The following is a 55,531-nucleotide window of genomic DNA, read 5'->3' on the forward strand; positions in this document are numbered from 1 at the left end:
CCCCCCCCCCACGGTGATGTCAGCTTTTCTTCCCCCGTGACGGCACGTAACCCTTACCCGGTCGCGTCACTGCCGTTACAATACGCGCGTTTTGCCCACACAATCCGGAGATCCCATGAGCGCACCGCTTAATTACCGCCGCATCCTGCTCAAACTCTCCGGTGAAGCCCTCATGGGCGAGGCCGACTACGGCATCGACCCGAAAGTGATCGGCCGCCTCGCCGACGAAATCATCGAAGTCCAGAAGGCCGGCATCCAGATCGGCGTGGTCATCGGTGGCGGCAACATCTTCCGCGGCGCGGGCCTGGCAGCGGCCGGCATGGACCGCGTCACCGGCGACCACATGGGCATGCTGGCCACGGTGATGAACGCACTGGCCATGCAGGACGCGATCGAGCGTCGCGGCGGCTTTGCCCGCGTGATGAGCGCGATCCAGATCCACGATGTGTCCGAAGACTTCATCCGCCGCCGCGCGATCCGCCATATCGAAAAGGGCCGCATCGTGCTGTTCGCGGCCGGTACCGGCAATCCGTTCTTCACCACCGACTCGGCCGCCGCGCTGCGCGCCGTGGAAGTGGGCGCCGACCTGCTGCTGAAGGCCACTAAGGTGGATGGCGTCTACACCGCCGATCCGGCCCGCCACAAGGACGCCACGCGCTACGACACGCTCACCTACGACCAGGTGATCGAAGGCAAGCTGGCCGTGATGGATACCGCCGCCATCGCGCTGTGCCGCGACCACGGCATGCCGCTGCGCATCTATGACATGACGGTGCCCGGCAACCTCATGCGCATCATGAAGGGCGAGGCGATCGGCACGCTGGTGTCGGACGACTAGCGAGTAGCGAGAAGTGAGGGAAGAGAAGTGAGGAGAGAGAGGGCCAAAACCGTCAATCTGGGGTGATTTTCAGTTGCGCGACAAATACGGCGGAGCACGGTGTTGTCGCTGACTCGGAGTTCGCCACGGTAGCTGGCCCTGGCGCTCTCGCTACTCACTCCTCCTCCCTCGTTCCCGCCTCTCTCCCCCCTGCTATACTCGCGGGCTTGCACGGTTTGAGGGGTTTCCCATGCTTAACGACATCAAGAACGATGCCCAGACCCGCATGGGCAAGAGCATCGACTCACTCAAGCACAACCTGCTGCGCCTGCGCACCGGTCGTGCGAGCACCGCCCTGGTGGACGGCATCAAGGTGCCGTACTACGGCTCGGACATGCCGCTGAACCAGGTGGCCACGGTCGCACTGGGCGATTCGCGCTCCATCATCATCACGCCGTTCGAAAAGACCCTGGTCGGCCCGATCGAAAAAGCCATCATGGCCTCGGACGTCGGCATCACGCCGAACACCTCCGGCCTGACCATCCGCCTCAATATGCCGCCGCTCACCGAAGAGCGTCGCCGCGAGCTGGCCAAGCACGTGGCGCATGAAGGCGAAGACGCCAAGATCGCCATCCGCAACGTGCGCCGCGACGCCATGCAGCAGGTCAAGGATCTGCTCAAGGAAAAGCTGATCACGGAAGACGACGAGCGCAAGGCGGAAGACGAAATCCAGAAGCTCACCGATCGCTTCGTCAAAGACGTCGACGGCGTCGTCAAGAACAAGGAAGAGGAGCTGATGGCGCTCTAAGCGCCATCGCTCCGAGCGCCTGCCCATGACCAGCGCCGATCCCGCGCGGACACCGCGCCACGTCGCCATCGTGATGGATGGAAACGGCCGCTGGGCGAAACTGCGCCACCGGCCGCGCACGTTCGGCCACAACGCCGGACGCAAGGCCGTGCGCAACGTGGTCGAAAGCTGCCTGCGCCAGGGCGTCAAGGTACTTACGCTGTTCGCGTTTTCCAGCGAGAACTGGCAGCGCCCGCAGGATGAAGTCGGCGCGCTGATGGAATTGTTCGTGCGCGCGCTGGACAAGGAAGTGGACGAACTGCACGGCAACGGCGTGCGTATTCGCTTCGTCGGTGACCTGGACAGTTTCGAAGCCGGCCTGCGCCAGCGCATGCTGGCCGCGATGGCGCGCACCGCCGGCAACGATGCGCTGCATCTGAATATCGCGGTGAGCTACGGCGGTCGCTGGGACATCGTGCAGGCCGCGCGCAAGGCCGCCGAAGCAGTGGCGCGCGGCGAGCTGCGCGCCGAGGACATCGACGAAGCCGCACTGGGCCAGCACATGTGCCTCGCCGAACTGCCGCCGCTGGATCTGTTCATCCGGACCGGCGGCGAGTGCCGCGTCAGCAATTTTCTTTTGTGGCAGCTTGCCTACGCGGAGCTGCACTTTACCGATACCCTGTGGCCCGACTTCGACGAGGCTTGCTTGAAGAGCGCCATCGCCGATTACGCACGCCGCGAACGCCGTTTCGGCAAGACCGGCGACCAAGTCGCCAAACAGGCGTAAGGACATCCATGCTGCTCCAGCGCACCTTGACCGCACTGCTGCTCGCCCCGCTGGTGATCGCGCTGATCCTGCTGGCGCCCACGGGCCTGTTTGCGGCCATCGTCGCGATCGCCTTTCTTGCCGCGATGTGGGAATGGACCCGGCTGTCGGGCCTGAAGGAAACCGCCCCGCGCGCCGCCCTGCTCGTGCTCACCGCCGCGATCTTCGCGCTGTGCTGGTATGCACGCAGCGGCATCGCCTGGCCGGTGATCATCGGCATCGGCGTGAGCTGGTGGATCGTGGTGGGCCAGTGGCTGCGCCACTTCGCCTTTGGCGCGGCGCCCACCCGCGAAAACTGCCTGATCAAGCTGGGCGCGGGCATGCTCGTGATTGTCCCGGCGTGGATTGCCGTGGTAACCATCCATGGCGTCTCCGAGCGCGGCAACTGGTGGACCATGCTCGCCCTGCTGATCGTCTGGGCCGCCGACATCGGCGCATACTTCAGCGGTCGCCAGTTCGGTCGTCGCAAGCTCGCCCCCACCATCAGCCCGGGCAAGACCTGGGCGGGTGTCTACGGCGCCTTCGTGGCCGGCGCCATCGTTGCCGGCGTGGGCGGTTCGCTGCTTGGCGTCAGCGGCGGCAAGCTGATCGGCCTGCTGGTGTTGTCGGTGTTCGTCGTGGTGGTCTCGATCGTGGGCGACCTGTTCGAGAGCCTGATGAAGCGCCATGCCGCCGTGAAGGATTCGGGCAACCTGTTCCCTGGCCATGGCGGCTTGCTTGATCGCCTGGACAGCGTGTTCGCCGCCATGCCGGTGTTTGCCGCCGGCATGCTTTTGCTGGGTCTATGAGTCATAGCTTGCGCAAAGTGGCGGTACTGGGTGCGACCGGCTCGATCGGTGGCAGCACGCTGGATGTGATCGCCCGCCATCCCGACCGCTTTCGCGCCACCGTGCTTGCCGCACACAGCAATGTCGCTGCGCTGGCCGAGCTGTGCGTTCGTTTCCGTCCGGACCTTGCCGTCATCGCCGACCCGACGCTCGAAGCCGAGCTGGTTCGCCGACTGGCCGCGGCCGGCGTGCGTTGCGACGTCGCCAGCGGCCATGACGCCGTCACCCAGGCCGTCTCGGGCGACCTGTGCGATACCGTGGTGGCGGCCATCGTCGGCGCCGCCGGGCTGGACTCCACGCTGGCCGCCGCACGTACCGGCAAGCGGTTGCTGCTGGCCAACAAGGAATCCATCGTGATGGCCGGCGCGCTGCTGCTGGACGCGCTGGCGGTAGGCGGCGGCGACTTGATTCCGGTCGATTCGGAACACAACGCGATCTTCCAGTGCCTGCCGGGCGGCCGTCCCAACCTGGCCGCCAGCGGCGTGCGCCGTCTCATCCTGACCGCCTCCGGCGGCCCGTTCCGTGGTCGCACCCGCGCCGAACTGGCCGGCGTCACCCCGGAGCAGGCCTGCAAGCACCCCAACTGGGTGATGGGCCGCAAGATTTCGGTGGATTCGGCCACCCTGATGAACAAGGGTCTGGAAGTCATCGAGGCGCACCATCTGTTTGGCGCCGCCCCCGACGTGATCGACGTGCTGGTGCACCCGCAAAGCCTGGTGCATTCGATGGTCGACTACGTCGACGGTTCGGTGCTCGCCCAGCTGGGCAATCCGGACATGCGCACGGCGATCGCCCACGCGCTGGCGTGGCCGGCGCGCATCGAAGCAGGCGTGGCGCCATTGGACCTGGCCGCCTGCGCCCCGCTGACGTTCCAGCAGCCCGATCTGGCGACCTTTCGCTGCCTAGCGCTGGCCTTCCAGGCGCTGCGGGCGGGGGGCGATGCCACGGCCATTCTCAACGCCGCCAACGAGGTCGCCGTCGACGCCTTCCTGGCCGGCGCACTGCCCTTCCTGGGCATCGCCGATCTCGTTGAGAGCGTACTTACGGAACTGCCGCCGCAAGCTGTGGTCGATGTCCAGACCCTGAATGAACGCGACCGCACGGCCCGCGAGGCCGCCCGTCGCATCCTTCGCAACGCTTGCTGACAAGCCTGATAAGCTCTCACCGATGAATAGTGTATTTGGCTCAGTGTTTTGGTTGCTTGTCACGCTAGGCGTGCTGGTGACCTTTCACGAATTTGGACACTACTGGGTAGCACGACGTTGCGGCGTCAAGGTGCTGCGTTTTTCCGTGGGCTTCGGCAAGGCGATCTGGAAGCGCATCGGCAAGGACGGCACCGAGTACCAGGTTGCCATGATCCCCCTGGGCGGCTACGTGAAGATGCTCGACGCCCGCGAAGGCGAAGTCGATCCCGCGCTCGCCGGCCAGGAATTCACCGCCAAGCCGGTATGGCAGCGCATCGCGATCGTGGCCGCCGGCCCGGGCTTCAATCTGATCTTCACCCTGTTCGCGTTCTGGCTGATGTTCCTGGTGGGCAAGCCGGACGTTGCCCCGGTCATCACCGCCGCGCCCCAGAGCATCGCCGCCGAGGCGGGCGTGCGTACCGGTGATCGCATCCTCAGTGTCGATGGGCACGAGATGGCGACCTGGAGTGACTCCATGGACGCCATCGCCAACGCGATGCTGGGCCGCGAACCGACCGCGCTGCGCGTGCGCGGCACCGATGGCGGCGAACGCTTGCTGACCCTGCCCTTGCAGCAGCTTCCCGCGGGCCAGCCGATCGACCAGTATTTCGACAAGCTCGGCATGAAGCTCGCGCCCCTGCCGGCGATTGCCGCCACGGTGACGCCGGGCGATCCCGCGCAGCAGGCCGGCATGCAGGGCGGCGACAAGCTGGTCAGCGTCAACGGCAAGCCCGTGGCCGACTTCGACGACTTCGCCCAACAGGTGAAGCGCGACGCGCCCAAGTCGCCCCGCTTCGTCATCGGCATCGAGCGCGCCGGCCAGCCGATGAGCCTGACCGTCACCGCCGCCTGGAAGTCCGAAGAGGGCCGCCCCAAGCAGTGGCTGATCGGCATCCGGCCGCCCCAGCCCGAACAGGCGCTGGTGCGCTATGGGCCGGTCAAGGCGATGCAGGCTTCGCTGGAAAGCACCTGGATCAGTACCACCAACACCTTCAACATGATCGGCAAGATGCTGACCGGACAGGCATCGACCAAGAACCTCTCCGGCGTCATCGGCATCGCCCAGGTGGCCAACGCTTCGGCGAGCATGGGGATCGGCTGGTTCTTCAGCTTCCTGGCCATGGTGTCGCTAAGTCTTGCGATCCTCAACCTCATGCCGATACCGGTCTTGGACGGTGGTTGGCTGCTGTATTACCTTATTGAGTTGGTCAAAGGCAGTCCCGTCAGCGAACGTGCGATGATGGCAGGTCAGTATGTCGGCCTGGTCATGTTGTTCACGTTAATGGGATTGGCTTTCTACAACGACATCCATCGCTTCCTGCCCTCGTGACGCGTAGCGGCTTTGCCGAAAGTCGCGCTTTCGTCCGAGGGACAGGTGTATCCGCAGCGTGCGCGAACACGCGCTTGCGACGGATACATGGCGGTGGTTTACCCGGTGCATCTGGGGAAGATGCAAGCACCCTTTCAAGGCTGGGCTTGTCCTGGCTTCACGTATTGATCGGGGCGGCCTCAACAGCCGCCTCATCGGAATAAACCAACGGAATCGACGATGAAGCGTATCGCCGCCCTGATCCTGCTTGCCTCACTATCCGCCAATGCACTCGCTTTCGAGCCCTTCGTCGTTTCCGATATCCGTATCGATGGCCTCAGCCGCATTTCCGCCGGTACGGTACTCAACTACCTGCCGGTCAACCGTGGCGACCGCCTGACCAACGATGCCGCCCAGCGCGCCATCCGTGCCCTGTACCAGACCAAGTTCTTCAGCGATGTCGAAATCGATCGCGAAGGCGACATCATGGTCATCAAGGTGGTCGAACGTCCCTCGATCGCCAAGCTCACCCTGCGCGGCAACAAGGACATCAAAGAAGAAGATCTGCGCAAGGGCCTGAAGGAAATCGGCCTGTCCGAAGGCGAGACCTTCGACCGCCTGTCGCTCGATCGCGTGCAGCAGGAACTGGTTCGCCAGTACTACAACCGCGGCAAGTACAACGTGTCGGTCGATCCGCACGTGACCAACCTCGATCGCAACCGCGTGGCCGTCGATATTGAAATTCGCGAAGGCAAGGTCGCGAAGATCAAGGAAATCAACATCGTCGGCAACAAGGCGTTCACCGACAAGGAAATCCGCAAGGGTTTCGAGTCGAGCACGTCCAACATGCTGTCGTGGTATTCGAAGGACGACCAGTACTCGCGCGAAAAGCTTTCCGGCGACCTGGAAAAGCTGCAGTCCTACTACATGGACCGCGGCTACGCCGACTTCGGCGTCGACTCCACGCAGGTGACCATCGCGCCGGACAAGCGCTCGATGTACATCGCCGCCAGCGTCAAGGAAGGCGACATCTACACCATCTCCGAAGTGCATCTGCTCGGTGAGCTGATCCTCCCCGAGGACTCGCTGCACCAGCTGGTGTACGTGCACAAGGGCGACACCTTCAATCGCAAGGCGATCGAGGCGAGCACCAATGCGATCAAGACCATCCTGGCCAGCATCGGTTATGCGTTCGCCAAGGTGACGCCGGTGCCGAAGCTGGACAAGGACAAGCGCACCGTCGACCTCACGCTCTACATCGAGCCGGGCAAGCGCGTGTACGTGCGCCGCGTGATCTTCCAGGGCAATACCCGCACCGAAGACGACGTGATGCGCCGCGAAATGCGCCAGCTGGAAGGCAGCTGGTTCTCGCAGCCGGCGATCGACCGCTCCAAGATCCGCCTGCAGCGCCTGGGCTATTTCAAGACCGTCAACATCGACAAGGCGCTGGTGCCGGGCACCGAAGACCAGGTCGACCTGACCGTGAAGGTGGAAGAACAGTCCGCCGGCAGCCTGATGTTCGGCGTGGGCTATTCGCAGTACTCGGGCATCATCCTGTCCGCGTCGGTGTCGCAGAACAACTTCATGGGCACCGGTGACAGCTTCACCGTGGGCGCATCGCGCAGCGACTACTCCACCAGCATCAACGCCAGCTACTTCAACCCGTACCTCACCGATAGCGGCGTGGGTATCGGCTACAACGCCGGTTACACCAAGAGCAACTACGGCGATACGAACAGCGACTTCGTGAACTACGAAAGTTCGATGAAGTCGTTCTCCAGCTTCCTGAGCTTCCCGATTTCCGAAACGGACAACATCCGTGCGGGCCTGGGCCTCAGCAGCAACAAGATCAACCTCAGCTACCAGTACCTCACGGTGGATGAGAACGGCAACACCGTCACGCAGACGGCGAACTACTCGCCGCAGGTGCTGATCGATTACCAGAACGCGCTGGGCCACCAGACCATCCATACGTGGGATGCCACGCTGGGCTGGAACCACGACACGCGCAACGGTTACTGGGCGCCGACCCGCGGCGGCCTGATCTCGCTGTCGACCGATATCGCCCTGCCCGGCTCCACCGTGCAGTACTACAAGATCATGGGTGAGGCGAACCATTACTGGCCGATCGGCAAGGGCTTCGTGCTCTATGTGGACGGTCAGGTCGGTTACGGCAAGACCTACGGCCAGACCTTCGACAACGATGGCGGCACCACCTACACGGCCGGCGAGAAGGTCACCTTTCCGTTCTGGGAAAACTTCTACTCAGGCGGTGTGCGCGACGTTCGCGGCTTCCAGGACAACACCCTGGGTCCTCGCGTCTGCGTGGGCACCGTTGCCGATCCGGTCACCGGCAAGCAGGTGCCGATCACCCCGCTGCCGAACGGCACCTGCCAGGGCAGCGTGTACAGCTACGCGCAGCCGCTGGGTGGTGCGTTCAAGGTGCTGGGCACGGCCGAGCTGTACCTGCCGCTGCCGTTCCTCAAGGACATCAACACGGCCCGCGTGTCGTGGTTCGTGGACGTGGGTAACGCCTACCAGGATTACCAGAGCTTCACGGCCAAGACGCTGCGCGTCTCGACCGGCCTGTCGCTGCACTGGCAGGCGCCGATCGGCCCGCTGATCATCAACTTTGCCGTGCCGCTGCGCACCCAGCAGGATGATGGTCACTACGAGGAGCGCATCCAGTTCACCTTCGGCAGCCAGTTCTGATCAGCTGACCGTCTCAAGGTTGAAACAGCAGAAGGCGCGGCCATGCCGCGCCTTCTTTTTTGTGGCGACCATCGCCGATGTGACGACAACGTCGCGGCGGGCAGTTTTGATGCCCCGGCGGGGAGCCCTACAATGGCCCGATTGCAGGGAGCTGACATGAGCATTTTCCAAACCACCGTCTCCGAGCTGGCCGAGCGTTTCGGCCTGGTCTGCCACGGCGACGGCTCGCGCATCATCGACGGCGTGGGCACCCTGGCCGGTGCCGGTCCGAGCCAGCTGAGCTTCCTCTCCAACAGCAAGTACGCCTCCCAGCTGACGGCCACCCGCGCCGGCGTGGTGGTGATGCGCGAGGAAAACGTGGCCGACAGCCCGGTGATCGCCCTGGTGGCGCGTGATCCCTATGTGGCCTACGCCAAGATCGCCGCCCTGTTCGAACGCCTGCCTGCCTCGCCGCAGGGCGTCCACCCGACCGCCGTGGTGGCGCCGACCGCACGCGTGGCGCCGACCGCCAGCATCGGTCCGGGCTGCGTGATCGAGGACGGCGCGGTGGTGGAAGACGGCGCGATCCTCGGCCCGCATTGCATCATCGGCCCCGAATGCACCGTCGGCGCCCAGTGTCGTCTGGTCGCCCGCGTGACCCTGGTGATCCGCGTGACGCTGGGCAAGCGCGTGCTGGTCCATCCGGGCGCGGTGATCGGTTCGGACGGCTTCGGCCTCGCCTTCGACCGCGACCACTGGATCAAGCTGCCGCAGCTGGGCGGCGTGCGCATCGGCGACGACTGCGAAATCGGCGCCAACACCACCATCGATCGCGGCGCGCTGGACGACACCGTGCTCGAGGAAGACGTGCGCCTGGACAACCAGATCCAGATCGCCCACAACGTCTATATCGGCGCGCACACCGCTTTGGCGGGCTGTGCGGCCGTGGCCGGCAGCGCCAAGATCGGCCGCTACTGCATGATCGGCGGCAATGCCGGCGTGCTGGGCCATCTGGAAGTCGCCGACCGGGTTACCATTACCGCCAAGAGCCTGGTCACGCACTCCATACGCGAGCCCGGTGAATACTCCTCGGGCGTCCCACTGCAGGAAAACCGCCAATGGCGGCGCAACGCAGCCCGATTCAAGCATCTCGATGAATACGTGCGCCGCCTTTCGGCGCTGGAGAAGGACAGCAACAATGAGTGACCTGACCGTGCCTTTCCACCTTCCCGTGAACGTGGAACAAATCCAGCAGCTGCTGCCGCACCGCTATCCGTTCCTGCTGGTCGACCGCGTGATCGAGCTGGTGCCGGACAAGAGCGCCGTGGCGATCAAGAACGTGACGATCAACGAGCCGTTCTTCCAGGGCCACTTCCCGGGTCATCCGGTGATGCCCGGCGTGCTGATCGTGGAAGCCATGGCCCAGGCCGCCGGTCTGCTCACGCAGATCTCCAGCCGCCTCAAGGGCACCACGGGCAGCCCGCTGTTCTACCTGGCCAAGGTGGACAACGCGCGCTTCAACGCGCCGGTGGTACCGGGCGATCAGCTGCGTCTTGAAGTGGAGCTCAAGCGCCTGCTGCGCAGCATGGGCCTGTTCGAGGCACGCACCATCGTCAACGGCAAGGAAGTGGCGAGCTGCGAGCTGATGTGCGCCGCGAGGTCCGACAAATGATCCATGCCACCGCGCAGATCGATCCTTCGGCCGTCATTGCGAACGACGTCAGCATCGGTGCGTACAGCGTGATCGGCGCCGATGTGCATATCGGTGAAGGCACCGTGGTTGGCCCGCACGTGGTGATCGAAGGTCCCACCCGCATCGGCCGCGAGAACCAGATCAGCCAGTTCGCCTCGCTGGGTGGCGCGCCGCAGGACAAGAAGTTCAAGGGCGAGCCCACCGAGCTGATCATCGGCGACCGCAACCTGATCCGCGAGTTCGTCACCATCAACCGTGGCACCAGCGATGGCGGCGGCGCCACGCGCATCGGCAACGACAACTGGATCCTTGCCTACGTCCACATCGCGCACGATTGCCAGATCGGCAACAACACGGTGTTCTCCAACTACTCCGCCCTTGCCGGCCATGTGGAAGTGGGCGACTGGGTGGTGATGGCCGGATTCTCGGGCGCGCACCAGTTCTGCAAGATCGGCGCGCATGCCTTCATCGGCATGGGCTGCCTGCTGGGCTCGGATGTGCCGCCGTTCGTGATGATGGCCAACGAGCAACGCGGACGTCCGCGCGGCATCAACAGCGAAGGCCTCAAGCGTCGCGGTTTCGACACCACGCGCATCTCCGCCATCAAGCGCGCCTACCGCACGCTGTACATGGCCGGCCTGACCCTGGCCGACGCGCGCGAGCAGCTGAGCACGCAGGCCAACGACAGCGACGACGTGCGCGCCATGCTCGAGTTCCTTGATCGCAGCGAGCGTTCGTTGGCACGTTGATATGAGCTTCGCTCATATCAACCCATCAGGCACGGGCTCTGGCTTTAAGGGTGTCGCGACATGCTTGAAAACCAGGTGACCCGACGCGCGCCCACCATCGCCATCATCGCCGGCGAAGATTCCGGCGATCAGCTGGGCGCCGACCTGATCGCCGCGCTGCGCCGCCGCTATCCGGAGGCGCGCTTCGTCGGCATCGGCGGCGCGCGCATGCAGGCCACCGGTTTCGACTCCTGGTACGACATCCGGGAGTTGTCGCTGTTCGGCTTCGCCGAGGTCGTCTCGCACCTGCCCCGGCTGCTGAAGCTGCGCAAGGAACTGGTGGCGCGCATCATCGCCGCGCGACCCGATGTGGTGGTCGGCATTGATGCGCCCGACTTCAATCTTGGCGTCGAAAAACGCCTGCGCGAAGCCGGCCTGCGCACTGTGCATTACGTCAGCCCCTCTGTCTGGGCCTGGCGCGAGAAGCGCACGGAGAAGATCGGCCGCAGTGCCAACCGGGTGCTGTGCCTGTTCCCGATGGAACCGGCGATCTATGCGCGCCACGGCGTCGACGCACGCTTCGTCGGCCACCCGCTGGCCGATCGTTTTGCGCTGGTCTCCGATCGCATCGGCGCGCGCGATTTTCTCGGCATTCAGCTCAGCGTCCCGGTGCTCGCCGTGCTGCCGGGCAGTCGCGGTTCCGAGATCAAGCAATTGGGCAGCGCGTTCATCGAGGCCGCGCGCAAGGTCGCCGCGCAGATGCCGGGCCTGCGCATCATCGTGCCGGCGGCAAACGAGCGCGTGCACGCCAGCCTCAAGCAGATCATTGGCCATGCCGACGACGAAAGCGCGCCGCAACTGATCGACGGTCACGCGCATGAAGCCATGCTCGCCGCCGACGTGGTGATGCTGGCCTCGGGCACCGCCACGCTGGAGGCCATGTTGGCCAAGCGTCCGATGGTGGTGGGTTACCGCGTATCGCCGGTGAGCTATCGCATTGCGCGCGCACTGAACATGCTCAAGACGGACGTCTATTCGCTGCCCAATATCCTGGCCCGCGCCAGCGGCATGGGCGACGACGTGGTGCTGGTGCCCGAACTGATGCAGGACGATTTCACCGCCGATAAGCTGGCCGATGCCACGCTGGCGCTGTTCCACGACAGCGAGCGGCGCGGCGCCATCGTCGCCGCATTCGAACAATTGCATCTCGCCTTGCGCGGCGATCTGCAAGGCCATGCCGGTGATCTGGCAGCCGACGCGGTCGCCGAACTGATCGAGGCGCATCATGCCTGAAGCAAAGGCCAGGACGCGTCGTGAGGCGCCCGCCGCCGATGCCCTCGTGCGCTTTGTTGCCGGTGTCGACGAAGCTGGCCGCGGGCCACTGGCCGGTCCGGTCGCGGTGGCGGCAGTGATCCTCGATCCGTCCAAGCCGCGCATCCGCGGCCTGGACGATTCCAAGAAGCTCACGCATGCCAAGCGCGAAGCGCTGTACGAGAAAATCGTCGAGCGCGCGCTGAGCTACAGCATCGTGATGGTGATGTCCGACGAGATCGACCGCATCAACATCTTCCAGGCCACCATGACGGGCATGTGCCGCGCCCTGGCGGGGCTCACGCCCAGCGCGCACGAAGCCTGGATCGACGGCAATGCATTGCCGCGCGATCTGCCCTGCGCAGGACGCGCCATCATCGGCGGCGACGCGCTGGAACCTGCCATCAGTGCCGCGTCCATCCTGGCCAAGGTCACCCGCGACCGCTGGATGGTGGAACTCGATCGCCAGCATCCCGGCTACGGCTTCGCCGAGCACAAGGGTTACGGCACGCCAGCACACCTGGCCGCGCTGCAGCGGCTGGGGCCGTGCCCGCATCATCGACGCAGCTTTGCGCCGGTGAAGATCCTGGTGGACCAGGGCGTGCTGTTCTAGAACGATCCAAACGGAATGGACGTCCAACTCACGTTGCGTGGGCCGCGTCTCAAGATGCATCGACGAGGCCAAACAGCACCAGATAATGCATGCCCAATGACCCACGTCATCGGCTCGCAACAGCGCTAGGCTAGGCTCAAATCCTGGAACAGCGCCCGGCATGGGATGGCACAACAAGGCAACCTTTTTTGCCGCCGCTGCATCCGAATGGATAAGGAAGACGAGTCACCGCCTGCTCCCTCACCCGCTGAACATTTCACGCGGTGCGGTGTCTCCAGTTAGCAGGGACGCTGGCCCATGCGGTCTCCCCAGCCGCATGGCACTCAAGCTCCAAGCGCGCATTCGACCGCAGGAGTTGTGTCATGAGCACCATCCGCCGCCCCAACGAGCCTGACATCAGCCCCAACCTCACACCACGCTCGCAACTCAGCCTTGAAGAGATGAATGCGATCGCCGAGGCCGAATACCGTCACGTCGACTACGACCGCCATCCGCTGAGGGTGGAGGGACTGGAACACTACCTCGACCGTTACGACGCCAGCGAACGTTTTCACATCTGGTGAATGGTCCGGGCAGGCGACGATGGAGCGCCATCGTCGCCTTGGTGCAGTAGCGAGCGATCAGTCGCGCGCCCGCAGCAGGCTGTGCCGATAGCCGTAGCCCACGTAGATCAGCATGCCCAGCGCCGTCCAGCCGGCCAGCAGCATCCAGTTGCCGGTATTCATCTGGGCGAGCAGGAACAGGCACACGGCCACGCCCAGCGGGCACACCACGACGGCGGCCGGCACGCGGAATCCGCGCGGCAACTCCGGGCGCGTGTGACGCAGGACCAGCACGCCGACGCATACCGTGGCGAAGGCCAGCAGCGTGCCCATCGAGAGCAGGTCGCCGAGCAGGCTCAACGGAAACACCGCCGCCAGCACGCCGCCAACCAGGCCGACCAGTACGGTCGTGCGATGCGGCGTCTGGAAGCGCTCGTGCACGGCGCCGAACATGCGCGGCAACAGACCATCGCCGGCCATGCTGTAGAGGATGCGCGCCAGGCCCAGGTGCATAACCAGGATCACCGAGGTCAGGCCGGCCACCGCGCCCACCTGCGTGAGCAGCTTGAGCCAGGCGAGCTGCGGATGCGCCGCCAGCGCGGTCGCCACCGGCTCGGCGGTGGCGAGCTGGGCGAACGGCACCAGTCCCGTGAGCACCGCCGCCACGATGATGTAGAGCACGGTGCACACGGCCAGCGAAATCAGGATGCCGGCGGGCACGTTCTGCTGCGGATTGCGCGTTTCCTGCGCCGCCGTGGCCACCGCGTCGAAGCCGATGTAGGCGTAGAACACGCTGGTCGCCGCGCGGAACACGCCGCTCCAGCCGTAGTGATCCCCGCCCTGGTTGGCCGGCACATAGGGGTGCCACAGCGAGGTGTCGATGTATTGCAGGCCGAACACCACGAACAGGATCACCACCAACACCTTGACCACCACCACCACGCTGGCGAACAAGGTCGATTGCCGTGTGCCGGTGTAGAGCAGCGCCGTGATGGCGGCCACCACCAGCAGCGCCGGCAGGTTGATCCAGGCCCCGGTCACCACGAAATGGCCGTCGCGGAAAGCCAGTGGCGCATTGGCCAGCACGCTGGGGACATCGATGCCCATGCTGTGCAGCAGGCCCACCCCGTAGCCGGACCAGCCCACCGCCACCGACGACACCGCCAGCAGGTATTCGGCCACCACGTTCCAGCCAATGAACCAGGCCAGCAGCTCGCCGAAGGTGGCATACGCGTAAACATAGGCACTGCCGGAGACCGGCAGCATGGCGGCGAACTCCGCGTAGCTCAGCGCCGCCAGCGCGGCGGCCAGGCCGGCCAGCACGAAGGAGATCGTCAGGGCCGGACCGGCATGCTCAGCCGCCGCCTGCCCGGTGATCACGAAGATGCCTGCGCCGATCACCGCACCCACACCCAGCACGATCAGATCCTTCAGGCCCAGCGTGCGCCGCAGGTTGTCGCTGGCGGTCAGCGATGCCTCGATGGGTTTGGCGGTGAACAACGATCGGATCAGTGACATCGGTGCTTCCCCGGCAAGCCTCGGGCCGCCGTGCAGGTGGATAAAGCGTTCGACCATGCCAGTCCCGGCCCCTCCCTGCAACCGCCATAGGTCCGGCTCGATCCTGATGGCACCGGGGAAAGCCTTGGAGGCGGCAATGTCAATCTTGCCCGTCCCCTGCCGCACCGTTAGGCTGAACATCCATCTCGCGCGTGCGCCATGTCCGTCCGCTTCGCTCACCTTCACTTGCACAGCGAATATTCGCTGGTCGACTCGACTGTCCGCATCAAGGGACTGGTCGAAGCCTGCGTGCGCCTGGGCATCCCGGCCGTCGCGCTGACCGACGACAGCAACATGTTCGCGCTGGTGAAGTTCTACAAGGCGTGCAGCGCCGCCGGCATCAAGCCGATCGGTGGCTGCGACCTGTGGGTGAGCGCGCCGGACGATCCGCGTCCCTGGCGCCTCACCGTGGTCTGCCAGGATCGCGAGGGTTACCTCAATCTGTCACGCCTGGTGTCGCGCGCGTGGCGCGACGGCCAGCACAGCGGGCGCGCGCTGGTCGATGCGAGCTGGCTGACCGCGGATGCGACGCGTGGCCTGATCGCCCTGCTCGGCCGCGAAAGCGAAGCCGGACGCATCGCCGTCAACCAGGGCGTGAGCAACGCGGCAACCCGCCTGCGGCCGTTCGCCCAGCAGATGGCCGATCGCCTGTATCTCGAGCTGACCCGCACCGGTCGCGACGGCGAGGAAAACTGGAACGCTGCCGCCCTCGCCCTGGCCAGCGAACTCGACCTGCCGGTGATCGCCAGCAACGACGTGCGCTTCCTCAAGGCGGACAATTTCGAATCGCACGAAGCGCGCGTATGCATCAACCAGGGGCGCGTGCTGGCCGACCCCAAGCGCCCACGCGACTACAGCAACCAGCAGTACCTGAAATCGCCGGAAGAAATGGAGGCGCTGTTCGCCGACCTTCCCGAGGCGCTGGAAAACACCATCGAGCTGGCCAAGCGCTGCTCGCTGGAACTGGATTTCGGCACCTACTACCTGCCCGATTTCCCGGTGCCCGAAGGCCACGACCTGGCCAGCTATATCCGCGAAATCTCGCGCGAGGGTCTGCGCGAGCGTCTCGAGTTCGCCGGCGTCGCGCCAGGCCGCACGCGCGAGGAATACGAAACGCGACTGGAACGCGAGCTGGACGTCATCATCAAGATGGGCTTCCCCGGCTACTTCCTGATCGTGGCGGACTTCATCAACTGGGGTAAGCAGAACGGCATTCCGGTCGGACCGGGCCGCGGTTCGGGCGCGGGCTCGCTGGTGGCCTGGGTACTGAAGATCACCGATCTGGATCCGATCCAGTTCGACCTGCTGTTCGAGCGATTCCTCAATCCCGAACGCGTGTCGATGCCCGACTTCGACATCGACTTCTGCATGGATCGCCGCGACGAGGTGATCGACTACGTCGCGCGCAAATACGGCCGCGACCACGTCAGCCAGATCATCACCTACGGTTCGATGGCGGCCAAGGCCGTGCTGCGCGACTCCGGCCGCGTGCTCGGCATGGGCTACAACGCCGTCGACCGTATCGCCAAGCTGATCCCGGCGCGCCCGCTCGACCTCACCCTGCAATGCGCGCTGGGCCGCTCGGAAAAAGCCAAGAAAGAACCCGACCGCATCGTCAAGGAGTTCTGCGAACTCTACGAGCAGGACGAAGAAGCGCGCACCCTGATCGACCTGGCGCTGAGCCTGGAAAGCCTCACCCGCAACGTCGGCAAGCACGCCGGCGGCGTGGTGATCGGTCCCAAGCCGCTGACCGAGTTCGCACCGCTGTACTGCGAACCGGGCGGCGCCGGCGTGGTGACTCAATACGACAAGGACGACGTCGAAGCGGTCGGCCTGGTCAAGTTCGACTTCCTCGGCCTGCGCACGCTGACCATCATCGACTGGGCGGTGAAGGCGATCAATCTGCGCCGTGAAACTTGCGGCGAAGCGCCGCTGGATATCGCCGCGCTGCCGCTCACCGACGCGCCTACCTACGACCTGCTGAAAAAAGCGCAGACGGTGGCGGTGTTCCAGCTCGAATCCTCCGGCATGCAGCGCATGCTCAAGGATGCCAAGCCCGACCGCTTCGAAGACATCATCGCGCTGGTGGCCTTGTATCGCCCCGGCCCGATGGACCTGATTCCCAGCTTCGTGGCGCGCAAGCACGGCCGCGAGGATGTGATCTATCCCGACCCGCGCGTCGAGCCGATCCTGAAAGAGACCTACGGCATCATGGTCTATCAGGAGCAGGTGATGCAGATGGCGCAGATCGTGGGCGGTTATTCGCTCGGCGGCGCCGACCTGCTGCGCCGCGCGATGGGCAAGAAGAAGCTCGAGGAAATGGCGAAGGAACGCGCCAAGTTCCGCGAGGGCGCCGCCAAGGACGGACTCACCGGCGACAAGGCCGACGCCATCTTCGACTTGATGGAAAAGTTCGCCGGCTACGGCTTCAACAAGTCGCACGCCGCGGCCTATGCGCTGGTTTCGTACCAAACCGCTTGGCTGAAGGCGCACTACCCGGCCGAGTTCATGGCCGCGACGATTTCGTCGGACATGGACAACACCGACAAGGCCGTCACCTTCATCGACGAGTCCAAGGCGATCGGCCTGAAGGTGCTGCCGCCGGACGTCAACGCGTCCGAGTTCATGTTCGTGGCGGTGGAAGCGGACGGTTCGTCGTCGACCGGTCGCCAGGGCGCGCGCACCATCCGCTACGGCCTGGGCGCGATCAAGGGCGTCGGCCAAGGCGCATGCGAAGCGATCGCGGACGAACGCAAGCGCAACGGCCCGTACAAGGACCTGCCCGACTTCTGCCGTCGCGTGGACTCGACCAAGCTCAATCGTCGCGTGCTCGAAGCGCTGATCCTGTCCGGCTCGCTCGATGCGCTGGCAGAAAATCGCGCCAGCCTGATGGCGCAGCTGCCGAACGCGATGAAGGTCGCCGAGCAGCATCTGCGCGATCGGCAGAGCGGCCAGAACGATATGTTCGGCGCGATGATGGGCAGCGTTGCCCCTGTCGTGCAGGTGGATCTGCCCACCGTGCCCGAATGGCCGCTGGAACAATTGCTGCAGGGCGAGCGCGACACGCTCGGCCATTACCTTTCTGGCCATCCCACCGATCCATGGAAGGATGAACTGGCTCAGCTCTCGACTTGCCCGCTGGGCGAGATTGGCGATCGCTACCAGCCGCCCAAGCCACGCAAGAACGACGACGGCGACAACCGCTTCCGCCGCGGCCCGGATACGCCGTGGACGGTCGCCGGCATGGTCACCGCCATCCGCAAGCGCGGCGATAGCGATGCCTTCGTGCGGCTGGAAGACGGCACCGGCATCATCGAGGTGAGCTTCTTCGGCGAGCTCTACCAGCAGGTAGCGCCGCTGCTGACGCGCGACGAGATGCTGGTGGTGGAAGGCGGCCTGCGCATCGACGATTTCTCCGGCGGCGGCTTCGCCCTGCGCGCCCGCAGCGCCTACACCCTCGGCGACGCCTGCCGCCGCTACGCCCGCCTGCTGCGTTTAAAACTGAACGGGGTGAACCCGGCCTTCATCGAGGACCTGCGGCGGACGTTGGCTGGGTACCGCGGTGGGCGCGCGAGCGTGATCCTCTACGGGTATCACAACGCGACGGCTCAGGCCGACCTGGAGCTGGGGGAGGAGTGGCGGGTGGATGCCATTCCGGAGCTGCTGCGGGCGATTCGGGCGGTGCCTGGGGTGGAGGCGGCAAAGTTGAGGATAGTGAAGAGCCAGGAGTGAGTTAAGAGGAGTGAGAAGTAAGAGGGGGTAGCCGTCTCTCACTTCTCACTCCTCTTAACTATTTCTTCGCTCTTACCCCCCATACGCCCCCGTTCCCGCGAAATTCCGCGGACCGGTATACTTGCGCGCTTCCGTGTCATGAACTGCACCGAATGAATCCCAACTTCCTCGATTTCGAACAACCCATCGCCGAGCTGGACGCGAAGATTGAAGAGCTTCGCCATGCCAGTCACGGGCAGGCGTTCAACATCGACGAAGAAGTCGCCCGCCTGCGCGAGAAGCTGAAGCTCAAGACCAACGAGATCTTCCGCAACCTCACGCCGTGGCAGGTGACTCAGCTGTCGCGCCATCCGGGCCGTCCGTACACGCTCGATTACATCAGCGTGATGTGCGACGAGTTCCACGAGCTGGCGGGCGATCGCGCCTATGCGGACGATGCCGCCATCGTCGGTGGCCTGGGCCGCATCAATGGTCGCTCGGTGATGATCATCGGCCACCAGAAGGCCCGCGATACCAAGGGCAAGGTACGCCGCAACTTCGGCATGCCGCGTCCGGAGGGTTACCGCAAGGCACTGCGCCTGATGAAGATGGCCGAGCGTTTCGGCCTGCCCCTGATCACCCTTATCGACACCCCGGGCGCCTACCCCGGCGTCGGCGCCGAAGAGCGCGGCCAGTCCGAAGCCATCGCCCGCAACCTGCTGGAAATGGCCGACCTGAAGACGCCCATCATCTGCACCGTGATCGGTGAAGGCGGCTCCGGCGGCGCGCTGGCCATCGGCGTGGGCGACCGCACGGTCATGCTGCAGTACTCCACGTACTCGGTGATCTCGCCGGAAGGCTGCGCGTCCATCCTGTGGAAGAGCGCCGAGAAGGCCCGCGACGCGGCCGAGGCCCTGGGCCTCACTGCCCCGCGCCTGCTCGAGCTGGGCCTGGTCGACAAGGTCGTGCGCGAGCCGCTGGGCGGCGCCCATCGCAACCCGCATTCGATGGCAGTGCGCCTGAAGGCCGTCCTGCTCAACCAGCTCGACGAGCTGGAAGCCCTGCCGGTCAAGGATCTGATGGACCTGCGCTACAAGCGCCTGCGCGGCTACGGCGCGTACATCGAATAACAAAACATCTCCCTGTAGGAGCGCACCCTGTGCGCGATGGGCCTGCGAGGCAGGCCCGTTCGCGCACAGGGTGCGCTCCTACAAAGAAACACGATCGTCGCCCCAGCGCGCTACCATCCGTGCCAACGTCGCCCGGAATCGCGTCCATGGCCAACGAACACACCAGCAAGCTGGCTGTCCTGATCGATGCCGACAACGCGCAACCGGCCATTGCCGAGCCGTTGCTCGCTGAAGTGGCCAAGTACGGCACCGCGCACGTCAAGCGTGCGTATGGCGATTGGACGTCCAATCACCTCAAGAGCTGGAAAGAGCAGCTGCTCACCCAATCGATCCAGCCGATCCAGCAGTTCGGCTATACCAGCGGCAAGAACGCCACCGATTCGGCGATGATCATCGATGCGATGGACCTGCTCTATTCGGGGCGCTTCGATGGCTTTTGCATCGTCTCCAGCGACAGCGACTTCACCCGCCTGGCCGCGCGCATCCGCGAGTCGGGACTGATCGTCTATGGCTTCGGCGAACGCAAGACGCCCGACCCGTTCGTGGCGGCCTGCGACAAGTTCATCTACACCGACATCATCGTCGGCAAGCCCGATGAAGAGCAGCCGCTCAAGCCGCGCACGGCCGCCCAGCTCAAGCAGGATTCGAGCCTGGTGAATCTGCTGCGCAATGCCCTGGAAGCGGCTTCAGATGACGATGGATGGGCCGCGCTCGGCGGCGTGGGTTCCATCATCACCAAGCAGCGTCCGAACTTCGACGCTCGCAGCTATGGCTACAACAAGCTCAGCGAATTGATTGCCGCCACCACGCTGTTCGAGCTCGATCGCCGCAGCCCCGGCGAAGGCCGCCCCAAGGTGATCTACGTGCGCAACAAGGGCAAGAAGACCGCGGCTCGTGAATAAGCTGATCGACACGCTGCGCGAGGCCTTGCAGAAACACGCGCAAGGGCCGTTGTGCGTTGCCTACAGCGGCGGCCCCGACTCCACCGCGTTGCTGCACGCACTGGCCCAATTGCCGGAAGCGAAGGCGCGCGACTTGCGCGCCCTGCATATCGACCACGGCCTGCATGCGGACAGCGCCGACTGGGCCGAACGCTGCAAACAGATGGCCCGCGAATGGGGTGTGCCCTGCCTGGTGCTGCGCGTCCACGTCGATCATGCGCGTGGCTATGGCTTGGAGGCAGCGGCGCGCGATGCCCGTTACCGTGCGTTCGCGGCCTCGCTGCGTCAGGGCGAACGACTGTTGTTGGCGCACCACCGCGACGACCAGGCCGAAACCGTCCTGCTCAAATTGCTGCGTGGCGCCGGGCCGGAAGGGCTGGGCGGCATGCGCGTCACGCGTCGTCTCGGCGAAGGCCTGCTATGGCGTCCGCTGCTGGACACGCCGCGTGACGCGTTGCGCCGCTATGTGGCGCAATACGATCTGCCCTGCATCGACGATCCATCGAACAACGATGCGCGGCTCTCGCGCAATTTTCTTCGCCACGAGATCCTGCCGCGCCTCACCCAGCACTGGCCGCAGGCGGTGGACTCCATCGTGCACAGCGCCAGCCTCCACCGCGCCGCCACCGAAACGCTGGAGCAGCAGTGGCGCAGCGAGCAGGCGCGCCTGCTCGACACCACCAACGGCAGCCTCGACGCCCACGGCTGGCTTGCACTTTCGCCCGCGCTGCGGCATCCACTGCTGGACGACTGGCTGCACGCGCGCGGACTCACCGCCCCCACCACGGCCCAGCGCGAGCAGATCGAACGCCAGTGCACGGCACGCGACGGGCAGTTGCCCTGTATCCGCTGGGCCGGTGCCGAGGTGCATGTGTGGCGGGGACGCCTGTGGGCGCTGCCGCCGCAACCGCCGATCGATCCGCACTGGCAGGCCCACTGGCACGGCGAACCGCTGGCCTTGCCCGATGGCGGCAGCCTGCGGCTCGATCCGCCCGGGCAGCTGAGCGACTCGCTCAGCATCCGCCTGCGCCGTGGCGGCGAGCAGCTGCGGCCGGCGGGAGATGCGCATACCCGCGAGCTGCGCGACCTGTTCCAGCAAGGCGGCATGCCGCCATGGCGTCGGCTGGCCTGCCCCATGCTTTACGCGGGCGAGGAACTGATCGGGGTGGGCGACCGCTGGCTGAGCGCGCGTGGCGTGGCCTTGTTCGGCCAGGCACGGCCCCTATGGCAACCGGCCTACTGAGCGTTGTTTCGATTGATTCCGCACCGCCCCTGCGCTAGCTTTGCGGGCCATGGCCAAGTCTGCATCCGCCCCCGTCGCCCCCGCCGCCGATTTCGAACACTCGCTGGACGAACTCGAGCAGTTGGTTGCGCGTATGGAAGGCGGCGAATTGAGCCTGGACGAATCCCTGTCCTCCTTCGAACGCGGCATCGGCCTATATCGCCATTGCCAGCAGGCATTGGAAAATGCCGAGTTGCGCGTACGGATGCTGCTCGACCCCGATGCCCCAGACACAGCCGAACCTTTTGAACCCGAGCTCTGAGAGCTCCGAGCTTGGCGCCCAGCTCAAGTCGCTGATCGCCCGCGCCGAAGAGGCGCTCGTCCGTTCCCTTCCGCCGGAAGACACCGCGCCCATCGAGCTGCACCGGGCGATGCGTTACGCCGTGCTCGGCGGCGGCAAGCGCCTGCGTCCGCTGCTGGTCTATGCGGCCGGCCATGCGTTTGGCGAAACCGGCTCACGCCTGGATGCGCCGGCGGTGGCGGTGGAGCTGATCCACGCCTATTCGCTGGTGCATGACGATCTGCCGGCGATGGACGATGACGCCATGCGCCGCGGCCGTCCCACCTGCCACATCGTGTTCGGCGAGGCGATGGCCATCCTGGCCGGCGACGCGCTGCAGGCCCTGGCGTTCGAACTGCTGGCCCATGACGTGGACCTTGGCGTCTCGCCGGCGCGCTGCGTGGAGATGCTGCGCGTGCTCGGCCGCGCCTGCGGTGCCGACGGCATGGCCGGTGGCCAGGCGCTGGACCTGGCCGCGGTGGGACGCAAGCTCACGCTCACCGAGCTGGAGTTCATGCACGCCTGCAAGACCGGCGCGCTGATCCGCGCCGCCGTGCGTCTGGGTGGCCTGGCCGCCGGCGCCTCGGACGATGAGCTCTCCGCGCTCGATCGCTATGGCCATGCCGTGGGCCTGGCCTTCCAGGTGCGCGACGACATTCTCGACGTGGAAGGCGAGTCGGCCGTGCTCGGCAAGACCGCCGGCAAGGACGCGGCCGCCGACAAGCCGACCTTCCCCTCGATCATCGGCATGGCCGCATCGCGCGAACATCTGGCCCGCCTCACGCAGGATGCACTCGACGCCATCGCACCGTTCGGCGAACGCGCCGGCCTGCTGGAAGAACTGGCGCGCTACGCCGCGGCGCGCCTGCGCTGAGCGACTGCTCGGCAGCTTGCCGACAACGGGTCAACAGTCGCCACGCTCGAACGTTCCTGCGTGTTAGATCCCCGACTGTGCCGATCCGATGCCCTTGCTCCGCTCTACCCGCAGCCGTTGGCTCGGCGCCTCGCTCGTGCTGATCACCGGCGCCGCCATCGCGGCACAGTCCACCGATTTCTCCGGCGCCTGGCGCCTGGACGATCGCAACAGCGATAGCGCGGATGGCTTGACCAACGCGATGCGCGTGGAGGCGCGCAAGGAGCTGGCGGCGCGCCAGCAGTCCTCAGCGCCCGCCTCGTCGTCCTCCAGCGCGCCGCCTGCCGGCTCGCATGGCGGCGGGCGCCACGGTGGTGGTGGGATGGGTGGGGGTGGCACCGGCGGCGGTGGCATGGGCGGTGGCGGCCACGGTGGCGGCATGGGCGGCGGTGGTCACGGCCACCGTGGCGACAGCGGCGACAGCAAACCGGCATCGAGCACCGACAAGGATCCCATCGCGACGGCCTCCTACCCGATGCCGCCGATGCTGCAGAACGACTCGGTCCTGCTGGTGCAGCAGGATGCCAAGACCTTCCAGGTCCGCCTGAATAACGGCGACCAGCTGACCGGCAAGCTGGACGGCGTGGCCCGCCAGTCGCTCAACGGCAACGCGATGGTGCGTGGCCAGATCATGAGTGGCCAGCTGGTGGTGACTATCCGCTACGCCGACGGCACCCAGCTCGACCAGACCTGGGCCATGTCAGACGACGGCAAGCAGATGGTGGTGACCGGCGCCTGGAAGGTACCCACGCTGGAGCAGCCGGTGGGCTTCAAACGCGTCTACGTGGGCCTGCACTGAATGGAAAAAGGCGACCCGAGGGTCGCCTCTTTTTTGCTGGTTTAGCTGATGAGCCGCAAGGTGAACGGGTAGCGATAACGCACGCCTTCGTTCGCCCGGATCGCGGCAATGATGGTGAACACCAGCCACGCCACACCGACCACGATGCCCACGGGGACGGCAATCAGCACGCCAAGGCCCAGCGTGATCAGCGTCAGCACGAACAGCGCAAAGAACACGATGGCCACGGTGATGTTGAAGTTCAGCGCCTCTTTGCCCTGGTCGTTGACGAAGGGCATGCTGTCCTTCTTCACCAACCAGATGATCAGCGGCCCGAGGAAGCAGCCCCAGCCGAACCAATGGCCGGTGATGATGAGGCCCAGCAGCGCGGACAGATGGGCGAACATCGCCCACTGGCGCTCCTGAACGCTGGGGACATCGGACGGCGGCACGGAGGAGCCGCTCGACGGCGGCGGTACGACGGACTCGGGCGGAACGCTCATGCGTGCATCTCCTGGGTCGTAAAGGCCTGATTGTTCAGTCAGCTACTGCTGACGGCCTCATCCTAGCAAGTGTCCGCCCGTATTACCGGTGCAGCTAGTCACTCTCCGGCGATGGTCATCTGCTCCAGCAGAATCGAGCCGGTCAGCAGGTGCGAGCGGTGATCCACGTCCGCGCCCACGGCCACGATATTGGCGTACATGTCGCGCAGGTTCGCGGCGATGGTGATCTCTTCCACCGGGTAGGCGATCTGGCCGTTCTCCACCCAGAAGCCGGCCGCGCCGCGCGAGTAATCGCCGGTGATGGTGGACACGCCCTGCCCCATCACCTCGGTGACCACCAGGCCGGTGCCCATGCGCTTGAGCATGCCGGCGAAATCGTCCTGGCCGGGCTGCACGATCATGTTGTGGATGCCGCCGGCATTGCCGGTGGATTCCAGGCCCAGCTTGCGCGCCGAATAGCTGCCGAGCACGTAGCGTGCGAGCACGCCGTTCTCGATCAGCGAGCTGTCACGCGTGGCCACACCCTCGGCGTCGAACGAGCCCGAACCCTGCCCGCGCATCACGAACGGACGCTCCACGATATTCATCCAGGACGGCATGACCTGCTTGCCGGCGTGGTCCAGCAAAAAACTGGCACCGCGGTACAGCGCGCCGCCGCTGACGGCGCCGATCAGATGACCGATCAGCCCGCGCGCGACTTCAGGGGTGAACAGCACGGGGCACTGACGCGTGGACAGTGAGCGTGCCCCCATCCGCGCCAGCGTACGCTGCGCGGCCTTGTCGCCGAGCGCCTGGGCGCTGATGAAATCATCCGCCGAGCGCACGCTGTCGTACCAATAGTCGCGCTGCATGCCGTCGTCGTCGCCGGCAATCAGCGCCACCGACAGCGAATGTCGGGTGCCGCGCTCGCGGCCGACAAAACCATGTGAGTTGGCGTAGACGGCCAGGCTTTCGCCCATCTGCACGCTGGCGCCATCGGAATTGGTGATGCCGGCGTGGGCGCGGCCGGCGTCCTCGATCTGCTTGCCCAGTTCGATCGCCTGGTCGGTCTCGATCCGCCACGGATGCCACAGGTCCAGATCGGGGAACTGGGTGGCCATGCGGGACGCGTCGGCCAGGCCGGCCGCCGGGTCTTCCTCGGTGTAGCGGGCGATCGCGCAAGCCTGTTCCAGCGTGGCCTGGATGGAATCGGGATTGAGGTCGGCCGTGCTGGCCGAGCCCTTGCGCTGCCCGAAATAGACCGTGAGCCCGAAGCCGCGGTCGCGCGTGTGCTCGACCGTTTCCACCTCGCCCAGGCGCACGTTCACGTTCAGACCCGTGTCGATGCTGGCGGCCACCTCGGCCTGGCTGGCGCCGGCGGCGCGGGCCCGGCGAATCACGTCCTCGGCCAGTTGGGCCAGACGGTCGAGTTCGTCGTTGCTGCGGTCCTGGGTGGGGCTGAGCTGGGTCACGCGGCTTTTCCTACGGGAATGCGGGGAACGGGTAGAATACGCGGTCCTAGCCGCGCAACTCCGAAAGTGGGGGTCGCGTACACGAAAGCAACGGAGCGTCGCGGAGAACGCCATGTCACTGACAGCCGGCATCTACCGCCACTACAAAGGCCAGCGTTACCGCGTCCTGGGCACGGCCCGGCACAGCGAAACGATGGAAGAGGTAGTGGTCTACCAGGCGCTCTATGGCGATTACGGCCTGTGGGTACGTCCCGCCGCCATGTTCTGCGAAACCGTGGAGCTGGAGGGCGAGCCGATTTCCCGCTTCGCCCTGGAACAGGCCGAACCGGACCTGCTCGACGGCGTCATCGCCGCCCCCTGAGCGTTTGCTCCACCCGTTGGAATACTCCTGTGAACCGCACCTACACCGACAATCCGGACCACGATTACGGCCCAACCCGTACGCAGCAACGCAAGGACGCGCTGGCCGTGCTGGCCTTGGCCGTCCAGTTGCTCGAGCTGCCGCCAAGCAAGCTGGCCAGGCTGGAGTTGCCGGAAGACGTGGAGCGCGAGATTGCCAACACGCGCCGCATCACCGCGCATATCGCGCGCAAGCGGCAGCTGGCCTTCCTGGCCAAGGTGATGCGTCGTCACGACGCCAGCGTGTTTGACGGCGTGCGCGCTGCGCTGGGCGAGAACCGCGATCGCCAGCGCCAGGAAACGGCTGCCATGCACCGCCTGGAAGCCACCCGCGATCGCCTGCTGAGTGACCCCGACAACGCCATGAGCGACGTGATCGCCCAGTATCCGAATGTCGACCGCCAGCACCTGCGTTCGCTGGTGCGCCAGGCCAAGATCGAGAAAGACGGCAACAAGCCGCCGCGGGCGTACCGCGAGATCTATCAGTTGCTGAAGGACCTGGCGGCGGGGAACCGCACGGACGAGGCCGCCGACGAAGACGCCGACGATTTGCCGGAAGAGAACGAAGACTGAGGCAAGCGTGAGTCGCGCACAGGGTGCGCTCCCACAGGATGGTCGTCACCTTGTGGGAGCGCACCCTGTGCGCGACTCAACCCGCCTCAGTTTTCAACGGGGCTAAACCGCCCACACGCATCCCCCGGCGACACAAAACAATCGTGCACCTCGCATAACGCGCTCGCCCCGATGCTCGCCCCATAAGCCGAGCCGAACGACGCCAAACCCGGCACACGCTGTTCCATCTCGCGCGGATCATCGCAACGATGACGACAGTGCTCGCAACGCGCCGCGACTGTCACCACCGCACTCATCCGCCGAGCCCGTTCCAATAGTTCGCAAACACGTGCACCGACAGCACGTAGCCGATGATCACGTTGACCACCACGCCCGCGGTAAACGCCGCCAGCGGACGCCAGCCTGTCGCCGTGAGCGAACGCAACCGCGTGGTGAGTCCGATGCTCAGGAAGCAAAACGTGAAGGCCCAGGTGCGCAGCGTGCTGATCGGTGCGACCAGATCGGGCGTGACGACCTTGCGGTAGTCGGCCAGCGAATAGTGACTCGCAATCCACGTGACCAGGGCGGAGGCGATCACGAAGCCGAACACGAACTTCGGAAAGCGCGCCCAGATTTCGCGCACATCGGCTTTCGCCTGTACGCCATCCTCGGACGTGTTCCAACGCGTCGTGGCAACCCACGCCAGCACGAACGCCCAGATGCCGATCCAGATATCGCGGCCCACCACTTTCATCAGCGTGAATGCCTGCACAGCCGCATCCGGTGCGCCGGCGATGGCGCCACCTGCATTGCGGGCGGCATCACCGTAGGCCTGCGCTGCCGCCACGCCGGCCGCATCCGCGAACTCGGACGTGCCGATCCACGCACCGGCCACCGGCGTGGACAGACCCAGCGCGCGCGAGGCGAACGGCAGCACGAAGATCATCACGATCGCCCATACCACCACCAGGGTGATGGCGACCGAGGTATCTTCGCGACGCGCGCGCACCGCGCCACCGCTGGCGATCGCTGCCGAGACGCCGCACACTGCACCGCCGACGCCTAGCACCGCAGCGAAACGCTTATCGAGACCCAGGGCCTTGCCTGCTAGAAAAATGGTGAAGAAGGTGGCGAGCGAGACGATGGTCGCCTGCCCTACCGCCACGGGACCCGCCCAGAACAACAACGTCAGCGGCAACGTCGCACCGAGCAGCACGATGCCCACCTTGATGTAGAACTCCACGCGCAAGCCCGACTGGAACCACTCGGGTAGCTTCACCGTGTTGGAGACGACCAGCCCCAATCCCAGCGCGAGCAGCGGCGCCTCGAGGTTGTAGCGCGAAGCCTCGACCCACGCCGAGGTCGTGAAGATCAGCAGCGACACCACGAACAGGATCGCAAACGCAGGCAGAAAACGCGTCAGCGAGTGCCCGAGCACCGCAAGCCCGGTGCCGAACAACAGCGCGAAAGCAGCAAACAGCGCGAGATAGTTGGGTGCGTGGGAAACCACGCCCTGCCACGCTTCCGCCAGCGTCTTCCACTTCGCCGGCGCCACCGCCAGCCACTTCAGGCTGCTGCCGTTCGCAAACAGCGCCCAGGCCACCACGATCACCAGCAGGCCGATCCACACCGACCACCAGTCTTCGTTGGAGAACACGCCCCATCGCGCGGAGCGCGTGGCGGCAACCGCCTGGGCACGGGCCTGACCCGGCAGAACTCGTGTCGCTTCGCTCATCGCACCGCCCCTCACCGTAAGATGAACCGGACGTCCAGACGTCCGGGCGGCCAACGGGAAAAGCCGCAGCGGACACTGTCCGGCTGCGGCTCGTCAAAGCGAAATGAGCTTTTGTTCTATCGATATAGCCGCAGGCTGGCGGCCCCGATGAGCGGCGTCAGGACGCCGTGCCACCCACCGTCATCGCATCGACCTTGAGCGTCGGCTGGCCCACGCCCACGGGCACGCTCTGGCCATCCTTGCCGCATACACCGACGCCCTCGTCCAGCGCCAAATCGTTGCCGATCATCGACACGCGGTTGAGCACATCGGGGCCGGAGCCGATCAGGGTGGCGCCCTTCACCGGGCGGGTGATCTTGCCGTCCTCGATCAGGTACGCCTCGCTGGCGGAGAACACGAACTTGCCATTGGTGATGTCGACCTGGCCGCCGCCGAAATTCACGGCGTACAGGCCCTTCTTCACCGAACGGATGATCTCCTGCGGGTCGTGCTGGCCGGCAAGCATGTAGGTGTTGGTCATGCGCGGCATCGGCAGCTGCGCGAACGACTCGCGGCGGCCGTTGCCGGTGGGCGCCATGCCCATCAGGCGCGCATTGAGCTTGTCCTGCATATAGCCCTTGAGGATGCCGTCCTCGATGAGCGTGGTGCATTCGGTGGCGGTGCCCTCGTCGTCCACGCTGAGCGAGCCGCGGCGACCCGTGATCGTGCCGTCGTCCACCACGGTGACGCCCGGCGCGGCGACGCGTTGCCCGATGCGGCCGGCGAAGGCCGAGCTGCCCTTGCGGTTGAAGTCGCCTTCCAGGCCGTGGCCGATCGCTTCGTGCAGCAGCACGCCCGGCCAGCCCGGACCCAGCACCACCGGCATGCTGCCGGCGGGCGCGTCGACGGCCTCCAGATTGACCAGCGCACCGCGCACCGCTTCATCGGCAAAGCCCATGGCGCGGCCGTTCTCGATCAGCTCGCGGTAGCCATAACGGCCACCGCCACCGGAGCTGCCCTGCTCGCGGCGGCCGTTCTGCTCGGCGATCACGGTGACATTCATGCGCACCAGCGGGCGCACGTCGGCGGCCAGGGTGCCGTCGGAGGCGGCGATCAGCACCGTATCCATGGTGGCGGACAGGCTGACGATGACCTGCTTCACGCGCGGGTCGCGGGAGCGCGCATAGGCATCCACTTCGCGCAGCAAGGCGATCTTGTCGGGGTTGGGCAGGCTTTCGACCGGGTCGATCGCCGGATACAGCTGGCGGGCGCCGTTGAGCGCCAGCGGCTTGCCGGCACCGTTACCGCCCTGGGCGATGGCGCGGGCGGCCTTGGAGGCCTCCAGCAGCTGCGGCAGCACGATCTCGTCGGAATACGCGAAGCCGGTCTTTTCGCCGCTGATCGCCCGCACGCCCACGCCCTGCTCGATGGAGTGGCTGCCATCCTTCACGATGCCCTCCTCCAGCACCCAGGACTCGCTGCGCGAATGCTGGAAATACAGGTCGGCGGCGTCGATGGAGGGGCCCATCAACTGGTTGAAGACGCGGTCTAGGTCGGTGGCGGCCAGGCCGCCCGGCGACAGCAGGCGACGTTCTGCCTGCGCGATCAGGGAATCCATGTAGTCGATGCCGTTTGCAAAAGGGGGACTTTAGCAAGTTGGGGCCATTCGCCGGGCGTTTAAAGCCTCGTCTGATGGAGCGGAGCCGGGCCAGCGGTTAGGATGCCGCCATCCATTGATGACGCACATGTGAAGGAACACGTATGAGCGACACACCCCGGCAGCCGCTGGCCCACAAGGTGATCGACCGCACCATCAAGGCACCCATCGGGGAAGCCCGCGAGCTGCTGCACAAGGACGGCGAGCTCAAGCCCGGCCAGGGCATGGTGAGCAGCATCATCGCGCTGTCGCTGGGCTTCCTGAGCCTGCTGGCGGTGCTGGCCTTCCACTTCCCGCAGTACCTGACCACGCCCGACCTGCGCCACCAGTATTCGGTCGATGTGCTGCGCCAGCTGCTGCTGGCCGCCCTGCTGGTGGCCGGCGGCATGTCGCTGGCCAATATCATCCTGGGCCGCGCGCGCCGGCTCAGCATGGTGGCATTCGCCCTGGTGATCGCCGCGACCGCGCTGGGCGGCTCGCGCGTGCCGGTGGGCGACTTTCCCGACCATACGCCGTACATCGGGCTGGACTGGTTCATCCTCGACCTGCTCGGCTCCACCCTGGTGTTCGTGGTGATCGAGAAGCTGTTTCCGCTGTACAAGGGCCAGACGCTGTTCCGCAAGGAATGGCAGACCGACCTGAAGCACTTCGCGGTCAATCACTTCATCGTGGGCCTGGCCCTGCTGGTGGTGAATTTCCTGCTGCACCACCTGTTCGGCTGGCTGGTGCGCAGCGACTTCCAGCAGTTCGTGCAGCACACGCCGTTCGTACCGCAGCTGCTGGTGTGCATCCTGGTGGCCGACCTGGCGCAGTACTGGACCCATCGCGGGTATCACGAGCTGCCGCTGCTCTGGCGCTTCCATGCCGTGCACCATTCGGTGAAGACCATGGACTGGCTGGCCGGTTCGCGCCAGCACATGTTGGAATTGATCGTCACGCGTGTCGCCGTGCTGGCGCCGCTGTACATCCTCGGTTTCAGCGAGGGTGTGATGAATGCCTACATCATCGTGGTGGGTTTCCAGGCCGTGTTCAATCACGCCAACGTCCATCTGCCGTGGGGTCCGCTGAAGTACGTGATCGTCACGCCGGACTTCCATCACTGGCACCACGCCTCCGACGAGGAAGCAATCGACAAGAACTACGCCGCGCACTACGCGTTTCTCGATTACCTGTTCGGCACCGCCGTGAAGTCGACCAAGCAATTTCCGGAGCGCTATGGCGTGGTGGGCGATTACATGCCCGATGGCTTCGTGCGCCAGCAGCTGTTTCCGTTTCGGGGCAGTACCAAGCCGCGAGAGCCATCGGTGTAAGAGCGGCACCTGTGGGAGCGCACCCTGTGCGCGACGGCTTGGCTACCGACCAGGCCGTCGCGCACAGGGTGCGCTCCCACACAATTCGATCGACGGCTCAACGCGCGCTGCTGCTCGCCGGCGCCGGTGAGGTGGCCGTGCCCGGCGCCGCCAACGCCGGCGGCACCGGCACATCCTTCTTCTCGATCAAGGTGATGTTGGGCTTGTCCCAGCTGCCGGTGACCTTGTAGCGCGCACTGGCGAAGCGATTGATGCCGTGCCCGAGCAGCCCCTGCGCCACGAAACCGGCCGCAATGCCAATGGGCCCACCGACAAACGCGCCGACCACCGGCAAGCTGTTGCCGGCGTGGGGTATGGCGAGCACCTGCAGGTCATAGTCCTTGGCGCGCACACCGGTGCGACCGGTGATGGAGATTTCAGCGGCGGGACTGCGAATCTGCAGGTTGTCGGTGGTCGCGTTGCCATCGCTCAACTTGAAATCGCCCGAGATGGCATCGAAGGCGAGCCCCTTGCCGAATACATCGCCGAAGTCGAAGGACAGGCGGCGCGGCAGTTCCAGCACGGACACCAGGCCGAACAGGCGCGCCACGCCCGGCGTCACTTCCGGCATGCGGCCATCGGTGATGTTGATGGTCAGCTTGCCCTCCATATTGCCCAGCTCCATCGCCGACGGCGCGCCGGGCCAGGTGGCATCCAGCTGCGAGCGCACCTTGCCGCCCGCGAGCAGACCTTCGTAGCCGAAGGCGCCGAGCATGTCGCCCATGTTCTCGGCGGCAAAATCAAAGCGCATGTGCGAACGGCTGTCGTTGGCCGTGCCATTCCAGTCGCCGACACCGTTGATCTGCACGCCGTGCGACAAGGTACGCAGCTGGTCGATATGCATGCCCTTGTCGGTCGGCCACGTTTCCAGCCTCGCCTCGCCAAGCTTGGAATCACCGAAGCGCAGATCGTTCACCCACAGGTGGAACGGCGGCAGCGCCGAGGGCGTGATGCCGGTGACGGCCGGATTGGGCGGTGGCGTCGCCGCGCCGGCAGCCGTCTGCGCGAAGCCATTCTGCGCCGTGGCGACATCGGTCGCACCGCCAGCGAATTTCTTCGGCGCCACCACATCCTTGGGCCAATACAGCCGCTGCAGCCGTGCGGTCACGCCACGGCGAGTCAGATCGGCCAGCGGGATATTGAAGCGGCCGGCCAGTGCGGCGCTGTCGACATCCACCACCAGGCCATCCGGCTGCGAGGTGGCGAGCAGATGCATGTCGGCAAATGGATGGCCAAACACCATCGCCTGCTCGGCCGTCACATCGATGCTTTCCAGGCCAGGGCCATTGTTGCTGCTGCCGGCGGCGGCGTACTGCGTCCAGCCGGTGACGTCGAGCTTGCCGGGTCGGCCGCGTATGCGTATGCCCTTCTCTGGCACCGAATCAGGCGCCTTGGTGCCGAAGGCGAACGTGGCGGCGAGCGACTGGTTGTCGTTCTGCGGAAGACGCATGCGCGCACGCACCACCTGCCCCACGCTCAGCTGCACATCACTGCCCTGCATCGGCAGGTTCATGTCCAGGTGCAGCGGCAGCGTGCCCTCCGCCGATTTCTTCAATGGCGCAGGGAAATCAAGCGTCATGCCGCTTAGCATGGAATCCACGCTCAACTGTTGCGTGCTGGCTGCCGAGCCCGGCGCCGTGAGGATGTTGAAGCCCACCGTGAAATCGCTGCGCCCATCCGCCACCTGGTTCAGCCAATCGAGCTGTTTGTAGCCCTGCGTGAGCTCGGCCATGCTGAAGCGGCCGGCCAGCTTGGCCGAGAGCGCCGTATTGGGTTGCCCGGTGGCGCCAGCGATGGCCAGATCCAGCTTGGCCGGCTGGCCGCGGAAACTCGTATCGAGCGGTCCGGCATGAAAGCCGGCCTTGTCGAAGGTGGCCGGACCGGTGAGCTTGTCGAGCTTGAGGTTCCACTCCGGCGCATCGAAATCCACGCCCTTCAATTGCGCGCGACCATCGAGGATGAAGTTGCTGGCGTCCGCCACCGGCAGGGACAGGTGGAAATCGAAGGCGCCGGTACCGCCCAGCCGCAGCTTGGACAAGGTGTCCGCGTGATGGATACCGATGGGGCTGCGCTGCACGAAGTCCATCATGCTGGCGCCCGTGCCGTTGCCGTTTACATTGAGATCGAGCACGGTGTGGCCAAGCTCGGGAATGACCGCTACCGCGTGTTCGACCTTGTTGCCCAGCGACTCGCCGGCACTGGCTTCGACGAGCATGCCGCCATTGATGAAGTTGGCGACCGCCGTGACGTTCTGCGCATGCGGCCAGTCCCGGCCATAGTTGAGCTCCAGCCCGCTGAGCTCGGCACGCCCCTCGAAGCGCCCTTCGTTGTGGTGGAACGGCCAGTCCTTCAAGTCGCCGCGCACCAGCACATCGGCGTGATCCATCTTGCCGTCGACGAGTGCCTGGTCCAGCCACTGCACCGCGGCCGGCGACATCGAATCCACCGGCCAGAACAGCTTGGCGGCGACGATATCGGCATGCGAGATGGTGGCGTACAAATCCATGAATGGACGTCCACCCTCATTGGGCAGCGCCACTTCGCCGCGCGCTTGCCCACCAAAACCCGCGCCTTCGAACTCGAATGCCTGGGTACCGATATGCAAGGCATCCTCGTCACGCCAGAACACCACGTCACCGCCGAGCCTGGACATCACGAACGGCTCGCGGAAGGTGTGCGGAAAACGCAGCACCGTGGCCTGCGCCGGCAGTGAAACTGCCATCGCCTGCGCATCGCCACGAAACTCGCCGCGGATGCCATCGATACCGGGCAATTTACCGACCGGATTGATCGCGACGTTGTCGAAGGCGACCTGCAGCTCACGCAAACCTTCGGCGTGACTCCAGCCGAACTGCGCCTGGCTGATCTGCCCGCGCGGCTTGCCCGTACCAACCCACTGCGCCAGCCCCGGCGACAACTGCGGCTTGAGCGCCAGCCAGGGCACCAGCGGCGCCAGCTGCAGGTTGCGCGCAACGACGTCGACACTGGCCTGATCGGAGTTCATGCCCTTGAGCGAGGCGACGGCGATGCCGCCGTCGTCGGCCGCCCAGCGGATGGTGTAACTGTCCTTGCCTATGGCGACTTCGGCCAGGCCATCGAGGCCTTCCGCGCTGGCGGTGGCGCCATCGGGGTTGCCCAGTTTCAGATCGCTCAGATGAAAACGCGTGAGGCTGCGCACGACGCGCGCGTCGCGCCAATCCAACCAGCTTTCGAACGAACCGCTGCCGCTGTCGGCCGTATAGCCGGCCATATCGATGCCGGTGGACAAGGCATGCAGATCGAGATTGCTGCCGCTGATCCACAGCTTGCCGTCCGCGCCGTCGTCGCTGAAATTGCCTGCGCCACGTACCTGCCCCGGCGTACCCTCGCGACGCAGCAAGGCACCTACGCGTATGCGACGCCCCTGTCGGCTCAGGCGCAATTGGTCCGCCAGCAAGGTGAAGTGTCGGTTGATGCGGTTGTCGGTGATATCCAGTCGCGTATCGCTCAACGACAAGCCGATCGAAAACTGGTTGAAGCCAGGCTTCTGTTTCTCCTCGCCGCCGGCAAGACCAAACCCGTTGACGTGCCAGGTGCCGTCGGTATCGCGGCTGAGATCAAACTGCAGCCCACGCGCATGCAGGTTGACCACATGGCGCGATGGCAACAGCCAGCCGCCCGGATCGAGCTTGAGCTCGGCCTCGGGAATCTTCAGCGGCGCGCCGCCGTCCCCCGAACCAATGGTCACGCCGCGCATGACGAACATCGGACCGGAAGGCTGCCAGCGGCCTTCCATCGACTCGAAGGTCACCGGACGATGCAACCTCGCGGCCAGCTGCGTCTCCACCCATGCCGGGTGCTTGGCCAGCAGCGGCAGCAGCAATTGCGCCAGGCCCATCAGCACGGCCAGCGAAATCACGGCCACGCCAACCACCCAGGCGACGGCCCGGGCGCAGAAATGGGTACGTTTCAACCAGGCTGCGCTCACGACTGGCTCGCGACGCGGAGCGCGGGGCGGCGCGTCTTACAGAAGAACCACATCGAACTGTTCCTGCGAATAATGCTCCTCGGCCTGAAAGCGTATGCTTTTGGAGATGAACTCTTCCAGTTCGGCCACCGCGGCGGACTCTTCCTCGAGGATGCGGCCGACCACGTTCGGGCTGGCCATCACCAGTAATTTTTCGGTATTGAACTGGCGCACAGCCCGGGTGATCTCGCGGAAGATCTCGTAAGTCACGGTTTCGGCGGTCTTGAGCGTGCCGCGCCCGCTGCAGGCGGGGCATGGTTCGCACAGCTGGCGCTCCAGGCTTTCGGTGGTGCGCTTGCGCGTCATTTCCACCAGGCCCAGGGCCGACATGGGGTAGACCGTGGTCTTGGCGTGATCGCGCAGCAGGCCCTTCTCGAGCATGCGCAGCACCTGGCGCCGGTGCTCCTCGTCGGTCATGTCGATGAAGTCGATGATGATGATGCCACCCAGGTTGCGCAGACGGAGCTGGCGTGCGGCGGCCTGCGCTGCTTCCAGATTCGTCCGATAAACGGTTTCCTCCAGATTCCGCGTACCGACGTAGCCGCCGGTGTTCACGTCGATGGTGGTCATCGCCTCGGTCTGGTCGACGATCAGGTAGCCGCCGGACTTGAGCGGCACCTCCTTCTTCAGCGCGCGCTGGATTTCGTCTTCGACGCCATAGAGGTCGAAAATGGGGCGCTCGCCCGAATAGTGCTCGATGCGGTCGTCCAGCTGCGGCATGAACTTGTGCACGAACTTGACGACCTTCTCGAAGGTCTCGCGCGAATCCACCCGCACCTTCTCGATATCATCGTTGAGCATGTCGCGCAGGCTGCGCAGCGGCAGCGACAGCTCTTCGTAGACGCGCTCGCCGACCTTGGCCTTGACGATGTTTTCCTGCACCACGCGCCACACCTTGCCCAGGTAGGTGACATCGAAGGCCAGCGACTCGGCGGTCTGCCCTTCCGCATTGGTGCGTACGATATAGCCCAGCGGGTTCTCGCCAATCAGCGAGGTAAGCACTTCCTTGAGGCGCTGGCGCTCGGCCTCCTCCTCGACCCGGGCCGAAATGCCCAGCGTGCGCGCATACGGCAGCAGCACCAGGTAGCGCGAAGGAATCGACAGGTGGGTGGACAGCCGCGCGCCCTTGGTGCCGATCGGGTCCTTGACCACCTGCACCACGATCTCCTGGCCTTCGTGCACCAGTTCGCTGATCGAGGGTGTATGCCCGTTGCCCCCGGTCGCCGCCACCTCCGCCCCTTCGGCGGCGGCTTGCACGGGCGGGCGCACGATGTCCGAGGCGTGCAGAAACGCGGCGCGCTCCAGACCGATATCGACAAACACCGCCTGCATGCCGGGCATCACCCGCTGCACGCGCCCCTTGTACACATTGCCCACATAGCCGCGGCGGGAGGCCCGCTCGACGTGCACCTCCTGCAACATGCCGTTTTCGACCACGCCGACGCGTGTCTCGCGAGGGGTCACGTTGATCAGGATTTCTTCGCTCACCGGTGACTCCAATGCATGGGCGATCTTTATAGCGGCTGCATGCGCACACTGTCGATGCGTGAAAGAGGCTAGGCCGCGCAAGCGCTTTCACGTCGCCAACCAGCGCGCATTCAAGGGATTTCATGTACCGGCGAGTGTTCCTTTAGCCGCGTATGTATTCGCCGGCTATGCTTGGCCGGATGCCCGACCCGATCCTTCCCGATCTGCTCCGACCTGGCCTGGACCTGGTGTTCTGCGGCACCGCTGCCGGGCGTCGCTCGGCCGAGCAGGCGGCCTACTACGCGCATCCGGGCAACCTGTTCTGGCGCGCGCTGCACGCCGTGGCGTTAACGCCACGGCTGTTTGCGCCGGCCGAGTTTCCGCAGCTTCCCGCGCTCGGCATCGGGCTGACCGATCTGGCCAAACATCACATCGGCAATGACGACGAGCTGCCGCGGGATGCATTCGACGCCGACGCCTTGCGCAAGCGCATCGAACGCCATGCGCCTCGCGTGCTCGCCTTCACCAGCAAGGCGGCGGCACGTGCCGCGCTCGGACACGCCACCGGCTATGGCCTGCAGCAAGAACGCTACGGACAAACGCAGCTGTTCGTGCTGCCCTCGCCTTCCGGGCAGGCGCGGGGGCATTGGGATCTTGGCCCCTGGCACGCGCTCGCGGCCCTGGTAAGGGCGCGCTAGGCCTGCGTGTAGATCGCCAGCGCCGAGGCCAGGTGATCGAACAGGCGGCGCACGCGCAGGCTGGGACGCAGGTCCTCGTGCATCACCACCCAGGTCTCCAGCGCCAGCGACACCTCCGCCGGAAATAGCCGGATCAAGGCGGCGTCCCGCCTGGCCAGATTGACCTGCATGATGCCGATGCCGAAACCCGCACGGATCGCGGCCAGGGCAGCCAGGTCGCTGTCGGTGCGCAGCGCGAAGTGTTCCCGCGCATAGGGCAGGCCCTGCGGACGCAGGCGACGGATATACGGTGTTTCGGTATCGAAGCCGATCAACGCATGCCCGCTCAGTTCCGCCAGCGTCTGCGGATAGCCGTGCGATTCCAGGTAGCGCCTGTGCGCGAACATGCCCAGCTCCACCCGCCCCACATGCCGGGCGATCAGTGCATCCTGGGTGGGCTGGTGCATGCGGATGGCGATGTCGGCGTCGCGTCGCAGCAGGTCGGCAGCCTGGTTGGACGGCGCCAGCTCGATCACGATGCCCGGGTGGTGTTCGCGGAAGTCGGCCAGCATCGACGGCAGCACCTCGGTGGCGATCACGTCGCTCGCCGTCAGCCGCACCGTGCCGCTGACCTCGCCGCGACCGGCCGATGCCGTGCGCTGCAGGGCAGCCGAGGCGGATGCCATGGCTTGCGCATGCGGCACCAGCTCCCGCGCCAACTCGGTCGGTAGCAGGCCTTGCGGCGAGCGCGCGAACAGCGCCGCCCCCAGCGCCGATTCCAGCTCCCGCATATGACGCCCAAGGCTGGGCTGGGTCATGCCCAGTGCGCGGGCCGCACCGGACAGGCTGCCTTCCCGCATCACGGCGAGAAAGGATCGATAGAGCTCCCAGCCGGGTTCCAGGTTAGCCATGCATATTTTTATAGCAGATCTTCGCCAATCGCCAATTTTCTTTTAGTCAGCAGGCTCGCAAGCTGGGCTCCTCCCAACGAGGACGTATCATGCAAACACAGCGTACGGCTCTAGTGATCGGCGCCAACGGCGGCATTGGCCAGGAAACCAGCGCCGCCCTGCTACGACGTGGCTGGCGGGTGCGGGCCCTGGTCCGCAAGGTCCCGGAAGCGGGCCCGGGCACCATCGACTGGCGCGTTGGCGACGCCATGCAGCGCGCCGATGTACTCGCCGCCGCGGTCGGCGTGCATGTGATCGTCCACGCCGTGAACCCGCCCGGTTACAAGGCTTGGAACCAACTGGTGCTGCCCATGGTGGACAACACCATCGCTGCAGCCCAGGCGAATGGCGCCCGCATCGTGCTGCCAGGCACTGTCTACAACTACGGTCCGGACGCCTTTCCCCTGCTTGGCGAGGATGCGCCGCAGCATCCGCGCACCCGCAAGGGCGAGATCCGCGTGGAGATGGAACGCCGCCTGCAGATGGCTGCGCAATCCGGCGCCCGCGTGCTGGTACTCCGCTGCGGCGACTTCTTTGGCCCGCGCGCCGGCAACAACTGGTTCGCGCAGGGATTGCTGCAGGCCGGCAAGCCGGTCACGCGCATCGCTTATCCCGGCGACTACAGCATCGGCCATAGCTGGGCCTATCTGCCGGATGTCGCCCAGATCCTGGCACGTCTACTCGATCGCGAAGACCAACTGGCGCCCTTCGAACGTTTTCATTTCGGCGGCTACTGGGTCGATGGGCACGCGATGCTCGACGCCGTGCGCCATGCCGCCGGCGATGACACGATCAAGGCCGGACGATTCCCCTGGTGGCTGGCGCAGCTTGCCTCGCCGTTCAACGAAACGATGCGCGAGCTGTGCAAGATGCGCTATCTGTGGCGCGACGCAGTGCAGCTCGATGACGCCAAGCTCAAGGCGTTCCTTGGAAGCGAGCTCTACACGCCGTTCGAACAGGCGGTGCGCGAAGCACTCGTCGGCGCCGGCTGCATCGGCGAGGCTTCCCGCCACGCAGGCGCGCCGGCGTGATGTGCGCAGCGCCGATCAGTCGATCGGCGTGTGGCGGTATTTGCTGACGTCGCGCTCCATCACCACCGAGGCAGCGTTGGTCCACGACCGGCGGATGTAAGTCACCACCGCCGCGACATCGGCGTCGCTCAACTGCTGCGCAAACGGTGGCATCGAATAAGGCCGCGGGTTGCCCTTGGTCACCGGCGCAAAGCCGCCCAGCAGGACCACGCGCATCGCATTGATGGCAGTGGGCTCGTTCACCGAAGAATTGCCGTTGAGCGGCGGATAGATGCCCGCCACGCCGTTGCCGTCCTTGCCGTGGCAATCGGCGCAACGCTGGTCGTACACCTTCGCGCCCTGCGCCATGATGGCGTGCGTGTCGAACAGCGGTTCCTCTGACTTGGTGGCAGCTCGCGGCGGCAGCGATTGCAGATAGGTGGCGATGGCGCGCAGGTCCTCATCGTGAAGGTGTTGCGTGCTCTGCACCACCACGTCGGCCATGGGTCCAAACGCCGTGCCGCGCGCGGACTGCCCGGTCTTCAGCAGGTCGACGAGATCCTGCTCGCTCCAGCCGGCAAGCCCGCCATTGGCCTGCATGCTCAGGTCCGGTGCGTACCAGTTCTGCGCGGGAATCTGTCCGCCGGCCAGCGAGGCCTTGCCTTCCTGCCCACCCAGCGAATCACGCGGTGCGTGGCATTCGTTGCAGTGACCCAATCCCTGCACCAGGTACGCGCCGCGATTCCACGCCTCGGACTTGGAGGCGTCGCGTTGGAATTCGCCTTCGTGGAAGTACAGCGCGCGCCACGCCTTCAGGCCGCTGCGCACGTTGTATGGAAATGCCAGGGACGGCTGTTGCGCCGGCGCATGCACCGGCGCCAACGATTGCAGATAGGCGAACATCGCCAGCGCATCCTCGCGCGACACCTTGGTGTAGGAGGTATAAGAGAACACGGGATACAGAAATTCGCCGTGGCGTCCCTTGCCGCTGTGCAGCGCCTGCCAGAAATCCTCGAAGCTCCAGTCACCCAGTCCGGTCGCATGATCGGGCGTGATATTGGGCGTAGGAATATTGCCGAACGGCGTGGGCAGCACGCGCCCACCCGCATAACGCTCGCCGCCTTGCGCGGTATGGCAGGACGCACAATCGCCCACCACGGTGAGGTATTCGCCTTGGGCGACCAGCGCCGGATCCTTCAGGCTCGCGGCATCTGCCTTGATTGGGGAAGGCGCCACCGATGGCTGCGCCTGGTGCTGAAACAACCACCAGCCGCCGGCCAGCAGCACAACCACGACAATGATGATCGCCACGCGCTTCATGTGCCGTCTCCCTGGTCGCCAAGCACGCCGCAATGCAGCGGCGGCGTCACCGACCCTGGTGCCTGTGCGTGCATGTCAGCCGGCAGTGCACGGCTGGCCAGCCATGCCGATACGGCGGTGATATCCGAATCGCTCAGGCGATTGGCGATTTCCGCCATGCAATCGGGTGCCGCCATCGCGCGCGTCTTGGTTCGCCATGAACCGAGCTGCGAGCTGAGATAGTCATACGGCAAACCAACCAGCCCCGGAATATCGGGCTGCACGCCAGTGAGCTGGCTGCCATGGCAGGACTGGCAAGCGGGAATCTGTCGCGATGGATCGCCGTGCATCACCAGTGTTTCACCGCGCTCTTGCGTCTGCGCGGTGACACGCGGCAGCGGCGAAGGCGCGTAAGGAACCTCTTGCGCGGCGAAGTACTCGGCGATCTCGTGCATGTATTCGGGGCTGAGCTGCCGCACGGTGTATTCCATCGGAGCGTACTTGCGCAGGCCCAGCTGGAAATCCTTCAACTGGCGCGCGAGATAACCGGCAGGCTTGCCCGCCAGGCGCGGAAAAAATCCGCTTTCCGGCGTGCCTTCACCATGCGCGCCGTGACAGGCGGTGCACGCGGCGATGCGTTGCTGCAGGGTGTCAGGGATGACGGGATGTGGCACGTCCTGTGCGCGACCGATGCCGGCGTGCGTCAACAAGATCAACGCCATCCATGCGCACCATGCGCGCCCGGCCTGCGACCACTTCGCTGAAAGGGTTTTCATGTATCCCCGACCTACGCGTGAGTGCCGGCGAGGACGTACCGCGCCGCAACGGTGGCCGATTATAGGCGCGCATCCACGCTGTGCAGGATCAAACCGCCAGACGGCGCGACTTAGCGACATCATGCCGCACAAGCTTGATCCCCGTGCTGTCGATTTCCCGTGTGGGTCAGGCGGAGACCGCACGAGACATCGGCGGCATCGGCAACGACTCGGGCGTATCGACGCGCAGCGCGTCGTGCAGCAGCAGCGTCACGCCGAGGTGATCCTCGCTCTCGCGTTCGTGCACCACGCCACCATAGATGAGCGCGCGTTCGCGCACCGTGGCCATGCCCTGGCCATTGGTGCCCAGCAGCGATACGAGCTGGCGCCATTCGGGTACCGGTCGTCCGCGCAGCGCAGGCGCCGAGCGCACGGCGCTCATGCGCAACACCACCCAGCGCCGGCCGTGCGAGCAGCCGCCGCGGATATGCAAGCGCACGCACTTCATTGGCTCGCGCGCCAGCATGTACACCAGCACCTCGCAGGCCTGGCGGTAGAGCATCATGTGGACATCGGGCGCCAGCTGGTTGAGGCCGCTGCCCGTGAGCGTGCAGCTATAGCCCGCACCGACCAGCGAAGCGGCTTTGGCCAGGGGACCGCTCTCGAAGGTCGCCGCCAGACCATGCTCGCGCCAGGCGCGCGGATGCAGGGCGTCCGCAAGGCGCTGCATTTCTAGCTGGGTCAGATCCAGATGCCGGGCATAGGTCTGCTCCATGCTGGCCGGCAGCACCGGCCGAAGACGTTCCATCATGCGGTGCTGGCCATCGCGCATGGACTGGCCCAGGCGATCGAGCGATTCGGCCACGTGACGCAGGCGCAACTCCTCCTGATAAAGGCCTTGCTGCGCCAACAGGAATCCACGCAGGCTGTCATTGCTTTCCAGACGCCCGCCCTGATCACCGACCGACTTCGGCGCCAGACGCGCGCCCAACATGATCAAACTGGAGACGGCGAAGGAAATGAGCGCCTGCGCCTGCATGACGGCCGGGTCGCGCTCCACCGTCATGGTGAGCTCGACGGCGATGCTGGCGAGCAGGCCACCGATGGCCGCACCCTGCCAGCCCAGCCGCAGGGTCAGCCATGCCACCGGCAGGAACATCGCCATGCGGGCAACGGCTACGACTTCGTCGCCAAGCTGGGCCGAGGCCAGCCAGATCAGCAGCAGCAGCGAGGGCACCACGCCCTTGATGCAGTCGACCAAGGCCTCCCGCTTCATCGACACCGCGCTCGCGGTCTGGCGGCCGGACCAGCTGCGCCAGGCGAACACCGGCGGGACCAGGGTCAGCCCGCCGAGGTAACTGCCGAGGAAATACTCGAGCACGGTGTGCACGGTCACCGGATGCGGCGGTTCGCCAGGCAGGAATGTCATCCCGGCAAAGGTGCCGGTGTTGACCAGGGCACTGACGACGCTGCCGGCAAGAATGCAGGCCATGATCGCCGTGATGTTCACGCGACCATCCACCCACAGGGGCATGCGCCGCCGGCACCATGCAATCACCGGCGCGGTGATCAGCATCGGCGAAATGCTGACCAAAACTGCCCAGAGTGTTCCAAAACGGACATGGTAGGTCCAACCCAGATCGATCAGCGGGATCGTCTCGCCGATGATCATGGCCGGCCAGTAGCGGTACGGCACCACCAGCAGGCACAGCAGGCGCAGGCCGGCAATCATGTTCCAGTGGGACGTGGAGATTTCCTTGAGCAGCGAAAAACCCACCGCATAAGCGACGACAACGCCTATCTGGCGAAGCTTTGCGTGGAACGTCGCACGTTTCCCTGCGTCGTCGTGTCCTTTCGTTGCCGTGACCATCGAGTAGTGCCAAACCCCTGTTTCAAAAAACGCGTCAGACCGGTCCAGGCCTTGCGCAGCAGTGAGATCGAGTCGTCAGCGAGTTGCCGATTGTCGCAGGAAACGTCTTAGGCAACGCGCTGCATCGCGGCAGCCGCGGGACTCCGTACCTTCCCATGCAAAAACAAAGCCCGGCGACGGGCCGGGCTAGGTTTTTCACATCTTTTTTTGCAGGTCCACGCTCGCACCCTGTCAGCGGGGCGACGCGCCGACGGATTTGCGCACGATCAACATGGCCAGCTCCAGCGACTGCTCGTAATTGAGCCGCGGATCAACCATGGACTTGTAGGCGCGATCCAGATCAGCCTCGTTGAGATCACGGGCGCCGCCCATGCATTCGGTGACGTCCTCGCCGGTCAGCTCCAGATGCACGCCACCCAGCCGCGTTCCCGCCGTCGCGTGAATATCAAAGGCCTGATCCAGCTCACCGCGGATATTGTCGAAGCGGCGCGTCTTATAGCCATTGGAGGTGGTTTCGGTATTGCCATGCATCGGATCGGCGACCCACAGCACCCGGCGCCCTTCCCGCCTCACGGCCTCGAGCAGCGGCGGCAGCGCGCTGCCAATGAGTCCGTTGCCCATGCGATGGATCAGGGTGAGGCGACCGGGCTCGTCCTCCGGATTCAAGGCATCGATCACCGGCAACAACTGATCCGGCGTGACCGAGGGCCCCACCTTCACCGCGATCGGGTTGCGGATGCCGCGGAAATATTCAACGTGGGCGCCATCCAGCGCCGCGGTACGCATGCCGATCCACGGGAAATGCGTGGACAGGTTGAACCAGCCCTGGTGGCGTGGCACTTTGCGCGTCAACGCCTGCTCGTAGTGCAGCAACAGCGCTTCGTGCGAGGTGAAGAAATCCACGCGAGAAAAACCGGCGATGGGGCCGGCCAGGGTCTCCATGAAACGCAGCGAATCGCCGATGGCTGCCACCATGCGCCGGTATTCGGCAGCCAGCGGCGAATGCTCGACCCAGGCCAGGTCCCAGTACTCGGGATGATGCAAGTCGGCAAAGCCACCGTCGATCAGCGCACGCACGAAGTTCATGGTGAGCGCAGAATGCGCATGCCCCTGAATCAGGCGCTGGGGATCGGCACGACGCGCTTCGGGCGTGAACTCCGGTCCATTGACCACGTCGCCGCGAAAACTCGGCAAGGTCACGCCGTCGCGCGTCTCCTGGTCGGTCGAGCGCGGCTTGGCGTATTGGCCGGCAAAGCGGCCCACGCGCAGAACCGGCTTCTTGAGCCCGTGCACCAGCACCAGGCTCATCTGCAGGAGCACCTTGAGCCGGTTGGAAATGATCGGGCTGGTGCAGTCGGCAAAACTCTCCGCGCAGTCACCGCCTTGCAGCAGGAAACGCTGCCCTTCCTGCGCTTCGGCCAGTGCCTTTTTCAGCGACAGCACTTCCCACGAGGTGACCAGCGGCGGCAGCGTGGCGAGCTGGTCGGTGGCGCGCGCCAGCTCGGCGGCGTCCTCATACAGCGGCTGCTGCAACGCCTGCCGACCCTGCCAACTCTGCGGCGACCAGCCTTCCAGATCGGCGGAGGGTGAAGGCTTGACGGGCATAACCTGCGACATAAAGAAAAACCCTGCTCAGACTCGCTTGCGCGTGGCGGCGACGACCGCCGCGATCACCAGCAGCACATACCACATCAGCGTCCACGCCGGCATGGGCAGGCCAAGCACCGGCTCGATCTTGGCGCACTCGCCCGAGCCGGTGAACACCAGTTTTAGCACTTTGGCGAACGGGAACGTATCCATCATGTAGCCAAGATTCGGGCCACAGGCCGGGATCTGATCAGCCGGCAGCGTCTGCAGCCACAGGTGACGCGCGGCCGTGATGCCGCCGCCGAGGGCGCCCAGCACGACGCCACCGGTATAGATCCAACGCGCACCGCCGCGCGGCGCATGCAAACCGCCAAGCAGGAAGAACACTGCCATCACCATGAAGGCGATGCGCTGAAAAATGCACAGCGGACACGGGATCATGTTGAGCACGTGCTCTGCATACAGGGCAAAGCCCAGCAGCGCGACGCAGATGAGGAAACCGGCGAAATAGGTGGCGCGATACGACCAACGGAAAGGGTTCATGGCCTGGCTGTGCTGCAATGCGAAAGCGGACATTACCCGCTTGCCCCGCCCCTGTCAGCCCTGCCAATCCACCCACCCGCGGCGAGTGCAAAAAGTACGGCCGCAGCGCGATGGCAGCATCGCAACTTCCCACGACCATGATCGGTAGCCATGCCCCGGGATGCCTCTACGCGCCTTGCGCTGGCACCACACACTTCCGCCAAAAAGCAAAAACCCCGGCAGGTTGCCCTGCCAGGGTTTTGCAAAACACGTGTTGCTTACGATTACTCGGCAGCAGCGTCGGTCTGCGGGCGATCGACCAGCTCGACGTACGCCATCGGAGCGTTGTCGCCCGGGCGGAAGCCGCACTTGAGGATACGCAGGTAGCCGCCGGGACGGGTCTGGTAGCGGGGACCCAGCTCGACGAACAGCTTGCCGACGGCCTGCTTGTCGCGCAGACGCGCGAAAGCGAGACGACGGTTGGCAACGCCATCGGTCTTGGCGAGCGTGATGAGCGGCTCGGCGACGCGACGGAGTTCCTTCGCCTTGGGAAGGGTGGTGCGGATCAGCTCGTGCTTGATCAGCGACGCGGCCATGTTCTTGAACATGGCTTCGCGGTGGCTGCTCGTGCGGTTGAGCTTGCGACCGGATTTCTGGTGGCGCATGGCAATACTCTCTATGTCTGTTGTTATGAAAAGCCGGCGGTTAGGTCCGACTTCCCGCGGTTACCCGCTGATGAAGCCCTTGGTACAACGGGCTCTTATTGAGCTAGACGGCCAAGCTGGCCGTTTCAGGCGTCTGCAAAATCCGAGGGTTGAACACTCGTCAGAGCACCAATACCGGCGACCAAAGGTGGTCACCCAAAATCAACGTGCGGTTTTGATACCGCTTAAGCAGCTGGCGAGCGCACTTGAAGCACGCTCGCCAGTTTGCCGTTACAGCCGGCGGTCGCGAACGACCGCCAAAACACTTAACCCAGCTGCATGCCGTGGGACAGACCCGGCGGCGGCCAGTTTTCAAGCTTCATACCGAGCGCGAGACCACGACCACCCAGCACGTCCTTGATTTCGGTCAGGGACTTCTTGCCGAGGTTCGGCGTCTTGAGCAGCTCGACTTCCGTCTTCTGCACCAGGTCGCCGATGTAGTAGATGCTCTCGGCCTTCAGGCAGTTAGCCGAACGCACGGTGAGCTCCAGATCGTCGATCGGACGCAGCAGCAGCGGATCGAAACCGCCCTTCTCCGCCTTGTCGGTGGCGCTCTCGCGACGCGAGAAGTCACCAAACACCGACAGCTGGTCGTTGAGGATTTCAGCGGCCTTGCGAACCGCATCTTCCGCACCGATGGTGCCGTTGGTTTCGATATCGAGCACAAGCTTGTCGAGGTTGGTGCGCTGCTCAACGCGAGCGGCGTCAACTTCGTAGGCAACACGCAGGACCGGCGCGAACGACGCGTCGAGCTGCAGGCGGCCAATCGGACGAGCCTCATCATCCGGATGCTGGCGCGCGCTGGCCGGCTGGTAGCCGACGCCGCGACGCACCTTCAGGCGCATGTTGAGGGCGATGTCCTTGGTCAGGTGGCAGATCACATGCTCGGGGTTGATGATTTCCACCGAGTGGTCGACGGCGATGTCGCCGGCGGTGACCACGCCCTTGCCCTTCTTGGACAAGGTCAGGGTGACTTCATCACCCGAATGCTGGCGAATCGCCACGTCCTTGAGGTTGAGCAGGACTTCAATGACGTCCTCCTGCAGGCCTTCCAGGGTGGTGTACTCGTGCAGCACGCCATCAATTTCCACCTCGACGATGGCAGAGCCAGGGATCGAGGAGAGCAGCACGCGGCGCAGCGCGTTGCCCAGGGTGTGGCCAAAACCACGCTCGAGCGGCTCGACCACCACCTTGGCGCGGTTGGCTCCGAGTTGCTCGACGCTGAGGCCGCGAGGGCGCAGCACGCTAGTTGACGAAACTGCCATGCAGGGCTCCGGTTGATTACTTCGAGTAGAGCTCGACGATCAGGCTCTCATTGATGTCGGTCGGCAGATCGCCGCGGTCCGGCATCGACTTGAACGTACCTTCGAACTTCTTGCTGTCGACTTCGACCCACTGCGGACGCAGGTCCATGGTGTCGAACACGGTTGCCGCTTCCTGCACGCGCAGCTGGGTGCGCGCACGCTCGGTCAGTGCAACCGCGTCGCCCGGGCGAACCTGGTACGACGGGATGTTCACCTTCTTGCCGTTGACCAGCACAGCCTTGTGGCTGACCAGCTGACGGGCCTGGGCGCGGGTGACCGCGAAACCCATGCGGTAAACGACGTTGTCCAGACGGCTTTCGAGCAGGCGCAGCAGGTTCTCGCCGGTGTTGCCCTTGAGGGTCGACGCCTTGGAGTAGTAGTTGCTGAACTGACGCTCGAGCACGCCGTAGATGCGCTTGACCTTCTGCTTTTCACGCAGCTGGTTGGCATAGTCGGACATGCGCATGCGCTTGTTGGCGCCATGCTGGCCGGGCTTGTTTTCCAGCTTGCACTTGGAGTCCAGCGCGCGGGCCGGGCTCTTCAGGCTGAGATCTGCACCCTCACGACGGGCGAGTTTGCAGGTAGCTCCACGATAACGGGCCATGGGTATGCTCCTTAGACTCGACGCTTCTTGGGGGGACGGCAGCCGTTATGCGGAATCGGCGTGACGTCGATGATGTTGAGCACCTTGTAGCCCAGCGCGTTCAGCGAACGCACGGCGGACTCACGACCCGGACCCGGGCCCTTGATGCGCACTTCCACGGTCTTCACACCGTAGTCGCCAGCAGCGCGGCCAGCCTTTTCGGCGGCAACCTGGGCAGCGAACGGGGTCGACTTACGCGAGCCGCGGAAACCCGCGCCGCCGGCAGTCGCCCACGACAGGGCATTGCCCTGGCGATCGGTGATGGTGACGATGGTGTTGTTGAAGGAGGCCTGCACGTGGGCCACGGCATCCGTGACAACGCGCTTGATCTTCTTCTTGGTCTTGACAGGCTTAGCCATGTTCGGAATCCGTTACTTCTTGATGGCGCGACGCGGACCCTTACGGGTGCGTGCATTGGTACGCGTGCGCTGGCCGCGCACCGGCAGACCACGGCGGTGACGCAGACCGCGGTAGCAACCCAGATCCATCAGACGCTTGATGGCAATACCCACCTCGCGACGCAGATCGCCTTCAACGACGTACTTGCTGATTTCGTGGCGGATCTTCTCCACCTCGCCTTCACTCAGGGACTTGATCTGGGTGGTGGGAACCACGCCAGCGTCCGCGCAGACCTTCTTGGCCCGGCTGCGGCCGATCCCGTAAATGCTCTGCAGGCCAACCCAGACATGCTTCTGGACCGGCAAATTGACACCCGCGATGCGCGCCATGATGTACTTTCTCCGATGCGTTTCGTGCGCGGTAAACGCGCAATTCTAACCTTAAACAACCCATTAGGAAAGCCCTGCGGTACCTGGGGTACCGCCGCCCTCCGACTTAGACCAACTTCACACCACCCCAGCAGCCATCAGTTGCGGCGGAGGTTGGCCTTCTTCAGCAGGCTTTCGTACTGGTGACTGACCAGGTGCGCCTGCACCTGAGCAGTGAAATCCATCACCACGACCACGACGATGAGCAGAGAGGTGCCACCGAAGTAGAACGGGACGTGCCACGCTTTTTGCATAAACGATGGAACCAGGCAGACCAGCACCAGGTACAGCGCGCCGACACCGGTAAGACGGGTCATCACGTTGTCGATGTAGTCAGCCGTGGAGCGGCCCGGGCGGATGCCCGGAATCAAGGCGCCGGAGCGCTTGAGGTTGTCCGCCGTCTCCTGGGAGTTGAACACGATCGCCGTATAGAAGAAGGCGAAAGTGATCACCAGCACCGCGAAGACGATGTCGTACAGGGGCTCACCCGGGGTCAGCGCCTGGGTCAGCTCGGTGATCCAGCGCGACTGGTGGCCCTGGCCGAACCAGGTGGCCGCCGTCGCCGGGAACATCAGCAGACTCGAGGCGAAGATCGGCGGAATCACACCGGCCATGTTGATCTTGAGCGGCAGGTGCGAGGTCTGGTTCATGTAGGCCCGCTGACCGCCGGAGCGACGCGCGTAGTTCACGGTGATGCGCCGCTGGGCGCGCTCCATGAACACCACGAACGCCGTCACCGCGAGGATCAGGCCGACCACCATGAGCATCCGGATCACGGAGAGCTCGCCGTTGTTGGCCATGGTCAGCGTGTGCGCGACCGCACCCGGCAGACCCGCCACGATACCGGCGAAGATCAGCAGCGAAATACCGTTGCCGATACCGCGCTCGGTGATCTGCTCACCCAGCCACATCAGGAACATCGTGCCGGCCGTGAGGCCAACGATCGACGCCATGATGAAGCCCATGCCCGGCGTGTAGACCACCGGCGCACCGCCCGCCGCGACCTGCTTCTGCAGGGCCACCGCGATGCCGAACGCCTGGAAGGCCGCCAGGCCGACCGTGCCAAACCGGGTGTAGGTGGTCATCTTGCGACGACCCGACTCACCTTCCTTGCGCAGCGCCTGCAGGCTCGGGATCACCGAACCCATCATCTGCACCACGATGGATGCAGAGATGTAAGGCACCACGCCGAGCGCGAACACCGAGAAGCGTGCCAGCGAGCCACCCGAGAACATGTTGAACATGTTCATCAGGCCGCCGCCCTGCTCGATCAGGTTCGTCATGGCTTCCGGGTTGACGCCGGGAACCGGGATGAAGGAACCGAGACGGAAGACGATCAGCGCACCAATCACGAAGAAGATGCGCTGACGCAGTTCCGTCAGCTTGCCGAGCGATCCGAGCGATGTGCCCTGGGCTGACGCCACGTGATTACTCCACGCTGCCGCCGGCAGCTTCGATCGCTGCCTTGGCGCCGGCCGTAGCCAGCACGCCCGACAGCTTCACGGCGCGGCCGATTTCACCCTTGAGGACAACCTTGACCTTCTTGGCATGGCTGTCGATCAGACCCGCCTGGTGCAGCGCGATCGTGTCGATCACGTCAGCCTTCAGGGTGGCCAGCTGGTACAGGAACACTTCCTGGCTTTCTTTCTTCTTCAGCGAGCGGAAGCCAACCTTCGGCAGGCGACGCTGCAGCGGCATCTGGCCGCCTTCGAAACCGTACTTGTGGGTGCCGCCCGCGCGAGCGTGCTGACCCTTGTGACCGCGACCGGCGGTCTTGCCGAGGCCCGAACCGATACCGCGACCCACGCGAAGGCGGGTCTTGCGGGAGCCGGCGGCCGGCTTGATGTCGTTAAGACGCATGGTGATTACTCCTCAACCCGCACGAGGTAATAGACCGTGTTGATCAGGCCGCGAACCTGCGGGCTGTCCTTCAGTTCACGGACGTCATTGAGCTTGCTCAGGCCGAGCGCCTTCACGCTCAGGCGATGGCGGCTCTGCACACCGCGCAGGCCCTTGACCAGGCGCACGCGCACGGTGGCGGCGGTTTCGTTGTTCTTAGCCATTGCCCAGCACCTCTTCCAGGGTCTTGCCACGCTTGGCAGCGATCTGCTTCGGCGAGGCAACGGCCTGCAGGCCCTTGATGGTCGCGCGGACCAGGTTGATCGGGTTACGCGAACCGACGGCCTTGGCCAGCACGTTCTTCACGCCCACCACTTCCAGCACAGCGCGCATGGCGCCGCCGGCGATCACGCCGGTACCTTCGGAAGCCGGCTGCATGAACACGCGGGCTGCGCCGTGGTTGGCCTTGATGGCGTACCACAGGGTGCCGTTGTTCAAATCGATGCTCACCATCTGGCGGCGGGCGCGCTCCATGGCCTTGGAGATGGCGACCGGCACTTCACGCGCCTTGCCATAACCAAAACCCACGCGGCCTTCGCCGTCGCCGACCACGGTCAGCGCAGTGAAGCTCATCTGGCGGCCACCCTTGACGGTCTTGGCCACGCGGTTAACGGCAATCAGCTTCTCGAGCAGGCCGTCTGAATTTTCGCGATCGGTAGAAGACATGTTTTTTTCCATGTGCCCGGCAAACCGGGACTTTTACTTGCGGCTGAGCCGCTTGGAGTTGTGGGTACTTCTGTTGGCATCAAGTGCCGGCGGACCGGCACCCGATACCAAGCGGCCTTAGAACTTCAGGCCGGCTTCGCGGGCCGCATCGGCCAGCGCCTTGATGCGACCGTGGTAGCGGAAGCCCGAGCGATCGAACGCCACGGACTCGATACCAGCGGCCAACGCACGCTCAGCCACAGCCTTGCCGACAGCGGCGGCAGCGGTGAGGTTCTTCGTGCCCTTCAGACCTTCAGCAACCGACTTCTGCACGGTGGAGGCAGCTGCCACCACGTTCAGGCCGTCGGCGGCAAACACCTGTGCGTACAGGTGCTGACCGGTGCGATGCACGGACAGACGCGCCACACCGAGCTTGCGGATGTGGGAGCGAGTCGACTTGGCGCGACGCAGGCGGGATTCGTTCTTGTTCATCGTCATAGTTCCTAGAAGCGGATCGACAAGCAGCTTTAGCCTTTTTGAAGAGTGCAGCCATGGATGGCTGCTCTTTCGCGAGGGACCGCTTACGCCTTCTTGGCTTCCTTCAGGGTGATCTTCTCGCCGGAGTAGCGCACGCCCTTGCCCTTATAGGGTTCCGGCGGACGGAAGCCACGGATCTTGGCAGCCACTTCGCCCACGCGCTGCTTGTCCGAACCCTTGATGAGGATTTCGGTCTGCGTCGGGGTTTCGATGGTGATGCCTTCCGGCGCTTCGAACACCACCGGGTGCGAAAAGCCCAGGGCGATGTTCAGCGACTTGCCGGCCATCGAGGCACGGTAGCCCACGCCGACCAGCTCGAGCTTGCGCTCGTAACCGTCGGACACGCCCTTGACCATGTTGGCCAGCAGCGCGCGCAGGGTGCCGCCGAACTTGTCGTCCGCGCCTTCGGCGAGAACGATGTTGGCAACGCCGTTATCGATATTGATCGAGGCGCCCGGCAGGTGATGGATCGCCAGGGTGCCCTTCGGGCCCTTGACGGAAATGCCGGTGGCGTCGGACTTGACTTCAACGCCCTTGGGCAGGTTGATCGGTTTCTTGGCTACGCGGGACATCGTCGGCTCCTTATGCGACCTGGCCGATGACTTCGCCGCCCAGACCCTTGGCACGGGCCTGCGCGTCGGTCAGCAGACCGGCGGAAGTCGAGATGATCGAGATACCCAGGCCACCGAGGACCTTCGGCAGCTCGTCCTTGCCGCGGTAGACGCGGAGACCGGAACGGCTGACACGGGCAATGGTTTCGATAGCCGGACGGCCTTCGAAATACTTGAGCTTGATCTCGAGCACCGGCTTGCCTTCCACGGAGGAGGCCTTGGCGTCGAGGATATAGCCCTCATTCTTGAGAAGGTTGGCGATGGCCACCTTCAGCTTCGACGACGGCATGTTTACGGTCTGCTTGCCCGTGAGCTGGGCATTGCGGATGCGCGTAAACAGATCGGCGATGGGATCAGTCATGCTCATGAAAACATCCTTCAGAGTGCACCGATATCCGAAAAACCGGAAATCAATTCAATTGTGAGCCGGCACAGTGCCGACCTGCGGAACGCAGACCGACGACTATAACAGCTTTTTCCGACTTTGCGAACATCAGCGCATAAATCGCGCCAACGGCGGCAGGCTGACGCCTACCGCCGCATCGAACGCCAACGGGCCGAAACCCGTCAACGCCCTGTTTGGGGTATTACCAGCTGGCCTTGCGCAGGCCAGGCACGTCACCACGCATGGTGGCTTCGCGCAGCTTGTTGCGGCCCAGGCCGAACTTCTGATACACGGCGCGCGGACGGCCGGTCAGAGCACAGCGGGTGCGCTGGCGAGACGGGCTCGCGTCGCGCGGCAGCTTCTGCAGCTTGGTCTGGGCTTCCATCTTCTCGTCATACGAGGCGCTGGGGCTCAGCACGATCGCCTTCAGTTCGGCGCGCTTGGCGGCGTACTTCTTGACGAGCTTGGTCCGCTTGATATCGCGGTTGACCATCGAGGTCTTTGCCATGGATAGATATCTCTCGCGTGTATCAGTTGCGGAACGGGAAGCTGAAGGCTTCCAGCAGCGCTTTGGCCTCGTCGTCCGACTTGGCGGTGGTGGTGATGGAGATATCCATACCACGCATCGCGTCGACGGCGTCGAAGTCGATTTCCGGGAAGATGATCTGCTCTTTGATGCCGAAGTTGTAGTTACCGCGGCCGTCAAAAGCGCGACCCGACACACCACGGAAGTCGCGCGTACGCGGCAGCGAGATGTTGATCAGGCGATCGAGGAATTCCCACATCTGCGCGCGGCGCAGGGTGACCTTACAGCCGATCGGCCAGCCGTCGCGGATCTTGAACGAGGCAACCGACACGCGGGCCTTGGTCTGGATCGGCTTCTGGCCGGAGATCTTGGCCATGTCGGCCACGGCGTTCTCGAGCACTTTCTTGTTGCCCGCCGCTTCGCCCACGCCCATGTTCAGCGTGATCTTGGTGATGCGGGGAACCTGCATCACGTTCTGGTAACCAAAACGCTCGGTGAGCTTCTGGATGACCTGGTCTTTGTAAAAGGTTTCGAGACGCGTCGTCATGATTGATTCCTTACGCGTCCACAACTTCGCCGGAGGACTTGAACACGCGCACCTTACGCCCATCAGAGAGCGTCTTGGCGCCAACGCGTTCACCCTTGCCCGTGGCGGAGTTGAACAGCTGGACGTTGGAGATGTGGATCGAAGCCTCACGCTCGACGATGCCGCCAGCCTGGTTGGCCTGCGGGTTCGGCTTGGTGTGACGCTTGACCAGGTTCACGTTGGAGACGAACACACGCTCGCCGTCAACGCGCAGCACGTCGCCGCGCTGACCCTTGTTTTTGCCGGTGATCACGAGGACCTGATCACCCTTGCGGATACGGTTCATGGTCTAGTCTCCGCTCAGAGCACTTCGGGCGCGAGGGAGACGATCTTCATGAACTTCTCGCTGCGCAGCTCGCGAGTGACCGGCCCGAAGATACGGGTGCCAATCGGCTCGAGCTTATTGTTGAGGAGGACCGCTGCGTTGCCGTCGAAACGGATCAGCGAGCCATCGGGACGGCGCACACCCTTGGCGGTACGAACCACCACGGCGTTGTACACCTCGCCCTTCTTCACCTTGCCGCGGGGGATGGCATCTTTCACGGTGACCTTGATTACGTCACCGATCGCGGCGTAACGGCGCTTGGAGCCGCCGAGCACCTTGATGCACATCAGTTCGCGGGCACCGCTGTTGTCGGCCGCGGAAAGCGTGCTTTGCATCTGGATCATGTCTGCACCCTCCCTTAGACGTTAGCGCGCGTGATGATTTCGACCACGCGGTGATGCTTGGTCTTGGACAAGGGACGGCATTCTGCAATGCGGACCAGGTCGCCCTCGTTCGCGCCCAGGTCGTCCTGTGCGTGAAGCTTGGTCGAACGACGGATGATCTTGCCGATCAGCGGATGCTGTTCCTGGCGCTCGATCAGGACCGTCACGGTCTTGTCCATCTTGTTACTGATGACGCGGCCCTCGAGGGTGCGCGTCTGCTTTTGGTTGTCGCTCATATCAGCCGTCCCTTACTTCTTTCCGCCGAGCACGAACTTCGTGCGGGCGATGTCGCGCCGAACGCGGCGCAGCTGGTGCGGCTGATTGAGCTGGCCGGTGCCCTTCTGCATGCGCAGATTGAACTGCTCCTTGCGGAGGTCCAGCAGATGCTTGTTCAGCTCGTCGGCCGACTTGGTGGTCAAATCTTTGATGGCCATATCACATCACCGCCCGGGTCACGAATTGGGTCTGGACCGAGAGCTTGGCAGCGGCCAGGCGGAACGCCTCGCGTGCCGTCGCCTCGTCGATACC

At 64.9% G+C, this 55,531-nt stretch carries 57 protein-coding genes (1 of these 57 cut by a window edge); 25 read left to right on the forward strand and 32 right to left on the reverse strand.

Annotation, left to right across the window (positions count from 1 at the left end):
- Positions 1-115 precede the first annotated feature (115 nt).
- From pyrH to Y882_RS15580, 13 genes are all read left to right on the forward strand, one after another.
- Positions 116-838 carry a UMP kinase gene (pyrH, locus tag Y882_RS15520; protein WP_046972861.1) on the forward strand — a complete coding sequence of 241 codons (723 nt, stop codon included), beginning with the start codon at positions 116-118 and terminating at the stop codon, positions 836-838.
- Positions 839-1,067: 229 nt separating this feature from the next.
- Complete coding sequence (gene frr / locus Y882_RS15525) at positions 1,068-1,625, forward strand: ribosome recycling factor (protein WP_046972862.1); 558 nt, start codon at positions 1,068-1,070, stop codon at positions 1,623-1,625.
- Between the two features lie 25 nt (positions 1,626-1,650).
- Positions 1,651-2,391 (forward strand): polyprenyl diphosphate synthase, encoded by a 741-nt coding sequence (uppS, locus tag Y882_RS15530; RefSeq protein WP_046972863.1) that lies wholly within the window; start codon positions 1,651-1,653, stop codon positions 2,389-2,391.
- 8 nt (positions 2,392-2,399) lie between these two features.
- Positions 2,400-3,218: a phosphatidate cytidylyltransferase gene (locus Y882_RS15535; RefSeq protein ID WP_046972864.1), complete on the forward strand. Its 819-nt coding sequence runs from the start codon at positions 2,400-2,402 to the stop codon at positions 3,216-3,218.
- Positions 3,215-4,402 (forward strand): 1-deoxy-D-xylulose-5-phosphate reductoisomerase, encoded by a 1,188-nt coding sequence (locus Y882_RS15540; protein WP_425479475.1) that lies wholly within the window; start codon positions 3,215-3,217, stop codon positions 4,400-4,402. The genes Y882_RS15535 and Y882_RS15540 overlap by 4 nt, the downstream gene beginning before the upstream one ends.
- A 22-nt stretch (positions 4,403-4,424) precedes the next feature.
- Positions 4,425-5,771, forward strand: a complete 1,347-nt coding sequence (gene rseP, locus Y882_RS15545) for an RIP metalloprotease RseP (RefSeq protein WP_046972866.1) — start codon at positions 4,425-4,427, stop codon at positions 5,769-5,771.
- 219 nt (positions 5,772-5,990) lie between these two features.
- On the forward strand, positions 5,991-8,462 hold the full coding sequence (bamA, locus tag Y882_RS15550) for an outer membrane protein assembly factor BamA (protein ID WP_046972867.1): 2,472 nt from the start codon (positions 5,991-5,993) through the stop codon (positions 8,460-8,462).
- A 156-nt stretch (positions 8,463-8,618) separates the two neighbouring features.
- Positions 8,619-9,647 carry a UDP-3-O-(3-hydroxymyristoyl)glucosamine N-acyltransferase gene (lpxD, locus tag Y882_RS15555; RefSeq protein ID WP_046972868.1) on the forward strand — a complete coding sequence of 343 codons (1,029 nt, stop codon included), beginning with the start codon at positions 8,619-8,621 and terminating at the stop codon, positions 9,645-9,647.
- The gene (gene fabZ / locus Y882_RS15560) at positions 9,640-10,113 is read left to right on the forward strand and encodes a 3-hydroxyacyl-ACP dehydratase FabZ (RefSeq protein ID WP_046972869.1); all 474 of its coding nucleotides are present in this window, start codon (positions 9,640-9,642) and stop codon (positions 10,111-10,113) included. The genes lpxD and fabZ overlap by 8 nt, the downstream gene beginning before the upstream one ends.
- Positions 10,110-10,883, forward strand: coding sequence for an acyl-ACP--UDP-N-acetylglucosamine O-acyltransferase (gene lpxA, locus Y882_RS15565; RefSeq protein ID WP_046972870.1), 774 nt, complete (start codon positions 10,110-10,112; stop codon positions 10,881-10,883). The genes fabZ and lpxA overlap by 4 nt, the downstream gene beginning before the upstream one ends.
- Positions 10,884-10,943: 60 nt before the next feature.
- On the forward strand, positions 10,944-12,155 hold the full coding sequence (gene lpxB / locus Y882_RS15570; RefSeq protein ID WP_046972871.1) for a lipid-A-disaccharide synthase: 1,212 nt from the start codon (positions 10,944-10,946) through the stop codon (positions 12,153-12,155).
- A complete protein-coding gene (locus tag Y882_RS15575) occupies positions 12,148-12,786 on the forward strand; it encodes a ribonuclease HII (RefSeq protein ID WP_046972872.1) in 639 nt (212 codons plus the stop codon). Before lpxB ends, Y882_RS15575 begins: the two co-directional genes overlap by 8 nt.
- A gap of 362 nt (positions 12,787-13,148) precedes the next feature.
- On the forward strand, positions 13,149-13,349 hold the full coding sequence (locus Y882_RS15580) for a hypothetical protein (protein WP_046972873.1): 201 nt from the start codon (positions 13,149-13,151) through the stop codon (positions 13,347-13,349).
- Between the two features lie 57 nt (positions 13,350-13,406).
- Here the strand turns inward: Y882_RS15580 and Y882_RS15585 are convergent, their stop codons facing one another.
- Positions 13,407-14,846 (reverse strand): amino acid permease, encoded by a 1,440-nt coding sequence (locus Y882_RS15585; protein WP_052950058.1) that lies wholly within the window; start codon positions 14,844-14,846, stop codon positions 13,407-13,409.
- 198 nt (positions 14,847-15,044) lie between these two features.
- On the opposite strand from Y882_RS15585, the gene dnaE reads away from it, so the two are divergent.
- From dnaE to Y882_RS20285, 7 genes are all read left to right on the forward strand, one after another.
- Positions 15,045-18,617, forward strand: a complete 3,573-nt coding sequence (gene dnaE, locus Y882_RS15590; RefSeq protein WP_046972874.1) for a DNA polymerase III subunit alpha — start codon at positions 15,045-15,047, stop codon at positions 18,615-18,617.
- A gap of 152 nt (positions 18,618-18,769) precedes the next feature.
- Positions 18,770-19,726 carry an acetyl-CoA carboxylase carboxyltransferase subunit alpha gene (locus tag Y882_RS15595; protein WP_046972875.1) on the forward strand — a complete coding sequence of 319 codons (957 nt, stop codon included), beginning with the start codon at positions 18,770-18,772 and terminating at the stop codon, positions 19,724-19,726.
- 146 nt (positions 19,727-19,872) lie between these two features.
- Positions 19,873-20,628, forward strand: a complete 756-nt coding sequence (locus Y882_RS15600) for an NYN domain-containing protein (RefSeq protein ID WP_046972876.1) — start codon at positions 19,873-19,875, stop codon at positions 20,626-20,628.
- Positions 20,621-21,910 (forward strand): tRNA lysidine(34) synthetase TilS, encoded by a 1,290-nt coding sequence (tilS, locus tag Y882_RS15605; RefSeq protein ID WP_052950060.1) that lies wholly within the window; start codon positions 20,621-20,623, stop codon positions 21,908-21,910. Before Y882_RS15600 ends, tilS begins: the two co-directional genes overlap by 8 nt.
- Before the next feature lie 49 nt (positions 21,911-21,959).
- A complete protein-coding gene (locus Y882_RS15610; RefSeq protein ID WP_038580060.1) occupies positions 21,960-22,211 on the forward strand; it encodes an exodeoxyribonuclease VII small subunit in 252 nt (83 codons plus the stop codon).
- Positions 22,171-23,103, forward strand: a complete 933-nt coding sequence (locus tag Y882_RS15615) for a polyprenyl synthetase family protein (protein ID WP_425479476.1) — start codon at positions 22,171-22,173, stop codon at positions 23,101-23,103. Before Y882_RS15610 ends, Y882_RS15615 begins: the two co-directional genes overlap by 41 nt.
- 88 nt (positions 23,104-23,191) lie before the next feature.
- Complete coding sequence (locus Y882_RS20285) at positions 23,192-23,941, forward strand: hypothetical protein (protein ID WP_052950062.1); 750 nt, start codon at positions 23,192-23,194, stop codon at positions 23,939-23,941.
- 41 nt (positions 23,942-23,982) lie between these two features.
- Here the strand turns inward: Y882_RS20285 and Y882_RS15625 are convergent, their stop codons facing one another.
- Together Y882_RS15625 and pmbA are read right to left on the reverse strand one after the other, a co-directional pair.
- Positions 23,983-24,423, reverse strand: coding sequence for a DUF4870 domain-containing protein (locus Y882_RS15625; protein ID WP_046972878.1), 441 nt, complete (start codon positions 24,421-24,423; stop codon positions 23,983-23,985).
- A 98-nt stretch (positions 24,424-24,521) separates the two neighbouring features.
- A complete protein-coding gene (pmbA, locus tag Y882_RS15630; protein ID WP_046972879.1) occupies positions 24,522-25,874 on the reverse strand; it encodes a metalloprotease PmbA in 1,353 nt (450 codons plus the stop codon).
- A gap of 112 nt (positions 25,875-25,986) precedes the next feature.
- Between pmbA and Y882_RS15635 the strand changes: the two genes are divergently transcribed.
- Positions 25,987-26,235: a DUF1653 domain-containing protein gene (locus Y882_RS15635; RefSeq protein WP_046972880.1), complete on the forward strand. Its 249-nt coding sequence runs from the start codon at positions 25,987-25,989 to the stop codon at positions 26,233-26,235.
- 29 nt (positions 26,236-26,264) lie between these two features.
- Positions 26,265-26,846, forward strand: coding sequence for a ribosome biogenesis factor YjgA (gene yjgA, locus Y882_RS15640; RefSeq protein ID WP_046972881.1), 582 nt, complete (start codon positions 26,265-26,267; stop codon positions 26,844-26,846).
- Between the two features lie 292 nt (positions 26,847-27,138).
- Here the strand turns inward: yjgA and Y882_RS15645 are convergent, their stop codons facing one another.
- Entirely contained in the window at positions 27,139-28,560 is a 1,422-nt protein-coding gene (locus tag Y882_RS15645) for a YeiH family protein (RefSeq protein WP_046972882.1), read from the reverse strand.
- 157 nt (positions 28,561-28,717) lie between these two features.
- Positions 28,718-30,157: a metalloprotease TldD gene (tldD, locus tag Y882_RS15650; protein WP_046972883.1), complete on the reverse strand. Its 1,440-nt coding sequence runs from the start codon at positions 30,155-30,157 to the stop codon at positions 28,718-28,720.
- A gap of 143 nt (positions 30,158-30,300) precedes the next feature.
- Between tldD and Y882_RS15655 the strand changes: the two genes are divergently transcribed.
- Entirely contained in the window at positions 30,301-31,506 is a 1,206-nt protein-coding gene (locus Y882_RS15655) for a sterol desaturase family protein (RefSeq protein ID WP_046972884.1), read from the forward strand.
- A 97-nt stretch (positions 31,507-31,603) separates the two neighbouring features.
- On the opposite strand, the gene Y882_RS15660 is transcribed toward Y882_RS15655, so the two are convergent.
- Both Y882_RS15660 and rng read right to left on the reverse strand, forming a co-directional pair.
- Entirely contained in the window at positions 31,604-35,497 is a 3,894-nt protein-coding gene (locus Y882_RS15660; protein ID WP_244466366.1) for a YhdP family protein, read from the reverse strand.
- A gap of 51 nt (positions 35,498-35,548) precedes the next feature.
- A complete protein-coding gene (gene rng, locus Y882_RS15665; protein ID WP_046972886.1) occupies positions 35,549-37,039 on the reverse strand; it encodes a ribonuclease G in 1,491 nt (496 codons plus the stop codon).
- A 179-nt stretch (positions 37,040-37,218) separates the two neighbouring features.
- Between rng and Y882_RS15670 the strand changes: the two genes are divergently transcribed.
- Positions 37,219-37,716 carry a mismatch-specific DNA-glycosylase gene (locus Y882_RS15670; protein ID WP_244466367.1) on the forward strand — a complete coding sequence of 166 codons (498 nt, stop codon included), beginning with the start codon at positions 37,219-37,221 and terminating at the stop codon, positions 37,714-37,716.
- On the opposite strand, the gene Y882_RS15675 is transcribed toward Y882_RS15670, so the two are convergent.
- Positions 37,713-38,606 carry a LysR family transcriptional regulator gene (locus tag Y882_RS15675; RefSeq protein WP_046972887.1) on the reverse strand — a complete coding sequence of 298 codons (894 nt, stop codon included), beginning with the start codon at positions 38,604-38,606 and terminating at the stop codon, positions 37,713-37,715. The genes Y882_RS15670 and Y882_RS15675 overlap by 4 nt on opposite strands.
- Positions 38,607-38,695: 89 nt before the next feature.
- Between Y882_RS15675 and Y882_RS15680 the strand changes: the two genes are divergently transcribed.
- Entirely contained in the window at positions 38,696-39,676 is a 981-nt protein-coding gene (locus Y882_RS15680; RefSeq protein ID WP_046972888.1) for an NAD-dependent epimerase/dehydratase family protein, read from the forward strand.
- Positions 39,677-39,691: 15 nt separating this feature from the next.
- On the opposite strand, the gene Y882_RS15685 is transcribed toward Y882_RS15680, so the two are convergent.
- The 24 genes from Y882_RS15685 to rplP all read right to left on the reverse strand — a co-directional run.
- Positions 39,692-40,975, reverse strand: coding sequence for a c-type cytochrome (locus tag Y882_RS15685; RefSeq protein ID WP_046972889.1), 1,284 nt, complete (start codon positions 40,973-40,975; stop codon positions 39,692-39,694).
- Entirely contained in the window at positions 40,972-41,676 is a 705-nt protein-coding gene (locus tag Y882_RS15690; protein WP_244466368.1) for a c-type cytochrome, read from the reverse strand. Before Y882_RS15690 ends, Y882_RS15685 begins: the two co-directional genes overlap by 4 nt.
- A 220-nt stretch (positions 41,677-41,896) precedes the next feature.
- Positions 41,897-43,579: an MASE1 domain-containing protein gene (locus Y882_RS15695; protein WP_082121147.1), complete on the reverse strand. Its 1,683-nt coding sequence runs from the start codon at positions 43,577-43,579 to the stop codon at positions 41,897-41,899.
- 231 nt (positions 43,580-43,810) lie between these two features.
- A complete protein-coding gene (locus Y882_RS15700) occupies positions 43,811-45,196 on the reverse strand; it encodes a class II 3-deoxy-7-phosphoheptulonate synthase (protein ID WP_046972892.1) in 1,386 nt (461 codons plus the stop codon).
- 15 nt (positions 45,197-45,211) lie between these two features.
- Entirely contained in the window at positions 45,212-45,709 is a 498-nt protein-coding gene (locus tag Y882_RS15705; protein ID WP_046972919.1) for a disulfide bond formation protein B, read from the reverse strand.
- 263 nt (positions 45,710-45,972) lie between these two features.
- Positions 45,973-46,353 carry a 50S ribosomal protein L17 gene (rplQ, locus tag Y882_RS15710; RefSeq protein ID WP_046972893.1) on the reverse strand — a complete coding sequence of 127 codons (381 nt, stop codon included), beginning with the start codon at positions 46,351-46,353 and terminating at the stop codon, positions 45,973-45,975.
- A 305-nt stretch (positions 46,354-46,658) separates the two neighbouring features.
- On the reverse strand, positions 46,659-47,657 hold the full coding sequence (locus tag Y882_RS15715) for a DNA-directed RNA polymerase subunit alpha (protein WP_026033857.1): 999 nt from the start codon (positions 47,655-47,657) through the stop codon (positions 46,659-46,661).
- 16 nt (positions 47,658-47,673) lie between these two features.
- Complete coding sequence (gene rpsD / locus Y882_RS15720) at positions 47,674-48,300, reverse strand: 30S ribosomal protein S4 (RefSeq protein ID WP_046972894.1); 627 nt, start codon at positions 48,298-48,300, stop codon at positions 47,674-47,676.
- An 11-nt stretch (positions 48,301-48,311) separates the two neighbouring features.
- The gene (rpsK, locus tag Y882_RS15725; RefSeq protein ID WP_007513384.1) at positions 48,312-48,698 is read right to left on the reverse strand and encodes a 30S ribosomal protein S11; all 387 of its coding nucleotides are present in this window, start codon (positions 48,696-48,698) and stop codon (positions 48,312-48,314) included.
- A 12-nt stretch (positions 48,699-48,710) separates the two neighbouring features.
- The gene (gene rpsM / locus Y882_RS15730) at positions 48,711-49,067 is read right to left on the reverse strand and encodes a 30S ribosomal protein S13 (protein ID WP_046972895.1); all 357 of its coding nucleotides are present in this window, start codon (positions 49,065-49,067) and stop codon (positions 48,711-48,713) included.
- Between the two features lie 137 nt (positions 49,068-49,204).
- On the reverse strand, positions 49,205-50,530 hold the full coding sequence (secY, locus tag Y882_RS15735) for a preprotein translocase subunit SecY (RefSeq protein ID WP_046972896.1): 1,326 nt from the start codon (positions 50,528-50,530) through the stop codon (positions 49,205-49,207).
- A gap of 4 nt (positions 50,531-50,534) precedes the next feature.
- Entirely contained in the window at positions 50,535-50,972 is a 438-nt protein-coding gene (gene rplO, locus Y882_RS15740) for a 50S ribosomal protein L15 (RefSeq protein WP_199045596.1), read from the reverse strand.
- A complete protein-coding gene (gene rpmD / locus Y882_RS15745; RefSeq protein ID WP_046972898.1) occupies positions 50,972-51,169 on the reverse strand; it encodes a 50S ribosomal protein L30 in 198 nt (65 codons plus the stop codon). The genes rplO and rpmD overlap by 1 nt, the downstream gene beginning before the upstream one ends.
- Positions 51,162-51,671 (reverse strand): 30S ribosomal protein S5, encoded by a 510-nt coding sequence (gene rpsE / locus Y882_RS15750; protein ID WP_046972899.1) that lies wholly within the window; start codon positions 51,669-51,671, stop codon positions 51,162-51,164. Before rpsE ends, rpmD begins: the two co-directional genes overlap by 8 nt.
- 117 nt (positions 51,672-51,788) lie before the next feature.
- On the reverse strand, positions 51,789-52,148 hold the full coding sequence (gene rplR / locus Y882_RS15755) for a 50S ribosomal protein L18 (RefSeq protein ID WP_046972900.1): 360 nt from the start codon (positions 52,146-52,148) through the stop codon (positions 51,789-51,791).
- 83 nt (positions 52,149-52,231) lie between these two features.
- Complete coding sequence (rplF, locus tag Y882_RS15760) at positions 52,232-52,759, reverse strand: 50S ribosomal protein L6 (protein ID WP_046972901.1); 528 nt, start codon at positions 52,757-52,759, stop codon at positions 52,232-52,234.
- Positions 52,760-52,769: 10 nt separating this feature from the next.
- Entirely contained in the window at positions 52,770-53,165 is a 396-nt protein-coding gene (gene rpsH, locus Y882_RS15765; protein WP_046972902.1) for a 30S ribosomal protein S8, read from the reverse strand.
- Between the two features lie 220 nt (positions 53,166-53,385).
- Positions 53,386-53,691 carry a 30S ribosomal protein S14 gene (gene rpsN / locus Y882_RS15770; RefSeq protein ID WP_046972903.1) on the reverse strand — a complete coding sequence of 102 codons (306 nt, stop codon included), beginning with the start codon at positions 53,689-53,691 and terminating at the stop codon, positions 53,386-53,388.
- Positions 53,692-53,713: 22 nt separating this feature from the next.
- The gene (gene rplE, locus Y882_RS15775; protein WP_046972904.1) at positions 53,714-54,256 is read right to left on the reverse strand and encodes a 50S ribosomal protein L5; all 543 of its coding nucleotides are present in this window, start codon (positions 54,254-54,256) and stop codon (positions 53,714-53,716) included.
- A 10-nt stretch (positions 54,257-54,266) separates the two neighbouring features.
- Positions 54,267-54,581: a 50S ribosomal protein L24 gene (rplX, locus tag Y882_RS15780; protein ID WP_046972905.1), complete on the reverse strand. Its 315-nt coding sequence runs from the start codon at positions 54,579-54,581 to the stop codon at positions 54,267-54,269.
- A gap of 14 nt (positions 54,582-54,595) precedes the next feature.
- Positions 54,596-54,964, reverse strand: coding sequence for a 50S ribosomal protein L14 (gene rplN, locus Y882_RS15785; RefSeq protein WP_038620422.1), 369 nt, complete (start codon positions 54,962-54,964; stop codon positions 54,596-54,598).
- A gap of 14 nt (positions 54,965-54,978) precedes the next feature.
- Positions 54,979-55,239 carry a 30S ribosomal protein S17 gene (gene rpsQ, locus Y882_RS15790; protein WP_038620426.1) on the reverse strand — a complete coding sequence of 87 codons (261 nt, stop codon included), beginning with the start codon at positions 55,237-55,239 and terminating at the stop codon, positions 54,979-54,981.
- Positions 55,240-55,251: 12 nt separating this feature from the next.
- Entirely contained in the window at positions 55,252-55,437 is a 186-nt protein-coding gene (gene rpmC / locus Y882_RS15795) for a 50S ribosomal protein L29 (protein WP_046972906.1), read from the reverse strand.
- Between the two features lies 1 nt (position 55,438).
- On the reverse strand, positions 55,439-55,531 hold the end of the coding sequence (gene rplP / locus Y882_RS15800) for a 50S ribosomal protein L16 (RefSeq protein WP_019464892.1). 321 nt of this gene lie beyond the right edge of the window; the window shows 93 of its 414 coding nt (coding positions 322-414); the start codon falls outside the window, past its right edge; the stop codon is at positions 55,439-55,441.

It is taken from the genome of Dyella japonica DSM 16301 (genome assembly GCF_001010355.1).
In the GTDB taxonomy this organism is placed as follows: domain Bacteria; phylum Pseudomonadota; class Gammaproteobacteria; order Xanthomonadales; family Rhodanobacteraceae; genus Dyella; species Dyella japonica.

What these genes read in the sequence shown, in the direction of transcription:
- pyrH (WP_046972861.1), top strand. Translation starts at nt 116, where the DNA reads ATGAGCGCACCGCTTAATTACCGCCGCATCCTGCTCAAACTCTCCGGT.
- frr (WP_046972862.1), top strand. Translation starts at nt 1,068, where the DNA reads ATGCTTAACGACATCAAGAACGATGCCCAGACCCGCATGGGCAAGAGC.
- uppS (WP_046972863.1), top strand. Translation starts at nt 1,651, where the DNA reads ATGACCAGCGCCGATCCCGCGCGGACACCGCGCCACGTCGCCATCGTG.
- Y882_RS15535 (WP_046972864.1), top strand. Translation starts at nt 2,400, where the DNA reads ATGCTGCTCCAGCGCACCTTGACCGCACTGCTGCTCGCCCCGCTGGTG.
- Y882_RS15540 (WP_425479475.1), top strand. Translation starts at nt 3,215, where the DNA reads ATGAGTCATAGCTTGCGCAAAGTGGCGGTACTGGGTGCGACCGGCTCG.
- rseP (WP_046972866.1), top strand. Translation starts at nt 4,425, where the DNA reads ATGAATAGTGTATTTGGCTCAGTGTTTTGGTTGCTTGTCACGCTAGGC.
- bamA (WP_046972867.1), top strand. Translation starts at nt 5,991, where the DNA reads ATGAAGCGTATCGCCGCCCTGATCCTGCTTGCCTCACTATCCGCCAAT.
- lpxD (WP_046972868.1), top strand. Translation starts at nt 8,619, where the DNA reads ATGAGCATTTTCCAAACCACCGTCTCCGAGCTGGCCGAGCGTTTCGGC.
- fabZ (WP_046972869.1), top strand. Translation starts at nt 9,640, where the DNA reads ATGAGTGACCTGACCGTGCCTTTCCACCTTCCCGTGAACGTGGAACAA.
- lpxA (WP_046972870.1), top strand. Translation starts at nt 10,110, where the DNA reads ATGATCCATGCCACCGCGCAGATCGATCCTTCGGCCGTCATTGCGAAC.
- lpxB (WP_046972871.1), top strand. Translation starts at nt 10,944, where the DNA reads ATGCTTGAAAACCAGGTGACCCGACGCGCGCCCACCATCGCCATCATC.
- Y882_RS15575 (WP_046972872.1), top strand. Translation starts at nt 12,148, where the DNA reads ATGCCTGAAGCAAAGGCCAGGACGCGTCGTGAGGCGCCCGCCGCCGAT.
- Y882_RS15580 (WP_046972873.1), top strand. Translation starts at nt 13,149, where the DNA reads ATGAGCACCATCCGCCGCCCCAACGAGCCTGACATCAGCCCCAACCTC.
- Y882_RS15585 (WP_052950058.1), bottom strand. Translation starts at nt 14,846, where the DNA reads ATGTCACTGATCCGATCGTTGTTCACCGCCAAACCCATCGAGGCATCG.
- dnaE (WP_046972874.1), top strand. Translation starts at nt 15,045, where the DNA reads ATGTCCGTCCGCTTCGCTCACCTTCACTTGCACAGCGAATATTCGCTG.
- Y882_RS15595 (WP_046972875.1), top strand. Translation starts at nt 18,770, where the DNA reads ATGAATCCCAACTTCCTCGATTTCGAACAACCCATCGCCGAGCTGGAC.
- Y882_RS15600 (WP_046972876.1), top strand. Translation starts at nt 19,873, where the DNA reads ATGGCCAACGAACACACCAGCAAGCTGGCTGTCCTGATCGATGCCGAC.
- Y882_RS15610 (WP_038580060.1), top strand. Translation starts at nt 21,960, where the DNA reads ATGGCCAAGTCTGCATCCGCCCCCGTCGCCCCCGCCGCCGATTTCGAA.
- Y882_RS15615 (WP_425479476.1), top strand. Translation starts at nt 22,171, where the DNA reads ATGCCCCAGACACAGCCGAACCTTTTGAACCCGAGCTCTGAGAGCTCC.
- Y882_RS20285 (WP_052950062.1), top strand. Translation starts at nt 23,192, where the DNA reads ATGCCCTTGCTCCGCTCTACCCGCAGCCGTTGGCTCGGCGCCTCGCTC.
- Y882_RS15625 (WP_046972878.1), bottom strand. Translation starts at nt 24,423, where the DNA reads ATGAGCGTTCCGCCCGAGTCCGTCGTACCGCCGCCGTCGAGCGGCTCC.
- Y882_RS15635 (WP_046972880.1), top strand. Translation starts at nt 25,987, where the DNA reads ATGTCACTGACAGCCGGCATCTACCGCCACTACAAAGGCCAGCGTTAC.
- Y882_RS15645 (WP_046972882.1), bottom strand. Translation starts at nt 28,560, where the DNA reads ATGAGCGAAGCGACACGAGTTCTGCCGGGTCAGGCCCGTGCCCAGGCG.
- tldD (WP_046972883.1), bottom strand. Translation starts at nt 30,157, where the DNA reads ATGGATTCCCTGATCGCGCAGGCAGAACGTCGCCTGCTGTCGCCGGGC.
- Y882_RS15655 (WP_046972884.1), top strand. Translation starts at nt 30,301, where the DNA reads ATGAGCGACACACCCCGGCAGCCGCTGGCCCACAAGGTGATCGACCGC.
- Y882_RS15670 (WP_244466367.1), top strand. Translation starts at nt 37,219, where the DNA reads ATGCCCGACCCGATCCTTCCCGATCTGCTCCGACCTGGCCTGGACCTG.
- Y882_RS15675 (WP_046972887.1), bottom strand. Translation starts at nt 38,606, where the DNA reads ATGGCTAACCTGGAACCCGGCTGGGAGCTCTATCGATCCTTTCTCGCC.
- Y882_RS15680 (WP_046972888.1), top strand. Translation starts at nt 38,696, where the DNA reads ATGCAAACACAGCGTACGGCTCTAGTGATCGGCGCCAACGGCGGCATT.
- Y882_RS15685 (WP_046972889.1), bottom strand. Translation starts at nt 40,975, where the DNA reads ATGAAGCGCGTGGCGATCATCATTGTCGTGGTTGTGCTGCTGGCCGGC.
- Y882_RS15690 (WP_244466368.1), bottom strand. Translation starts at nt 41,676, where the DNA reads ATGGCGTTGATCTTGTTGACGCACGCCGGCATCGGTCGCGCACAGGAC.
- Y882_RS15695 (WP_082121147.1), bottom strand. Translation starts at nt 43,579, where the DNA reads ATGGTCACGGCAACGAAAGGACACGACGACGCAGGGAAACGTGCGACG.
- Y882_RS15700 (WP_046972892.1), bottom strand. Translation starts at nt 45,196, where the DNA reads ATGTCGCAGGTTATGCCCGTCAAGCCTTCACCCTCCGCCGATCTGGAA.
- Y882_RS15705 (WP_046972919.1), bottom strand. Translation starts at nt 45,709, where the DNA reads ATGAACCCTTTCCGTTGGTCGTATCGCGCCACCTATTTCGCCGGTTTC.
- rplQ (WP_046972893.1), bottom strand. Translation starts at nt 46,353, where the DNA reads ATGCGCCACCAGAAATCCGGTCGCAAGCTCAACCGCACGAGCAGCCAC.
- Y882_RS15715 (WP_026033857.1), bottom strand. Translation starts at nt 47,657, where the DNA reads ATGGCAGTTTCGTCAACTAGCGTGCTGCGCCCTCGCGGCCTCAGCGTC.
- rpsD (WP_046972894.1), bottom strand. Translation starts at nt 48,300, where the DNA reads ATGGCCCGTTATCGTGGAGCTACCTGCAAACTCGCCCGTCGTGAGGGT.
- rpsK (WP_007513384.1), bottom strand. Translation starts at nt 48,698, where the DNA reads ATGGCTAAGCCTGTCAAGACCAAGAAGAAGATCAAGCGCGTTGTCACG.
- rpsM (WP_046972895.1), bottom strand. Translation starts at nt 49,067, where the DNA reads ATGGCGCGCATCGCGGGTGTCAATTTGCCGGTCCAGAAGCATGTCTGG.
- rpmD (WP_046972898.1), bottom strand. Translation starts at nt 51,169, where the DNA reads ATGGCTAAGAACAACGAAACCGCCGCCACCGTGCGCGTGCGCCTGGTC.
- rpsE (WP_046972899.1), bottom strand. Translation starts at nt 51,671, where the DNA reads ATGTCTTCTACCGATCGCGAAAATTCAGACGGCCTGCTCGAGAAGCTG.
- rplR (WP_046972900.1), bottom strand. Translation starts at nt 52,148, where the DNA reads ATGACGATGAACAAGAACGAATCCCGCCTGCGTCGCGCCAAGTCGACT.
- rplF (WP_046972901.1), bottom strand. Translation starts at nt 52,759, where the DNA reads ATGTCCCGCGTAGCCAAGAAACCGATCAACCTGCCCAAGGGCGTTGAA.
- rpsH (WP_046972902.1), bottom strand. Translation starts at nt 53,165, where the DNA reads ATGAGCATGACTGATCCCATCGCCGATCTGTTTACGCGCATCCGCAAT.
- rpsN (WP_046972903.1), bottom strand. Translation starts at nt 53,691, where the DNA reads ATGGCAAAGACCTCGATGGTCAACCGCGATATCAAGCGGACCAAGCTC.
- rplE (WP_046972904.1), bottom strand. Translation starts at nt 54,256, where the DNA reads ATGACGACGCGTCTCGAAACCTTTTACAAAGACCAGGTCATCCAGAAG.
- rplX (WP_046972905.1), bottom strand. Translation starts at nt 54,581, where the DNA reads ATGAACCGTATCCGCAAGGGTGATCAGGTCCTCGTGATCACCGGCAAA.
- rplN (WP_038620422.1), bottom strand. Translation starts at nt 54,964, where the DNA reads ATGATCCAGATGCAAAGCACGCTTTCCGCGGCCGACAACAGCGGTGCC.
- rpsQ (WP_038620426.1), bottom strand. Translation starts at nt 55,239, where the DNA reads ATGAGCGACAACCAAAAGCAGACGCGCACCCTCGAGGGCCGCGTCATC.
- rpmC (WP_046972906.1), bottom strand. Translation starts at nt 55,437, where the DNA reads ATGGCCATCAAAGATTTGACCACCAAGTCGGCCGACGAGCTGAACAAG.